Below are 57671 nucleotides of genomic sequence, written 5' to 3'. Positions count from 1 at the left end.
CTGCCGCAAACCCGTGAAATTATCGAAACCCGCGCCAAGCCGCTCGGTATCGAGGTACGTAGCTGCAGCGGTCAGGAAGCTCTGGAAAATGAATGTTTCGGCGTATTGCTGCAATACCCGGGCGTGAATGGCGATGTGCGCGACTACCGCGAATACGCGGCTGCGATGCATGCCAAAGGCGCGATGGTGATCGCTGCCGCTGATTTGCTGGCGCTGACTTTGATTACGCCGCCGGGCGAATGGGGCGCTGACGTTGTGATCGGTAACAGCCAGCGTTTTGGCGTTCCGTTGGGTTTTGGTGGCCCGCACGCTGGTTACATGTCTACCCGTGATGCCTTCAAACGTAATATGCCAGGCCGTCTGGTCGGCATCACTATCGATGCACAAGGCAATCAAGCTTACCGTCTGGCTTTGCAAACGCGTGAACAACATATCCGCCGCGAAAAAGCGACCTCGAATATCTGCACCGCGCAAGTTTTGCTGGCAGTGATGGCATCTATGTATGCTGTCTATCACGGCCCAGTCGGCTTGCGTCAGATCGCTCAGCGCGTGCACCGTTATACGGCCATACTGGCGACTGGTCTGAGCCAACTCGGCTACCAGACTGCCAATACCACCTATTTTGATACTTTGACAGTGAACGTAGTCGATGCGGCTGCGGTGCATGCTGCAGCGCTTGCAGCCGGTATCAATCTGCGTCAAATCAGTACTACGCAAGTTGGCGTTTCTCTTGATGAAACCATTACCCGCGACGATGTTGTGAACCTGTGGACGATTTTTTCTGCTGGTAAAGCTAGTCCGGATTTCAATGCGATCAATGCAGCTGTCGAAGCTGCTGCCAGTACCGCCTTGCCAACATCAGTATTGCGCACCAGTACTTACTTGACGCATCCAACTTTTAATCGCTATCACGCAGAACACGAAATGTTGCGTTACCTGCGTAGCCTGGCAGATAAAGATCTAGCGCTGGATCGCACCATGATACCGCTGGGTTCATGCACAATGAAGCTCAACGCCACTAGTGAAATGATTCCTGTCACATGGCCTGAGTTTTCGAATATTCATCCTTTCGCACCGAACGATCAGACCGTCGGCTATCGCGAAATGATAGATCAACTGGAAGCCATGTTATGTGCCGCGACTGGTTATGCGGCCGTGTCCTTGCAGCCGAATGCCGGTTCTCAAGGCGAGTACGCCGGTCTGCTGGTAATCCAGGCTTATCATGCCTCACGTGGCGAAGCGCATCGCAATATCTGTCTGATTCCATCCTCGGCGCACGGCACTAATCCGGCATCGGCCAGTATGGTCGGTCTGGAAGTGGTCGTGGTCGCTTGCGATGGTAACGGTAACGTCGATCTGGTCGATCTGATCGCCAAAGCAGAAAAACACAGCGCCAATTTAGCCGCTTGTATGGTCACTTATCCATCGACCCACGGTGTGTTTGAAGTGGGCATTCAACAACTGTGTGAAATCGTGCATAAGCATGGCGGTCAAGTGTATGTTGACGGCGCCAATATGAATGCGCTGGTCGGTGTCGCTGCTCCAGGTAGTTTCGGTGGCGATGTCAGCCATCTGAACTTGCACAAAACTTTCTGTATTCCTCACGGTGGTGGCGGTCCTGGCGTTGGTCCGGTAGCAGTCGGCGCGCATCTGGCGCAGTTTTTACCAAATCAAAAGTCGACTGGTTACCAGCGTGGCGAAAATGGCATCAGCGCCGTCAGCGCGGCGCCTTTCGGTTCTGCCAGTATCTTGCCTATCTCATGGATGTATATCGCCATGATGGGTGCTGAAGGTTTGAAGGCCGCCACAGAGACCGCAATTTTGGCGGCTAACTATATCGCCAAGCGTTTGGCACCGCATTACCCGGTACTGTATTCGGGTCATGATGGTCTGGTCGCGCATGAGTGCATTTTGGATCTGCGTCCTTTGACCGATGCCACCGGCATCAGCAATGAAGACGTGGCCAAGCGTCTGATCGACTTCGGTTTCCATGCGCCGACCATGAGCTTCCCGGTTCCTGGTACCTTGATGATAGAACCGACTGAAAGCGAATCACAAGCTGAGCTCGATAGATTCATTGACGCCATGATCGCCATTCGTGAAGAAATCGCCAAAGTCGCTTCCGGTGAATTTGATCACGATGACAATCCGCTTAAACATGCGCCGCATACTGCCGAAGTAATGGTAGCGGATGAGTGGACCCATAAGTACAGCCGTCAGGTAGCTGCGTATCCGGTCGCGTCTTTGCGTAAGCAGAAATATTGGGCACCAGTCGGGCGCGCTGATAATGTCTATGGTGACCGCAATCTGTTTTGCTCTTGCGCCCCAGTGGCTGATTACGAATAAGCTATGCTGTCAATAAAAAAGCGGGTAGTGCGCAAGCACTACCCGCTTTTTTTATCTGTAAAAATTACTCTCTGTGAAACTCTATCTGATGCGGTGCTGGCACCGGCCAACCGGCTTCCGCGCAGGCATTGGCAATCGCCTTATTGGTGTCGAAATACACTTGCCAGTAGTCCTTGTTATTGCAGAAAGGGCGCACTCCCAAGACGGTGCCGGCAGCATTAAATTCTAAGATTTCTATGGAAGGTTCAGCCGCACTAGAGAGATTGGCGACCTTAGCGACATGGGTTTTCAGGAGAGCGATCGCTTCCTGCGGATTGACGCCGTTGGCGATCTGGCATTTCAGGTCGACGCGACGGTAAGGATTGGTGGTGTAGTTGATGATGTTGTCGGAAAACAGCTTACCGTTACCTACATGGACGCAGACATTGTCGCCGGTGGTCAGCGTGGTCGAAAACAAACCTATTTCCGACACCGCACCGGTTTGGCCGGCGGCGCAAATCGCATCACCGACTTTAAACGGACGCAGTATCACCAGAAAAATTCCGGCCGCAAAATTTGAGAGTAAGCCCGACCAGGCCATACCGATGGCAACGCCACCGGCCGCGATCAGAGCCGCGAACGAGGTAGTCTGAATGCCGCAGACTTCCAGAATGATCATGACCAAGGCGATGCGCAGGGCGACTCTTACGGTGGACTCGCCATATTGCGCTAAGGTAGGTTCTATTTTTTGTATGCTCATCGCTTTGCGCGATAATTTGGCAATCATATTGATGAGCATGCCACCTATGATCCAGACCGCGATTGCCATCAGAATTTTTAGTCCAAATGGTACTAAATAAGTATTAATGAGTAACTCAATGTTGATGTCGGACATGGTTATTTCCCTACGAAATATATTGAAATAACAATGTCACTTACTCAAAATAATATGTCAATAAAAACTATGTTAAATGAATCAAAGATGTGGGACCAATTCTTCATCTGGATATCGATCTGAGTTTCTATTTATGAGTAATCATTACCACTCTAAAGAAATGATTTGCAGTGTAAAAAAATAGCTTTATTGATGATAAGTTTCCTCGTGGAATTTAATTGCGATATAAAAAGTAAAAATTTGTGAAAACGGCGCCTTGTTTCACAAACGCAAGCGTTTGAAATCGCAAAATAACACAACGATCAAGTACTATGCGGGAGGAAAAATTGAACGCCGTTTTTTTTGAGCCCCTAACAAGAGATCAAGCACCATATGAAAATTTGTATCAAATTACTAGCCGCCACAGTCGCCCTTACCGCTGTTGTTAACGCAAACGCGAGCAACATCGTTATTGAAACGGGATTCTCCAATGCTGCCGCCCAAACTAGCGCAAATGCCTATAAAGCCGTCGTCGATGCAGCAGTGATGGGTGTGAATCCTGGCTACGGTACAAAAACTGTCGATAGCTATGATGCTCTGTCCAATCATGTCTTGTTTGGTTCTAGCCAAAATATCGCTTTCAAATCGACAGTGACGTTTGGTGTGACTAGTGGTAATGCAGGTAATTGGTCGTTTCGTGCAGGTGTGGATTTCGGCAACGGTGGTGCCGTTTTCCTAGATGGAAAAGAAGTCGCATTCAAGAGTAATGACATGTGGTGGTCTGGCAATTACAGCAATCCTTCACAGTTTTTTCAATTCTCATCCAACATCAGTGCCGGAAACCATACCCTCAATGTGTATGGACTGGAAGGCTGCTGCGATGGAAATCAACAAGTGCAATTCAATGCGGGCTCTGGATTTAAGAGTTTTGACAAGAGCACTTTGACGCCAGTGCCAGAACCAGAAACTTACGCGATGCTGCTGGCAGGTTTGGGTTTGTTAGGTTTTATTAGTCGCCGCAAACATCTTCGTAACAAGGGCGAAGCTTGATATGGCCTGGGTGACAAGCTAGTCGCCCTACCATTTTAGTTACTTGGTAGTTTTAAAGAGCCCGTTTGCCGGGCTTTTTGTTTTTCTGGAAGTAGTTTGTCTTGATATGCAGTGCATACCAACGGCAGGCAATACGATATTAATTTATCGAACCTTCGTCCATGGCGGCGGTCAAAACTGGCTTGATCCATTCCTGCGGACTATCCATGACTTCTTATCATTTCACTCGACGCACTATTTTGCTGACGATGGCCGCGCTGCCTTTTGCTGTGGCGCATGCCGCAAGCGCGCAGCAAGCGTCTGCCGCAGCGTCAAGCTTAGCGCGAAAAAAATTGCGGGCGCTGGAACAAAGTTTTAATGGGCAGCTAGGCCTGTTCGCCATCAATACCGCAAATGGAATGAGCTTAGGGCTGCGTGAAAGCGAACGTTTTCCACTTTGTAGCACCTTCAAAATGATGCTGGCGGCCGCCGTGCTGGATAAAAGCAGACAGTCTGCAGGTCTTCTGGAGCAAGTTATCACTTACACAGAAAAGGATTTGCTCGATTACTCTCCGGTCACAGAGCAACACCTGGCAGACGGCATGACGGTGGCGCAGTTGTGTGCTGCCACCGTTAATCTGAGCGACAATGCCGCGGCAAATTTATTGATGAAGTTACTCGGTGGTCCGGCCGGTGTGACCGCATTTGCACGCTCTATCGGTGATCAAAACTTTCTGCTTGATCGCTGGGAACCCGATCTCAATAGCGCTATCCCCGGTGATCTTCGCGATACCACAACACCTGAGGCGATGGCAGTGAGCTTGCAGCGCCTGACCCTGGGTGATGCCCTGCCAAAAGCCGAGCGTGAGCAATTGCAAACCTGGCTACGTGCCACCACGACCGGCGCCAGCAGGATTAAAGCTGGTTTACCGGCAGACTGGCAAAGCGGTGACAAGACCGGGACTGGATCTTACGGAACGGCGCACGATATTGCGGTCATCTGGCCACCGAATCGCGCCCCTGTGGTGCTGGCTATTTATACTAAACAGCATAAAAAGAATGCCAAGGGCCGCAGCGATATCGTCGCCGCTGCCGCCAAAATAGTCAGTGAATGGTTAGTTCAAGCTGGCTAAATATGCACCCGCGCCAACGCGCAATATCCATGCGGCTTGCCGGCCAGGCAGGCTGGAAACCCGCATGGATATTGCGCAGTGGGCATGGCATCGTAGGATAAATGTGATCGCTTTATGCCAGCTCACGCCATAATATTTACACCACCGTCGACGTAGACGGTGCTACCTGTCAGCCGGCGGGCATAGGGCGTTGCCAGAAAGGCGCAGGTGAAGCCGACGTCCATGATGTCCACCTGTTCGCCTAGCGGCGCGCGTTGTACCGCCTCATTGAGCAATAAGTCGAAGTCTTTCAGTCCCGATGCTGCCCGGGTTTTAAGGGGGCCTGGCGAGATAGGATGAACCCGTATGCCTTGTCGCCCAAGTTCGTAAGCGAGGTAACGACATGATGCTTCTAGTGCCGCTTTTACCGGACCCATCACGTTGTAATTTGGTGCCACCTCGTTGGCTCCGTGGTAACTCATGGCGAACATGCTGCCGCCTTCGGACATCAGAGGCGCGGCCAGTTTTGCCATACGGATGAAAGAATGGCAGGATATATCCATTGCTTGGGCAAAGCCCTCAGCAGAGCAGTTGAGCAATCCGCCTTGCAAGTCTGCTTTAGGGGCGAAGGCGATCGAGTGCACCAGAATATCGAGCCGTCCCCATTTTTTCTCTATCTCTGCAAATAATGCTTCAAGCTGACCGGGCTGGCTGACATCGAGCGGCATGAAGATCGTCGTCTGCAGATCTTGCGCCAGGGGTGCGACAAAGGGCTTAGACTTGTCGTTAATATAGGTGATGGCGAGATCCGCACCGAGCTCGTGAAACGCCTTGGCGCAACCGTAAGCGATAGAATGCTCGTTAGCGATACCGACCACCAGTGCCTTTTTTCCTTGAAGCAGTGGCGGAGCGGGAGGGAGGGTTTTATCAAGGCTCATGGTATTGATCTTTTGGTTAAATGCTATTGAGTATGCTCAGTGTGTGGCGGGCGATCATCAATTCTTCATTGGTGGGAATTACCCAGGCCGCAACCTTACTGTTGTTTGTGCTGATGCATGGGCCATCGGCATTATTGGCGAGCGGATCGAGTTCTACCCCTAGCCAGGCGGCGGCTTTGCAGATCCGTTCGCGAATAAGGGCAGCGCGCTCGCCTATTCCCGCGGTAAATACCAGGGCATCGAGTCCGCCCATGGCAGCGGCGAGTGAACCGAGTTCGCGCGTGATGCGGTAGACGAATAACTCAACCGCGAACTTTGCTTTCGGATCGTCAGATTCAAGCAGGGTGCGCATGTCACTCGATATTCCGGAGACGCCGAGTAATCCAGACTGCTGATACAAGAGTTTTTCAATCGCACGGGCATCCATCTTTAACTCATCCATCAGATACAGCACCACGCCTGGGTCTAAATTGCCACAGCGGGTACCCATAGGCAGGCCGTCAAGGGCAGTAAACCCCATGGTGCTGGCAACGCTGACTCCTCCTTGGATCGCACACATACTGGCACCGTTGCCTAGATGCAGAACCACGCAACGGCCTTGGGCTGCGCGTCTGTCGTAATCTGGTAAAACAGAGGCAATGTACTCGTAAGACAGACCATGAAAACCGTAGCGCTTAATACCTTGCTGAGTAATCTCAGCGGGTAGCGCAAAGCTCTGTGCGACTGCAGGCTGAGCATGATGGAAAGCAGTGTCAAAACAGGCCACTTGCAGCAGTTCTGGACGGTTCTCGAGTAGAACGCGTATCGGCGTCAGGTTGTGCGGTTGGTGCAGTGGCGCCAAGGGTATTAACTGCGCCAAATCCTTAACAATTGGCGCGTTCAGACGCACCGGTTCGACGTAAGCTACACCCCCATGTACCACTCTGTGGCCAACTGCGACCAATTGATGTTCGCTAAGATGCTCATGCAGAAAACCTGCCAGATGAGCGATGCCACCGTCGTGACCCAAGGTCTCGCCTGGGCTCCAAAGTTTTTCAGCAAGTAGAGTGCCGGTCGCATTCTTGGCTTTGAACTTGGGCGCGGTATATAAACCCTCGAGTTGCCCGGTTAGTAGCAGATCGAGTGCGACATCTTGCTCCAGAAACACCGAGAACTTGATACTCGACGATCCTGCATTGAGAACCAGTAGGGCCTTACTCATAAATTTTGCGCTTTACTGAAGTTTGCTGTTTTTACTTTGGCGACTAAGGCCGCCATAAATTGAGCGTCGAAGTTTACTCGTTGCAGTTCGACCTTTGTCTTTTCTTCGCTATTTTGATTGCGAAGGTGGCGTAGTGCGTCCCAGCACAATCGGCCGTCTTGCATGCGCCGGTCCTTTCTATGGCTATACTCAGGCATCATCGCGTTAGTCTGTTTCATCGCCTTATTGCCGAAAGTTGTGAACATTTCGATTTCCTTTAATTATTTCCTGCCAGTTCAGCGTTTCAGTACTGCGCGGCCGTTGTATTCATGTGGCCATATTTGTTCGACTAGCTACTACGCGGGAAAAGTGTAGCATTTTCTTGTTGTGACGATTGATCGCAGACCGAGGGGGCGATAGCGATAGTAGATTGTTTTTTTATTTTGAAGCACATCCACATGCGTGCCTTGATGTGAGTCAAATATCTTAATTTACTTAGTGTGGTAAGCCTATAAAAAATATGTGTCACGCTTGTGACAGCGACGCTTTTGTCCGAAAAAAGCTTAGCGCGTAAAGCGGCTGCGCGTAAGGTCAGAGCGGAGTGGTAATCGCCATGTCGTTACAATTTTCTCTGGCTTTTTTTAATTTCGGCCTGGCCCAGAGCGCATATCCCATGCGGGCTGCAGCCCTGACTGGCTGGAAACCCGCATGGGATATGCGCTCCGGGCTTGCCATTTTTTTGTTTTTTTTGGCCGATATCGTGACCACACTCAATTTTCATGTAGTCCGCGCTTGTTCTTTGTGGGTTTCTGCCTATATCCTGTTTGCTCTGATTTATTTTTGCTGGAGTTCTTATGTGGCCCTATCCGAAAGTTATTGCTCATCGTGGCGGTGGTACGCTGGCGCCCGAAAACACCATTGCGGCCATACAATGCGGCCTCGATTTTGGTTATCGTGCGGTTGAGTTCGACGTGATGCTGTCTATGGATGGAGTGCCGGTGCTGATGCACGACCCGCTATTTGGACGTACCGTGCGTAGTTGCGCTGACGGTGACGGCGTCGCCAGCACCAAGGCGGACGACTTGCTGGAAATGGATGCCGGTAGCTGGTACTCAGAATCCTTCATCGGTGAGCAAGTGCCGAGTTATCAGCAGGTAGTCCGGTTTTGCCAGCAGCATGATATCTGGATGAATGTAGAGATCAAGCCGGTGCCGGGTTACGAGGTGCAAACCGGACGAGTTGTGGCGCAATTCACGCAAGACTTGTTTTTGCCGACTGCACGTGCGCCGTTGATTTCGTCGTTTTCATTTGAGGCTTTGGCCAGCGCGCAACAACAGGCTCCTGAGATCGCACGTGGTCTTTTGTTCGATCAGATTCCGGCTGATTGGCTGAGCCGTTTGCAAGAACTCGATGCCGTGGCTTTGCACTGCAATCACAAGCACTTAACCGAGGCAATGACGCAACAGATCAAGCAGGCTGGTTATGGCCTGCTGTGCTACACGGTGAATACACCGGAACGGGCGCTGGAAATCCGTAGCTGGGGTGTGGATGCGTTTTGCACTGACAAGATTAATCTGATAGCGGCGAATTTTTAAATCGATATCAAAAATTTTGAGCAGACTGGAGTAATCCACACGAAAACGCTTTGATTCATGGTTTGCGGTGGGATTTGCTTTTGTGGCAGCAAAATGCAGGAAGTTATCACGTATAATCAGCAGCTAAATCCACTATTTGCACGGCTTTTGCCCTAAAAAACACTTATGAACTCGTCCGAAATCCGCGATAAATTTCTTAAATTTTTTGAATCCAAGGGACATCACATCGTCCGCTCATCGAGTCTGATTCCAGGCAACGATCCCACTTTGTTATTTACCAACTCAGGTATGGTGCAGTTCAAAGACGTGTTTTTGGGCCAGGATAATCGTGCCTATAGCCGCGCCACTACGTCGCAACGCTGCGTGCGCGCTGGCGGCAAACATAATGATCTGGAAAACGTCGGTTACACCGCACGTCACCACACTTTTTTTGAAATGTTGGGTAACTTTTCGTTTGGCGATTACTTCAAGCGTGACGCCATCCATTTCGCGTGGGAATTGCTGACCGTCGTCTATGGTTTGCCAAAAGACAAGCTAACCGTCACCGTGTATCAGGAAGATGACGAGGCCTACGCGATCTGGCAAAACGAAATCGGTGTGCCGGTAGAGCGCATCATCCGCATCGGCGACAACAAAGGCGCACGTTACGCCTCGGATAATTTCTGGCAAATGGCCGACACTGGCCCTTGCGGTCCGTGTAGCGAAATTTTTTACGATCACGGTGCCGATATCTGGGGCGGTCCGCCGGGATCTCCTGATGAAAACGGTGACCGTTTCATCGAAATCTGGAACCTGGTGTTCATGCAGTTTAATAAGGATGAGCAGGGTGTTTTACATCCTTTGCCTAAGCCTTGCGTCGATACCGGTATGGGGCTGGAGCGGATTGCGGCAGTCTTGCAGCATGTGCATTCCAACTACGAAATCGATATTTTTCAAAGCCTGATCAAGGCCGCCGCGCGCGAAACTGCCTGTGCTGACCTCGGGAATAATTCGCTCAAAGTGATCGCCGATCATATACGCTGCGCTAGTTTCCTGATCGTGGACGGTATTATTCCTGGCAATGAAGGCCGCGCCTATGTGCTGCGCCGGATTACCCGCCGCGCTTTGCGTCATGGCCATAAATTGGGACAGAGCAAACCGTTTTTCTATAAGCTGGTGGCCGATCTGGTGCAGGAAATGGGCACTGCCTATCCTGAATTAGCAGAAGCTGGTGAACGTGTGGCCCAGGTCTTGAAGCAAGAGGAAGAGCGCTTCGGTGAAACCCTGGAAAATGGGATGAAAATACTCGAAGCCGCGCTCGCCAAAGACAGTAAAAATCTGGATGGAAATACAGCCTTTACCTTGTACGATACTTTTGGTTTTCCTCTCGATTTGACTGCCGATATCTGCCGCGAACGCAATGTGGCACTGGATGAAGCAGGTTTTGATGCTGCCATGGCGCATCAGAAGCAGACGGCAAGAGCTGCGGGTAAATTCAAGATGGCGGCGGCGATAGAATATACCGGCGAAAAGACTAAGTTCGTCGGTTACGAACGACTCAATCACGAAAGTAAAGTCATCGCCCTGTATATCGATGGCAGCCCGGTGCAGAAAATCAGCGCCGGTCAGCAGGCGATTGTGGTGTTGGATGTTACGCCTTTTTATGCTGAGTCAGGCGGACAATGCGGCGATTCCGGGGTCTTGCAAACCAGCGACTATGTCTTGTTTGAGGTAGCTGATACGCAAAAAATCCAGGCCGATGTGTTTGGTCATCATGGCGTCTTAAGTCTGGGCGTGATTGAAATCGGTCAAGGCATTACTGCGCAGGTGGCCACGGATGTGCGTGCGCAAACCGTGCGCAATCACTCGGCCACCCATTTGATGCACAAGGCTTTGCGTGAAGTGTTGGGTGCACATGTGGCGCAAAAAGGTTCTTTGGTTGATTTCGATAAAACCCGTTTCGACTTTAGCCATAATGCGGCCATGAGTAATGATGAGATCCGCCAGGTTGAGTTGATCGTGAATCGTGAGATTTTGGCCAACGTGGCAGCCCAGGCGCAAGTCATGTCGTTTGACGATGCCGTCAAACATGGCGCGATGGCCTTGTTCGGCGAAAAATATGGCGATGAAGTACGCGTCCTCGATATTGGCAGCTCACGTGAATTGTGCGGTGGTACTCACGTTACACGCACGGGTGATATCGGACTGTTTAAAATCGTCGCTGAAGGTGGTATCGCTGCCGGCATACGTCGGGTCGAGGCGGTCACTGGTGAAGTTGCTCTGAGTCTGATGCAAAATCTGGATCGCAGCGTCAAAGAGGCTGCCGCAGTACTGAAGGCGCAACCTGAAGACCTGACTACCCGCATCCTGCAATCACTGGACAGCATGAAGTCGCTGGAAAAAGAAGTGACGGCCTTGAAGTCGAAGCTGGCTGCTAATCAGGGTGATGCTCTGGTGGCGCGTGCGCTTGACATCAAAGGCGTTAAAGTGCTGGCGGCGAGCCTCGATGATGTGGACGGCACCGCGTTGCGCGATACTGTACTGCGTCTAAAAGACCAACTGAAGAGTGCCGTGATCGTGCTGGCCTCGGTGCAAGACGGTAAGGTCAGTTTGGTTGCCGGTGTCAGCGCCGACTGTACTTCCAAAGTCAAAGCCGGTGACTTGGTCAATTTTGTCGCCCAGCAGGTCGGCGGCAAAGGCGGCGGTCGCCCGGATATGGCGCAGGCAGGCGGTACCGATCCTAGTAATTTGTCAAAAGCCTTGGGTGATGTTGCAGATTGGCTGACCCAAAGGTTGTAACCTTTTCTAGCGAGTGCCTATGATTTTCATTCGTCGTGCTGAATTGTCCGATGCTGCCCAAATACAGAGAGTGTATGCAAGCAGCAATACCTTAGCCGGGACTTTGCAACTGCCCTATCCTAGTGTGGAGATGTGGCAAGAGCGCTTGCGGCAAATGGACCCCAACGACATTTTGCTCATTGCCATGTATGACGGGGTAGTGGTTGGAACCGGCGGTTTGCAATCGGAGAAAAAAATTCGGCGCCGTCATGTCGCCAGTATAGGCATGGGAGTTGCTGACTCATTCACTGGTCGCGGTGTGGGTTCTGCCTTGCTGACCGAATTACTGAACCTGGCTGATAATTGGCATAATCTTGCGCGTCTGGAGTTGACGGTGTTCTGTGATAATGCCGCTGCGCTCCATCTGTACGGCAAGTTTGGCTTTGAGATCGAAGGTAAACATCGCGCTTACGCCTTACGTAATGGTGCGTTTGTCGATGCTTATGCGATGGCGCGTTTTCATCCGCGTCCCCCGGTTATCCCGGAGAGCGGCCTGTGAGCGATTGCGTGCATGAACTTAAGTTTTGTCCGGTGTGTGCTGTCGCATTAATACAACGCAAAGATGAGCAAGAGGCAGGCAAACTTCGACTCGCTTGCCCGGAAGGCCATTGGACGCATTGGGATAATCCCCTACCTGTGCTCGCTGTTCTAGTCGAAATCGACGGCAAAATTCTGCTGGCCCGCAATGCTGCATGGCCGGAAAAAAACTTCGCTCTCATCACTGGTTTCATGGAGCGCGACGAAACTCCGGAGCAGGGTATAGCGCGGGAATTAAAAGAAGAAACCAATCTGGACGCTGAGAAAATATCTTTGATCGGTGTCTATGAGTTTATGCGCAAAAATGAACTGATCATCGCTTATCACGTAATCGCGACCGGTGAGATTCGCTTGTCCGAAGAGTTGCTGGAATATCGTTTAATCGCGCCAGAGAACCTGCGCCCCTGGAATGCCGGCACCGGTCACGCGATGGCCGACTGGATGCGCGCTCGCGGCCTGCAGCCAATTTATTCGGAATGGCTAAATTCTTAGCCTTAAATTGCTCCTGAGTCACTAAAATAGTGCATATGCGTTGTTAATGCCACATGTGAGCACTATAAATTTGTTGCAATGCACCATCCAAGTGATTTTTTCCGGTAGAATCGGTCTTAAGTTGTTTTCCGAAGTTGTTTTATTCTATTTTTCTTACTACTGGAAAAATCATGCAATTCAATAAAGAGTTGGACGCACGCGGTCTTAATTGTCCTCTTCCTATTTTAAAAACGAAGAAGGCGCTGGCTGATATGATCACAGGCGAAGTATTGCGTGTGGTCGCCACAGATCCTGGTTCGGTTCGTGACTTCAAAGCATTCTCAAAACAAACAGGGAATGAGCTGTTGTCGCATTTGGAAAATAGTAAAGAATACGAATATTTTATTAAGCGTAAATAAAATATTGATGTTAGCTGTGAGTTAAATTAAGTTTAAGACGAATGTGAGTAATCTTAGACTGCGTAAATAAAGCCCTCAAGAATACTTGCAGGGCTTTTTTTATGAAGGGGGGGGATATTTTTCACCTTGAAAGGTGTTTTAATCCGGTATTAGGCAACGCACTCTACTATCAATATAGCACTAAACGAACGAGCGTGCTAAATTATGCGACTAGAGTCTAAATTCGTTTTATAATTGATTGAGTTAACGTTTACGTCAATTAGTAGTTTTAGCAATATCTGTAGCACACTCATCATTTCTGTTTAAATAATAGCTCAATAAAGGCCTAACTATGAAAGTCTTGGTTCCAGTCAAACGTGTGGTCGACTATAACGTCAAAGTCCGCGTGAAATCCGATGGTTCAGGTGTTGATATCGCCAACGTTAAAATGTCGATGAATCCTTTCGATGAAATCGCTATCGAAGAATCCATGCGCCTGAAAGAGGCTGGTGTGGTGACCGAGGTAGTTGCAGTTTCATGCGGCGTTGCACAATGCCAGGAAACTTTGCGTACTGCAATGGCAATTGGTGCTGATCGCGGTATTCTGGTCGAAACCGATGTTGAGTTGCAGCCACTTGCTGTAGCGAAATTACTCAAGGCATTAGCTGATAAAGAACAGCCTCAATTGATCATACTCGGTAAGCAAGCGATTGATGATGATTGCAATCAAACCGGCCAGATGCTGGCAGCCTTGCTAGGTTGGCCGCAAGCGACGTTTGCCTCTAAGGTGAGTATTGTCGATGGTAAGGCTATCGTTACTCGCGAAGTTGACGGCGGTTTAGAAACCTTAAGTTTGACGCTGCCGGCAATTATCACTACCGATCTGCGTTTGAATGAACCACGTTATGTGACTTTACCTAACATCATGAAGGCTAAGAAAAAGCAATTGGATAACGTCAAGCCAGCAGACTTGGGTGTCGACGTGACTTCACGCGTTAAGACTTTAAAAGTGGTTGAACCTGCCAAGCGTTCGGCCGGTATTAAAGTGCCTGACGTCGCAACTCTGGTTGCCAAGTTACGCAATGAAGCCAAAGTTATCGCTTAATCATTGATCATTTGCTCAAGTTAAATTTTAAGAATAATCCCGGTGGAAGTTTCAAGCCTTCCGTCGACTAAGTGGAAAACATCATGACTACACTCGTCATCGCTGAACACGACAACGCTACCCTCAAAGGTAGTACTTTAAATACCATTACTGCTGCAATTCAATGCGGCGGTGATGTGCATGTATTGGTAGCGGGCTTCAATGCGGCCGCTGCGGCACAAGCGGCATCTCAGATCGTTGGTGTCAGCAAGGTTTTACTGGCTGAGGCGGCCTATTTTGCGGATGGTCTGGCCGAGAATGTTGCGGAGCAGGTGTTGGCAATTGCGCCTACTTATAGCCATATCCTGGCTCCGGCAACCGCTTACGGTAAAAACATTTTGCCACGCGTGGCCGCTAAGCTCGATGTATCGCAAATCTCTGAAATCACCAAGGTAGATTCTCCGGATACGTTTGAGCGTCCTATCTACGCAGGTAACGCGATCGCTACGGTTCAGTCTACGGATGCGACCAAAGTAATCACAGTACGTAGCACAGGTTTTGATGCTGCCGCTACTGGCGGTTCTGCTGTAGTTGAAAGCATTGCTGCGGTTGCTGATGTTGGCAAATCTGCTTTTGTTTCGCGTGAAGTGGCGAAATCGGATCGTCCAGAATTGACTGCCGCCAAAGTCATCGTTTCTGGTGGCCGTGGTATGGGCTCTGGGGAGGCGTTTAAATTGCTTGAGCCATTGGCGGATAAGCTGGGTGCGGCCATGGGCGCATCGCGCGCTGCGGTTGATGCTGGCTATGTGCCAAATGACTGGCAAGTCGGTCAGACTGGCAAGATCGTGGCTCCTCAGTTGTATATCGCAGTCGGTATCTCAGGTGCGATTCAACATTTGGCTGGTATGAAAGACTCAAAAACCATCGTCGCTATCAATAAAGATCCTGAAGCGCCGATTTTCTCGGTGGCGGATTATGGCATCGTCGGCGATCTGTTTGAGATCGTTCCACAACTGATCGCTGAACTGGGTTAATCGAATGCAAAATGGATGTATACATCCGTTTTGCGACACTTAAGATGTAAATGGGACAGGATAGGCAGGTTTGTCGTGTAGCTGACAGAGTTATCTCTGTGCTTCTGACATGATCCTGTTTATCCTGTCCTTTATTTTTTGGAGTTAAGAATGAGCTACGTCGCCCCTTTAAAAGATATGTTGTTCGTCATGAACGAATTGGCAGGTCTCGCTGCTGTGAATGCCTTACCGGGTTGTGAAGATGCCACGCCGGAAACCGTGGAAGCGGTGTTGGAAGAGAATGCAAAATTTACTGGTGAAGTTGTCGCGCCTCTGAACTGGGCTGGCGATCAGGCACCTAGTTACTGGAAGGATGGCCAGGTATTCACGACCAAGGGCTTCAAAGAAGCCTTTAAAATGTTTGCCGACGCGGGTTGGCAGGGTGTGCAGCATCCGGCTGAATTCGGCGGCCAAGGTTTGCCTAAACTGGTGGCGACACCTTGTATAGAAATGCTGAATTCCGCAAACATCTCGTTCGCCTTGTGCCCATTATTGAGTGATGGTGCAATTGAAGCCTTATTAACGGCCGGTAGTGACGCGCAAAAAGCGATTTACCTGGAGAAGTTAATTTCGGGTAAGTGGACGGGCAGTATGAATCTGACTGAACCACAGGCTGGTTCGGACCTGGCGATGGTGCGTAGCCGCGCGGTGCCTCAGGATGACGGTACATATAAAGTATTCGGCACAAAGATTTTTATTACCTACGGCGAACACGATATGACGGAGAATATCGTTCATCTGGTGTTGGCGCGCACCCCGGATGCGCCGGAAGGCGTGAAGGGTATTTCTCTATTCATCGTTCCTAAATTTTTGGTGAATGCAGATGGTACGCTGGGCGAGCGTAATGACGTGCATTGCGTCTCGATCGAGCATAAGCTTGGCATCAAGGCCAGTCCTACTGCTGTGCTGCAATTCGGTGATAACGGTGGTGCCATCGGTACCCTGGTCGGCCAGGAAAATCGTGGGCTGGAATACATGTTCATCATGATGAATGCAGCGCGTTTTGGCGTCGGTATGCAAGGGATCGGCGTGGCTGAGCGCGCGTATCAAAAAGCTGTTGGCTATGCCAAAGATCGCGTGCAGTCGCGTGACCTGGCTGGCTCTGCCGGTCCTGTGACAATTATTCATCATCCGGATGTACGTCGCATGTTGATGTCTATGCGCGCACAGGTTGAGGGCGCGCGTGCCTTGGCCTATGTCGCGGCCTCATTGAGTGATACGGCTCACCACCACACCGATGATGTGACCCGTAAGCTCAGTCAGGCATCGTATGAGTATTTGGTACCTATCGTTAAAGGCTGGTCGACAGAAATGTCTCTGGATGTCACTTCAACTGGCGTGCAAGTACATGGTGGTATGGGGTTCATTGAAGAGACGGGTGCTGCGCAGCATTATCGCGATGCGAAAATTCTCACGATTTACGAAGGAACTACCGCGATTCAGGCGAACGACCTGGTTGGGCGCAAGACTGCGCGCGATGCCGGTGCTACCGCGAAAACCTTGATCGATCAAGTACGTGCAACCGAGGCGGAGTTGGCGAATAGCTCATCGGCTGATTTGCAGGCAATCGGGCGTCAGCTGGCGGCCGGCTCGGTGGCCATGGAAGATGTCGTTAATTTTGTTGTGAATAACTTCAAAGTCGATATCAAAGCTGTGTTTGCCGGTAGCGTGCCTTATCTGAAATTGGCCGGTTTGGTCTTGGGTGGTTGGCAGATGGCGCGTGCAGCCTTGATTGCGGAGCAGAAGTTGCAAGCGGATGACGGTGATGCTCGCTTCTATAAAGCTAAGATCGCCACCGCGCGGTTCTTTGCCGATCATTTGTTGTCAGCTGCGCATGGCCTGCGTTCCTCTATTGTTGATGGCAGCGCAGGCGTGATGGCGATGAGTGAAGATCAGTTCTGATTGATATAGTGGTTATAGCTTTATGGAAAAGCGGCACAAGGAAATTATTCCTTGTGCCGCTTTTTTTGTAGGTTTGAGGTTTTGGTCAAAAAATATAATTAACCATTAACCATTAACCATTAACCGTATGCACCGCCAGTGTAGAGTAGGTCGAAACTACGGGCCAGAACTGCGATTAGTGCCATCGCACCTAATCCTACAGTTAAAACCAAGCTTAGTGCCAGCGGCCAGCTAGTATCGCTTTGCTGCCCTGAGTTTAGATTATATTTTGCATCCCATTTTTCATCGGCTATCAGTCCTAATACTAAAGCTTCCAGTATGCTTGCTAAAAAAGAAAGTACGAAGGGGCTCATGGTTGCCAGCAACGGTAAATTGAAAAAGTGACGACTTAGTATGAGTGATAATGGCAAACTGGCAAGATGTAGCCAACCCCATTTATCGTTAGCACCAGCCAGGTAAAATCGGTGCACTCCTATGCTGCCAAGGATGGATGCTAGAAATGAAGTGATAGCCTTGTTTTTATGTTTTTTTTGCATTGAGATATTTAAAGTGAATTACCGGCTTAAAGTCTTAAGGGAGTCAATAGTAAATAAACTATGCTCGAAACGAATTTTATAGGATATATAGAAAAGCTATTGTGGTAATGGATCAAAAATACGGTTTAGCTAGTTTGTTTAGGCATTTTTTCATCGCTTGGCATCGATATTGTTCATGAAGTTGTTTTTTTATAGCTGGTTTTCTGTGATCTAGGCTACTAAGTGTCTGAAATTTGTGACTATACTTGCAATCGTAGGATGCGCATGAGGATAGTTCTTGCAGATATAGATGAGAGCACGTTATAATTTACGGCTTTTTCCGTCTTTAGACATTTTTTGGAAATATTATGGTCGTTATTCGTTTGGCTCGTGGTGGTGCAAAAAAGCGCCCTTTTTACAATATCGTTGCAACTGATTCCCGTAATCGTCGCGATGGTCGTTTTATTGAACGTATCGGTTTTTACAACCCGGTAGCAACTGGCAATGCTGAGACAGTACGTGTCGCAGCTGATCGCCTGGCATACTGGCAAGGCGTAGGCGCACAATTGTCGCCAGCTGTTGCTCGTTTGGTTGCTCAGTCTAACAAAGCAGCGGCTTAATAGCTTGTCTGTGATGTTGGCTGGAGGATTAGCTAGCGGTGTGGTAAGTGCAAGTGCTCCTGAAGATTTAGTCTTAGTCGGCTATGTCTCGGGGGCATTTGGTCTTCAAGGGTGGGTAAAAGTTAGGCCTTATTCATCTACCGCAGATGCTGTGTTATCTGCTAAGACTTGGTGGCTGGAAAGTCCACAACAAGCTCAATTGCGCGATGTTCAACGTCTGGAATGTAAAATTCATGGCGAGGATGTGGTCGCGAGACTGAGTGGTGTTGCAGATAGAAATGCCGCTGAAGCTTTAAAAGGTACAACGGTCAAGATTTCCCGTAGTCATTTTCCGGTCTTGCCGGAAGGTGAGTTTTACTGGTTGGATTTGATTGGTCTATCGGTCGAGAATCTGCAAGGTGAAAGCCTGGGCGTGGTTCGCGATTTGATGGACAATGGTGCACATCCGATTTTACGTGTCGCGCAGGCCGATGTTCCCGAGAGTGAACTGGCTAAGCACGAACGTCTGATTCCTTTTGTCGATAATTTCGTCAAAGATGTTGATCAGGCGGCGCGTAAGGTGACTGTTGACTGGGGTTTGGATTATTAGTGAGTTGCTTCGAGGGGTAAGTTTTATGAGATCAGCATGCTATGCAGTTTGATGTCATAACACTGTTCCCAGAAATGTTCACTGCCCTGACTCAGTCCGGCATAACGCGACGTGCGTTCGAGCAAAAAAAGTGTGAGTTGGCTTTGTGGAATCCACGTGATTACACAACTGACAAGCATCGCACCGTGGACGACAGGCCGTATGGCGGTGGTCCAGGTATGGTGATGTTAGGCAAGCCCTTGCAATCAGCTATTTTTGCAGCAAAAGAAAGACAGGCGCAGTTGGGTAATACTCCGCCACGCGTGATTTATCTTTCGCCGCAAGGTGGAGCTCTGACGCATCGTCGTGTGATGGATCTGTCGCAACAATCGGGTTTGGTTTTGCTGTGCGGACGTTACGAAGCAGTAGATCAACGTTTGCTTGATCACTATGTCGATGAAGAAATTAGCTTAGGCGATTTTGTTCTCTCTGGTGGCGAGTTGCCTGCCATGGCTTTGATGGATTCTGTAATACGCCAGTTACCTGGAGTCTTGCATGATGAGGACTCAGCGATACAGGATAGTTTTGTGAATGGTCTGCTCGACTGTCCGCATTACACCCGACCGGAAATCTTTGAAGACTTAAGTGTACCTGCTGTATTGATGGGGGGGAACCATGCTGAAATTGAAAAATGGCGGCGTCAACGTTCTCTTCAGGTCAGTCAGCTAAAGCGCCCGGACCTGATTCATCAGGCTCGTGCCGCCGGTTTGCTAAGTAAGGCCGATGAGAAATTTTTAAGTAGTTTGTAGTAAACATCAAGGTTTTGGCTTTGGTGTAAGAGAGTGAACTTCGGTTCGCATGTTAAACCCCATCCTCTACTGAGCTAGCTCGTATTGGCGTCAGCAAGATGGTATTCGGAGTAATAAAAATGGATTTAATCCAAATATTAGAGGCAGAAGAAATTGCTCGCCTCAACAAAAGCATCCCTGATTTCGCACCTGGCGACACAGTCATCGTTGGCGTTAACGTAGTTGAAGGTACACGCAAGCGTACCCAGGCTTACGAAGGCGTTGTGATTTCCCGTCGTAACCGTGGTTTGAATTCAAACTTCATCGTTCGTAAAGTTTCATCTGGCGAAGGCGTTGAGCGTACATTCCAATTGTATTCTCCGCTGATCGCTTCGATTGAAGTTAAGCGTCGCGGTGACGTTCGTCGCGCTAAGTTGTACTACTTGCGTGAACGTTCAGGCAAATCTGCTCGTATTAAAGAGAAATTGCCAACCCGCAAAACAGCAGCGCCAAAAGCATAGTAATATTTGCTTGGTATGTTGGAAAAAGGGATGCCAATGGCGTCCCTTTTTTATTTTATGCAAACAAATGAAAGTTTACGCGTGAAGCTGGCATTTAATCCGGAACAACTGCCTATTATTTCAGTCGCTGGTGAAGCTGCAGTGCCATCCACGCGGCTCACTGCGGAAGGGGTGCGACAACGCTTTGCGGATGCGCCAGTGTGGTTGCCAGAAGTTACCGACGAATATTTGCTGTCCGCAGTTACTAGCTTTAAACCTGCCTCGGTTCTGATTCCTCTGGTAATGCGCGAACAGGGCTTGACTTTGTTGTTGACGCATAGAGCCGCGCATTTACAAAACCATGCAGGACAGATCAGTTTTCCTGGTGGCCGCTATGAAGAATTCGACAATTCGGCGATAGAAACCGCATTGCGCGAAACGCAAGAGGAAATCGGTCTCGATAGGCGTCATGTCGATGTGATCGGTGTATTGCCCAAATACCGTACCGCAACTGGATATGAGATTACGCCAGTGGTGTCCTTACTTCAGCCACCGTTTGAATTAGTGGCCGATCCCTTAGAGGTTGCATCTATTTTTGAAGTGCCATTGTCATTTTTGATGGATGGGCAGAACCATCAGCGCCGGGTTCTGGTCTTAAATGAAAGCGATAGGCGGATTTTCTATTCTATGCCGTATCAACAGCACTTCATCTGGGGGGCTACCGCAGGCATGTTACGAAATCTTTTTCATCTGTTGCGGAGTTAATTGCTCAATATGACCGCAGTATCCGGGAAACACTTGACGAACAGGCTTCATAATCTTGGCAAATCAGTTTACACTTGCCGCAGATACAAAACCATTTCAAGCTGGCAACGATTGAACACGACGACATCATGACTTTTATCTCTATACTTTGCGCTCTGCTGATTGAACAATTGAAACCTTTGCGGGTGGACAATCCTGTCTATTTGCTGATTCAGAATTTGGCGGCAAAGATAGAGGGCTGGTGCAATGCCGGTAAAGAATCGGATGGTCGCATGGGATGGTGGATCTTGGTTGCCTTGCTGACGGTGCCAACTGCCTTAATCTATTGGATCTGCGTACGTATCAATCCGATTGCTGCGTTAGTCTGGAACGTACTGATCGTTTACATGACACTGGGATTTCGACGTTACAGTCATTACTTCACCTCGATACAGCAGGCACTTAGTGCTGGCGATGAGGCCGCCGCCAGAGTATTTTTGGCGGAGTGGACCAATATGGATACCACCGGTATGGACGTGTCGGAAATTTCTCGTTTGACCGTGGAGCGCGCTCTGGTTGGTTCGCATCGCAATGTATTTGGCGTGTTTTTTTGGTTCCTGATGCCAGTTGGCCCAGCGTGCGCGGTGATGTACCGTGTTGCCGAATTTTTGTCCAGAGAGTGGAACGAGCCTGAGCACATGCAAAACGAGGCCTTTGGTGCTTATGCCAATAAGATATTTTTCTATATCGATTGGATACCGGCACGTTTAACCGCAGTGGCGTTTGCCGTGGTCGGGAATTTTGAAGATGCGGTCTATTCATGGCGTAATTATGCCGATCGCTGGCCGAATGAATTGATCGGCATTATTTTGTCTGCCGGCGGCGGGGCATTAGGGGTGCGTTTAGGTGAGCCAGAAACTAAGGCGCTACGCTTATCTGTAGATGCCAGCGCGGTCGACGTGGATAGTCTAGATTTAGAAAGCCAACCCGGTGTCGAGGCCTCACCGCGCTCTTTGCAAAGCGTGGTTGGTCTAGTCTGGCGTGCCTTGCTATTGTGGATGTTACTCTTGCTCTTGCTGGTGTTTTTTCGCATGGCCGTGATGTAAGTCTCAATTCGGTCTCGGGGAGGAGTTTTAGTCCTCCTTTTTCGCTACATACGATGACTCAGGCCAATTTACGTAGTGTATGGTTACTTGAATCAATCAATGCTGCTTAGCATTGTCTACGCAATTCTTTGAACCGCTAATACGTCGTTGCCGGATTAAATTCTGCTTTAGTTAGCGTCGTAACCCATCAATTAATGTGAGATCGAAAGTGCTCGTGCTCCTGTTTTTCAGGATATCTGGTAAACAGGCAATGGCGCTGAAGTTTCTTTTGTCGTTTTTTGCGAATAAGTATTGTTAAGAATTCAATGTTAGCTTACATTTAAGATAATAGTGAATATAACAATTATTTCGTATGCTTAAAGAAATCACCGAAAATCTCTGGCATCTCGAACATCACTTCACGTTAAGAGGTGTACCACTTTCTTCCCGCATGACAGTAATACGGCTTAGCGATGGTCGGCTTTGCCTGCATTCTCCAGTGCCTATCAGTAGCGCTGTTCAACAAAACATAAACCAATTGGGTATTGTTCGTTTTATCCTTGCACCAAGTAAAAAGCATCATAAATTTGTGGCTGAGTGTGCTGCGCTTTTTCCGGATGCCGAAATCTTTGGCGCGCCAGGTCTGATGCAGAAGTGCGCGGACATCGTGGGCTTGCAGGAAATTCCCAGCCACAAGAATCCACCTTGGTGGCCAGAGTTAGAGTGTTTTCTGTTTAATGGTATTCCTTCCATGAACGAGATGGTCTGGTTTCATCGCGGCTCCGCTACCTTAGTTTTATCGGATCTGTGTCAATGGTGGCGTGGTGAGCTTCCGTTTCTGGCAAGCTGCTTTGCCAGCTTTAATGGGGTAAGTAAGCAAATGGCAGTGCCAAATACTGTGCAATTGCGTATTCACGATCATTCTGCCGCACGCCTTAGCGCTGAACGTATTCTTCAATGGCCTTTCACTCGTGTGATTACCGCCCACAACGTGATCATTGAAGAGCATGCTTTCCGTAAGGTGGCACAGGCACTGGGCAGTTTTAGACGGAATTAAACGTTGTGTATGGAGTCGTACAGTGCGAATCTGACGTCGCATAAGTTCTGATAATTTAAAAATGGCATACGCCGCTTGCGCAATCCCCATGCGGGTTTCAAGCCAGATGCCGCCAACCGGCGCATAGCTGCTGCGTGTTGGCGTACCGATAATGATGTCTGATAAGATCTCCATGAAATGATCGTCTGCAATAAACAGTTAACGGAGTGCTCAATGCTAGGAAGGGTGATAAGTGCGGGATCCGGTGCATGTGTAAGACCATTCGTGCGGCTAAAAGATGCCCTGGCGTGGCGCTGGCAACATCTGTCTCGCCTAAGTTCCTATCAGCTTACTTACTGGCACCGGCGCAGACTACGTAATACGGTTTTTATCGGTGTTACCGGTAGTGCGGGCAAGACCACCACCAAGGATTTGATCGCGAGTATTTTGCAAGTGCATCTACTACGTGGCACAAAAAATCCCGACTCTTTGAATTTTCCCGAAGATATGGTAAAAGTCTTGCTGGCCACCAGTAAACGCGATGCCTATTGCGTTATGGAGATCTCCGCGCATGCAGGGCCGGGTATGCTTGATTTGCCGTTGGCTCTGCTTAAGCCTCAGCTTGCGGTCGTCACCAATATCGGTTCCGATCACCTGACTGCCTATCATAGTCGCCAGGGCATTGCCGACGAGAAGGCTCGCTTAGTACGTGCCCTGCCAGCTGATGGGGTTGCCATCTTAAACGCCGATGATCCCCTGGTCTGGGCCATGCACAGTCAGTTTTCCGGACGCTGTCTTAGCTTTGGCGAGAGTGAGGATGCCATGCTTAGAGGTGACACGATCAGCTCGGTGTGGCCAGCCCGACTTACCCTGAATGCGACATGGCAAGGTCAGACCGTGCAGGTGAAAACCCAGCTCTGTGGCAGCCATTGGGCGCCTGCCGTGTTAGCCGCTCTCGCCTGCGGTGTCGCCCTCGGAGCGCCCTTGCAACTGGCGGCCGAGGCGCTAGAGCTGACTGAGCCCTTCGAAGGACGGATGGCGCCAGTGCAGATCAACGGAATACATTTTATTCGCGATGATTGGAAGGCACCGCTCTCCACGGTCGCCCCGGCTTTTGACTTCATGCGCACGGCGCATGCGGCGCGCAAGATTATCGTGATTGGAACGATCTCTGATTACACCGGTGATTCGAGCAAGCGTTACGTAGAAATCGCAAAAGCGGCGTTGGCAATCGCTGCCTGTGTAGTTTTTGTCGGTCCGCGTGCCTCGGCCGCCTTACGCGCCAAGAGTGGTGCCGACGATGCCTTGTATGCGTTTCCGTCCTTACGCGACGCAGCGACGTTCTTGCGCGGCTATTTACAAGCGGATGATCTGGTCCTGCTGAAGGGCTCGCATAAAGCGGATCACATGCAAAGGCTGATAATCGCATTACAAACAGAGTTGCTTTGCTGGCGTGCTGATTGCGGTTATATGCGCTCATGTCAAAGCTGCCAATATCTGCAAGTGCCATCCGGGCCTAAGGCTGCGCCTGAGAATGTGCCTATCGTGACTGCCAAACTGCAAGAGTTCGCTTCCGACTCTGTGCCACAGATCCAAAGCGAGCCGGACATGGGTGTAGTGAGCGTTATAGGATTAGGAAATCCACAGCTAAATTTGGCCGATACGCCACACAATGTTGGGTATCGCGCTCTGGAATGGCTGGCGCAGCAGCGCGGTTGGGAATGGCAAGCCGGATCGGCGCAGACGCTCATTGCTAACGGTGAGGTGCAAGGCTTGCCGGTTCGTCTCATCAAGCTTGCCTGTCCTATGAATGAAGTGGGGCCTTTACTGTGCGCATGGAGCGCAGGTCGAGATTTCGCAGTGGCGCGCAGCATCATCGTGCACGATGATCTGGATTTACCCTTTGCCCAAGTAAGGGCAAAATTGCGCGGCGGAGATGGTGGCCACCGTGGGGTGCGCTCTATCTTGCAAAGTTTTCAGGACGATCGTTTTTTGAGAGTGAAAATTGGGGTCGGGCAGCCGGATCAATATATGCCACTGGCCGATTTTGTACTGACACCGTTTTCGCAAGCGCAACAGCAGCAAATACTTGCAGCACATGCGGCAGCGGCGGATCGGGTACTAGAGTTGATACGCAATTTGAGCACCGCTCAAGCAAAAAATGTAAAGGGAACGTAAATGGCGCAGGGTATTTTCAGTTTAGCTAAAACCGTGTTGCTTACGAACCTAAAGCGCGTGCAGCAAGCAGTGCATTGGCGCACGCGCACGGTCTATGAGTATGGCTTGCATAGTCTGACCCGTTGGCACCGCAAGCAACTTAACCATACCATTTTTGTCGGGATCACCGGTAGCGCCGGTAAAACCACCACCAAGGACTTGATTGCAGGCATTCTGACAAGTCATTTTTCCGATGGCAATCAGACCTCCGGCACCCTCAATACTTCCGAATATACGCCTGCGACCATTTTGGGAACCCGGCGCTCTGATGCATTTTGTGTGGTCGAGATTTCCGGTCACCGGCCGCGAGAAATGGATCTTCCTTTGTCGCTGGTGCGGCCCACAGTCGGCGTGGTGACGAATATCGGTTTTGACCACATCTCGGCATTCAAAACGCGCGAGGCGATCGCTTTAGAAAAGAGTAAGCTGATCCGTGGATTGGGAGTTGATGGGATCGCAGTCTTGAACGCCGATGATGCTTTGGTGATGCAGATGGCTGAGCATTGCGTGGGACGGGTGGTGAGCTTCGGTGTCAGCGCTAGCGCGACGCTCAGAGCCGAACAAATACAGTCGGTCTGGCCAGCACGACTCTCGCTCAAGGTCATTTGGGAAGGCGAAACCGTCACAGTGCATACGCAATTGTGCGGTAAGCATTGGGCACCCGCAGTGTTGGCTGCACTCGCCACTGGGCTTGCCTTGGGTGTGCCTTTGGCTGTGGCAGTCGCGGCAATCGCGGCGGTCTCCCCGTTTGAGGGACGCATGCAGCCAGTGCAGGTTAACGACATCACTTTTATCCGGGATGATTGGAAGGCACCATTTTCTAGCATCGCACCGGCCTGTGATTTTATGCGTGAGGCAAAGGCTGCGCGAAAAATTATCGTGATAGGTACTATTTCAGATTATTTTGGAGATCGTGGCCCACGCTATTTGGAAGCTGCCAGGCTAAGTTTGGCCAGTGCTGACTGCATCATTTTTGTCGGTTCAAATTCATCTGCTGCTTTACGCGCTAAAAAATCGTCTGCGGATAAACTGTTTGCCTTTCCGACCATTCAGGATGCAGAAAATTACCTGGCTACCTATTTAATGGCTGGCGATTTGGTTTTATTAAAAGGGTCAGCCAAGGCAGATCATTTGCAGCGCTTACTACTTGCGCGCACGTCGACGGTGCAATGTTGGCGTTCCGACTGTCATCTGAATCAGTTTTGCCTAGACTGCGGTGCCTTGTACCGCTCGGCGCAAGCGCCGACAAAGCAGGTGTCAGATGCTAGTTCAATGCTAGATTCAGAGAGTGAAAAAATATCGCAATTGACAAGCTCAACTTGGGAAAACACGCCAATCAGCAGCGCCACCAGGATAGTGTTAGGTTTAGGTAATCCCGATCTGAGTCTGCTCGATACGCCACATAATGTCGGTTACCGTGCGCTGGATGTCTTGGCACTAGAGTTGGGGCGCGAATGGCAATCCGGGCCAGATGCTGAAGGGCTAGCCAGTTTTATGTTCGGTGAGTTTCATGGCACGCCAGTCTGTCTATTGAAAATAGCCTGTCCTATGAACCTGATTGGTCCGCATCTCCTCAAACTTTCCGGCGAGCTTGGCTTTCATCCCGTTCAATGCATCTTGCTGCACGATGATCTTGATCTGCCCTTTGGTGTTACACGTATGCGCTTGCGCGGCAGCGATGGTGGGCATAAAGGTGTGCGATCGATACTTCAGGCGTTTCAAGATGATCAATTTTGTCGAGTCAAAATCGGTATTGGCAAAGGGCAGCCGGGTCAGACAGTGGCCGACTATGTATTGACAGCATTTCCTTCCGATCAACAGGCGCAGGTAGCGCAACTCAATCGTGACGCGGCCGATAAAGTGATCGAATTACTACAGAAATAAGACTTAAGGGAAATTGTTCCCGTAAGAAAAGCCCAGCAATTCTCGGGTAGTTTTGTGTAAATACCTAAAAAGCCACTTCAAAGTTTAACCGTAAGCACAGCGCCATCCCCGTTGCCTTTACTAAACGTCAATATGCACTATAGTAACTAAGGTGGATTTGTCGTTTTTCGTGTTTAGCATAAAAAATATTTTGGCTTAGAAGGACACAACATTTACAGGGATGAAAACGGGTAAATAAGCGCATCAAACCGTGGAAAATCTAGAATAAAGGAGATTTATGTTCAGTTTTTAAATTTTTCTTCTAAATTTTGTAGGCGAAAGGCTAAGCTATTTTTGTATTTAGTGGCAGTGCTTAAGGCGCAGCAATAGCATATCTGCGATCGGGTTTTGTATCGAGTCTTCTATAAGATATAATACCCATGTTGTTTGAAAGCTTGGCGCAAGGTTTATCGACCATAATGGTTGCCAAGTTAGTCTTTTCCCGAAGTGAGAGCACGCCGATCACATGGCCGATTCCATCAAAAACAATTCTTTACCGAAGCGCGAGTTTTTCATTCACGGTCTGACCAGTGATGGCAAACAATTTCGTCCCAGCGATTGGGCCGAGCGTCTGTGCGGTGCCATGTCTTGTTTTCGTCCAGATGCCGGCCGCAACGCCCACTTGATGTACTCACCGTATGTCAGGCCTATTTTGCTCAACGGGGTACGCTCGGTGGTCGTCAACGAGGCGATCCGCGAAATCGAGCCTTTGGCTTATCATTTTGTCTTAAGTTTTGCTAAAGATAATGATCTGCAAATCATCGATGCCTGCCTATTACCCGATCCAGCCGAAAAGCCGCTCGCAAAATAATTATTTATAGGACTTACGCAAAATTGTTCCCGCTAGGCGTACCGCCGAAGACAGTACGCGAGTACGACAAGGCGGATACAACGACGCTGGGGCGGTTTTGCGTAAGTCCTAATTCATTAGTATTCAGCTGTAAACGCTTGCATGACTTGCTGCCTTAGCCAGCAGTTGGCCGGGTCATTCTCTACATTCTGATGCCAATACAAATACACATCCCAAGATGGCATAGGTAGCGGTAAGGGCAAAATCTGATTGCCAAATTGCTCATTGGCGATACGTGCATAGCCTTCCGGCATGGTCAACAGCATATCGGTTTGGCTTATCACTCTGCAAGCGGCAAAATAATGCTGACAGCGCAAGCGTATGCGACGTTGCAAACCTAAGCGACTTAACTCAAAATCTTCTAATCCCATGCCCTTGCGGCGTGAACTGGCCAGCACGTGTTCGGCGTTCAGGTAGGTATCTAAATCGAGCTTGCCCTGAATCTGTGGATGGTCGCGCCGCACCAACACCACCGTATCGTCCTGCTTCATCTTTTGGCGGCGTATCTCATGTGGCAGCGGCAGCAACATGTCTATCGCCAGATCGAGCGTGCCAGCCGCCAGTTCACTCAGTAATTCACGTCTTTCAACCTGGATCGCGGCTAGATTTACCAGCGGTGCTTGCCCGCAGATGTTGTGCAGTAGCGGCGGCAGCACGGTAGATTCCAGTACATCACGCAGCGCCAGATTAAATTGATTAGTGGCCGACAGGGCATCGAATTTCCCGGCGTCGCTTAGCGTAACCTCGAGTCCGCGCAATGCCTGGCGTACTGGTTCTATGATATTGCGTGCCAGCGGAGTCGACACCATGGCATGACCTTGCCTGACGAACAGGGCATCGTCAAAGACCAAGCGCAGGCGCGCCAGCGCATGGCTGATGGCTGGTTGGGTCAGATGCAGCTTTTGGCTGGCACGCGTGACGCTGCCTTCGCTGTAAATTGCTTCAAACACCGTGAACAGATTCAGATCGACTTTAGATATATGCATGAAATTAATTAAGTTTAATAATAACTATTCATTTGATCAATTATAGCCTGCGCTTTACACTTGCCTCATTGATGATTTTCAGAGATTAAAAAAATGGCGCAAATTTACCTGGTCCGGCACGGTCAAGCTTCTTTCGGCAGCCAAAATTATGATCAGCTGTCCGATCGTGGTGTCGAACAAGCCGAAATTCTCGGGCGCTGGTGGGCGGCACGCGATTTAAGCTCCACCCGTATTGTCAGCGGTAAAATGCAACGCCATCTGCAAACCGCCCGTGCCTGCATTGCGCAGTTGCAGGGCGTACCAGAGACGCAGTTGAACAGCGACGATTGGCATAGCGATTTTGGCTTCAATGAATACAATCACCACGAGGTGTTGGCCAGGCATGTGCCAGAGTTTGACGATCCGGCAAAAGTGAAACACTTTTTAATGAATACGCCAGACGGCAAGTCGGCCTTTCAAGAGATTTTTTCGCAGGCGATCGCACGCTGGATGTCGGCTAGTTTTGATCACGAATACGCCGAAACCTGGCCTAGTTTTCGGCAGCGCTGTGTGGATGCTTTGCAGCGTCAGATTCAGCATGCCGACCCCGCCAGAAATATCCTCATCTTCACTTCAGGCGGCACCATTTCTGCGCTGTGCCAGCATGTCTTGGGTTTTCCGGATGCGCGTTTTGCCGAGCTCAATTGGTCTTTGGTGAATAGTGGGGTAACCCGCCTGCACTTGCAGCCAGCCCTGTCAGCAGAACAGCCTGCCAAATTGGCCTTGGCCTATTTGAATAATTTTTCGCACCTGGAACAACTCAATCGTTCCGAGCTTATTTCTTACGTGTAGATTTTTTCGTTTTTTCACTGTTCGATTCTTTTACCAGATTAGGAGCACCACATGGATTTTCAGTACAGCCCTAAAGTACTCGCCTTGCGCGCACGTTTGATCGCTTTCATGGATGAACATATCTATCCGAATGAACCGGTATTTTTTGCCGAAATCGAAGCCAATCGCAAGGCTGGAAACGCCTGGATACCGACCAAGATCGTCGAAGAACTCAAGGCCAAAGCGCGCGCCGCCGATCTGTGGAATTTGTTCCTACCCGAGTCAAAACTCGGTGCTGGCCTGACTAATCTTGAATACGCACCGCTCTGCGAAATCATGGGGCGCTCGCTGTGGTCGGCCGAAGTATTTAACTGCTCCGCCCCAGATACCGGGAATATGGAAGTGTTTGCCCGCTACGCCACGCCAGCGTTACAAGAACAATGGCTCAAGCCCTTATTAAATGGCGAGATACGCTCTTGCTTTGCCATGACCGAACCCGAGGTTGCCTCTTCAGACGCCACCAATATCGAAGCCTCGATAGTGCGCGATGGCGACGAATATATCGTCAACGGGCGCAAATGGTGGTCTTCCGGTGCCAATGATCCACGCTGTAAAGTGTTTATTTTCATGGGCAAGAGCGACCCGCAAAATGCCAATCGCCATCAGCAACAATCGATGATCGTGGTGCCACGTGATACTAAGGGTGTCACTATCTTGCGCCATTTGCCGGTGTTCGGTTACGACGATGCGCCGCATGGCCATGGTGAAGTGCTGTTTGAGAATGTAAGGGTGCCGGCATCGAATATTTTACTCGGCGAGGGCCGTGGTTTTGAAATCGCGCAGGGACGTCTGGGACCTGGACGCATCCATCACTGCATGCGCCTGATCGGTCTGGCCGAAAAAGCGCTGGAAGATATGTGCAAGCGCTCGCTCAGTCGGGTCGCTTTTGGCAAGCCGGTGGCCGAGCAGGGTGTCACCTTAGAGCGTATCGCTAATGCACGCATCTTGATTGATCAGACCCGCTTTTTGGTGCTGAACGCGGCGCAGATGATGGACACGGTAGGCAATAAAGCCGCCGCCAAAGAGATCGCCATGATCAAGGTGGCTGCACCGACTATGGCATGCACCGTGATCGACTGGGCGATACAGGCGCATGGCGGAGCCGGTGTCTCTAACGATTTTGGCCTGGCGTATGCCTATGCACAGGCGCGCACCTTGCGCCTGGCAGATGGCCCGGACGAAGTGCATCGCAATCAGATCGGCAAGATGGAGCTGAAAAAATATAAATCGCAGACGCATTAAGTCGTGACCACAGGGGCAGCAGGAGCCGCGCCTGTGGTTTCTGATCGCACAAGCGCCAACTGAAATCGCTACCAGGCCAGTGCGCATATCCTGTGCGGCTTGCAGGCCAGGTATGTCTGGTAAGCCGCATGGAATATGCGCGCTGGCCGGGTCTGTTTTTAATAGGACTTACGCAAAACGACCCCAGCGTCGATGTATCCGCCCTATCGTACATTGGGTACTAAAGTAAGTCTTCGGCGGTACGGTGTAGTCGGGATTTCAGACAATATATTGTCTGCCGACGTAACGGGCATCCCCTACCAGGGATGCTTCCCCCAGCACCAAAGGTTTTACGCCTCACTGGAACAATTTTGCGTAAGTCCTATTGAATAATCAAGGTTTGACAAAACGCCTGGCAAGTTTCTACAATGGCGGCGCTATCATCCACGCCCAGAGGCTGCGCCATCGACCATTCCACTCCCATTATTTTGCAGCTGACCGAGCTAGAGTTTGCTTATCCAGAGCGTCCGCTTTTCAAGGATTTTTCCGCCAGCATCCCAGCCGGCGTGAGCCTGATACGCGGCGGCGATGGTGTCGGTAAAAGTAGTCTGCTGCGTCTGCTGGCGGGCGAATTGCCAGCCCAGCGCGGGCAACTTATTCTCAAGGATATAGCGCTGGAGCAGCAGCCCGAACTCTATCGGCAACAGCTGTTTTACGGCTATCCACAAGCGCTAGCCGCGGCGCACGATCAATGCAGTCCAGACGCCTATTTCACCAGCGTGGCGGCGCGCTATCCTCAGTTTGATAGCGCCTATCTGGCCGAGCTGATAGCTGAGCTGGGCTTGAGCCCGCATATGGGCAAGACCCTGTACATGCTATCGACCGGCGTCAAGCGCAAAGTCTGGCTGGCCGCCGCCTTCGCCTCCGGAGCGGCGCTCACTTTGCTCGACGATCCTTTTGCCGCGCTGGATCAAACTGCTATCCGCGCCGTGCTGCAAATCCTAAACAGCTTTTCCAGCCAAACCCTGCGCGCCATCGTCTACAGCCATTACGAGCAAGCGGCCGGATTGTCATTGGCCAGCGTGATCGATCTTGGCGATTAAAAGTGGAGATCGAACAAGGTATAAAACAAGGTATTAAACAAGGTATGCTCTAACGCGCATATTCCATGCGGGTTTACAGAACATCGTGCCTGTAGCCAGCATGGGATATGCGCGTTGGCGCAGGGGGGCTAAAAATTCTGGTGGCAGTAAGGTAGGGAGGGTGCAAGCCGCATTGTTTTACGAAAATTCATAATGAATGAAATTGGGAAAACCAATGCTCTTTTTTGAGACTTTATTGCATCTGTCGGCATGGCGTTCACCCGTCTTACACGTCTAATTGCCGACAAGTTTAAATACTTTTGACGGTCGAAAAAAACAGCACAGTGCAGCGAGTAATATAAACTGAGCCTCCACCTTTAAGGACACTGTAGAGTTTTCTGACACGTTTATAGAGAGAGGTACTGACTTACACCAATCCATAGAAACTTGAATTGTATGGCTGCCAGAGCTAACACTAAATTTCTCGGTTTTTCTAGAGCTAATGCTCCCGATATTCACACCATCGATGCTTACTTTAAGCGCGCGCGCAAAGCCAAAATAGGCCCAGGGACGCACTATTGTTACTTCAGACATTCTCTACTTCCTTTTTATCGATCTGCTGGGCTTAGCTTAGATTGCCATTTTTAAACAGTATTAAATGCCGAGAAACAGCAATATAAACTATTTTCATTCTACCAATAAAATTGACAGCTTCACAAATATTTTGCAGCAATGTTTTTTGTCTGAATCGAAGTATCCCCTGAAGCCCTAACGCCAAAAAAGAATTTCTGATGGAATATTCCATTCATGTTATTTTGCTTATAATTGTTTAATGTCATCTGCCTGAGACTTTGCTGAGCGATACTGGGAATTGGTCAGCGCACAACGGTCATAAGGTCTCACATTTTTTTGGAATTTTCTATGCTACTTGGTCATTTGCAGCACACCACACTTGCGCTGCCCGCGGCGCTGGAACAGGGCTTGGCGTATTTGCGCACTACCGATTTTAGTCAGATGACGGCTGGTAAGTATCCTATAGCTGGTGAGAATATGTTCGCGCTGGTGCAAGACCCTGTGACGCAAGCCTGGGACACCGGCCTGCCTGAGTTTCATGCGCGCTATCTGGATATTCAGTGTCTGTTGGAGGGCGAAGAGGCTATTGGTTATGCGCCTGCCGATAGCAGTTTGGCGAAGATCACCGATCACTTGGCCGAGCGCGATATTGCCTTTGTGGCGCAGCAAGCCGGCGAGACGCGGCTGCTGATGCGGCCAGGTATGTATGCCATTTTCTTCCCTGGTGAATTGCACCGGCCTTGCCGCGCAGCGGGCTTACCGATGCAGATTAAAAAAGTTGTCATCAAGATTTCGGCTGAGCTCTTGCAGTCTTAATCTTCCACTGAATTATTTTTCCGTATTATTTTTCATAATTATTTTTTCGACTTAAGCACTTTCATTTTTTGGAGTCCTCTCATGAAAAAACTACTCAGTATCGCCATCCTCGCCGCTACTTTGTCTGGCTGCGGCTATAACTCTTTGCAATCGCAAGATGAGGCGGTCAACGCGGCCTGGTCCGAGGTCTTGAATCAATACCAGCGCCGCGCCGATCTGGTGCCCAATCTGGTGAACGTGGTCAAGGGCTATGCCAAGCATGAAGAGGAAGTTTTGTTGGGCGTGACCGAAGCGCGCGCCAAGGTCGGCAGCATGCAGATCACGCCCGAGTTAGCGAAAGACGAAGTGGCCTTGAAAAAATTTCAGGAAGCGCAAGCCGGCATGACATCGGCGCTGTCGCGCTTGATGGTAGTGGCGGAGAAATATCCTGATCTGAAAGCGAATGAGAATTTCCGTGATCTGTCGGCGCAGTTAGAAGGCACAGAAAACCGCATCACGGTCTCGCGCAACCGCTACATCAAGGAAGTGCAAAGCTTTAATACCACGGCACGCTCTTTTCCGACTAACTTGACGGCCAAAATGTTCGGTCTCAACGTTAAGCCTAACTTTAGCGTAGAGAATGAAAAGGCGATTTCTGCGGCACCGAAAGTCGATTTTAATACCGAGAAAAAATAATGCGTCTGCGCGTGTTTGCTCGTTTTTTCGCTAGCTTGCTGGCGCTGCTGGTGTTGCTTGTGGGCTGTGCCGTGAGTGCCAGCGCGCAGGCCGACATCATCGCGGTGCCGCCACTGAGTCAGCGCGTCACTGATCTGACGCAGACCTTAAGTAGCGAACAAATCGGCGCATTGACTACGCAATTGGCTAGTCTGGAGCAAGCCAAGGGCAGCCAACTGGCGGTGCTGATCGTACCCACCACAGGCGACGAGAGCATAGAGCAATTCGGCATACGCGTGGTCGACCTCTGGAAGCTGGGGCGCAAAGGCGTGGATGACGGCGTCCTCTTGCTGGTGGCAAAAAACGACAGAACCGTTCGGATAGAAGTAGGGCGCGGGCTGGAAGGTGCTTTACCCGATGTCACGGCGTTTCGCATCATCCGTGAATTCATTGTTCCGGCTTTTAGTCAGAACGATTTTTCCGGTGGTATCAAGCTCGGTGTAGAAAAAATCAGCAGCGTCATCCAGGGCGAAGCTTTGCCTGCACCGAAAGCCAGTGCCCAGTATGGTACGCGTGGCGCGCAAAGCGGCCTGGAAGAATTTAAGGTACTTGGTTTTCATCCGCTCACTTTGGGCTTGATGCTGTTGGGTGGTTTCATCCTGAGCCAAGTCGCGGGCAACTGGGTGGGGCGTGGCGGTGTCACTGCTGCCGCTGCAGCGGCGGCCTTAGCGACCGGCACGCCGATTTGGCTGGCGCTGGCCTTCGGTGGTGGCATGGCGATCTTGCTGACGATAGTCTCTAGCCGCATCTTTCTGGAAATTCTTAGTCTGTTGATACAAATACGAGGCGGCGGTGGTGGAGGCGGAGGCGGCGGATTTGGCGGCGGTGGTGGTGGTTTTGGTGGCGGTGGCGCCTCGGGAAAATGGTAATGACGCACAAGCACATGACAACGAGTACTCAAACCAGCACGGCAGCTAACACCGCATTTGGGAATCGCTGCGCACGCTATTTTCAGCACCTTAAACCGCATGCCTATCGCTCTCATTTCGATGCAGCGCGCAAGGCCGAGCTTGGGGCACTGATCCAGGCAGCCGAATGCGGTCACCGCGGCGAGATCCGCTTAGTGGTCGAAGCCAAGTTGCCGCTGCGTCTGATTATGCAAAAATGCCGCACCCGCCAGCGCGCGCTAAGCTGGTTCTCGGATCTGCGGGTCTGGGATACCGAAGGTAATACCGGCATCCTCTTGTATCTGCTGTTGGCAGAAAATACGCTGGAGATCGTTGCCGACCGCGGCATCGCCGGGAAAGTCCCGCAAGCACAATGGGACGCCATCTGCCAGCAACTACAGCAAGAACTGGCCGCCGGCCAAGTGCAGCAAGGCATCAAGAGCGCCATCACGCAATTGGGGCAATTGCTGATACAGCATTTTCCTATCGCAGCGGGTGCGGCGAATCCGAATGAGCTCTGTGATGAACCGGTGATAATCGTTTAAGCCTGGCACAACCCAGTGGCACGATAAAAAAATCAAAATTTAAAAATCAAGGCGCATATTCCATGCGCCTTACCAGCCCATTTCGTGCTGCAGGGCGCATGGGGATTGCGCATTCATTTTCGGCGAGACTTGATACCAAACGCCAGACAAATCAGTGTGATAAATAAGCTGGCAAAAAAAAGGATTGCAGCGAGATATGGCTGTCGGCATCTTAGTGAAGTAGCTAAAAGTGAAAACTTGCCGTTGCAGGCCAAAAATGCCAGATCGGTCGAGGAAAAAATCCAAAACAACGCATACATTGCTAACAGAGTGAAACAGGCTGCACTGAATAAATAAACTCTGCTGTTGCGTGTTTTATTTTTCATTCGACGGCGATACACTTCTCGCCCAAAGCAAAACTAGCCTTGTGTATCAGACCGTCGAGCACCTCATAAATACACAGCATTTCTATACTGCCTTTGCCTTCGGGGAAATTGCGTGTGATCAGTTCCAGATCGACGATGATATTGCCCATCACGCTACGGTTCAGCAGTCTGGCGTGCAGATCGGGTTCGCTAAAGCGGCTGCTGATGCGCGCGCGCATGTCGGCGTGGCCGCTGGCTAGTAAGTCGCCGTGCAGCGTGTATTGCCGCGCATCGGCGGCGTAGCACGCCAGCCAGCCGTCTAGATCCTTGGCGTTATACATATCGAGCTGATGTTGTATCAGTGCGGCGGGCGTAAAGGTTTTGCTCATAGTGTCAGGCTCTCGCGTCAAACTTGATTTTCTATCTGCAGCGTATAGCTGCCGCCATGTTCACCGGCCTTGGCGATGATATTGCCCTGACCCCGGATGCCGGAAAAATCGCCGGTGCCGCTGTTGGCGACGATAGTCAAGCTTCCGCCCACGCCTGCTGTGGGCGAGTAGACGCCCTCGTGTTTGAGGACAAAGCTGCCTTGTAAATTCCCTAGCTTGGCGACGACGCGCTCATATCCGCTAAACAGCACATCATCAGCTGGCGTAATCGGGTAGACAAATAGATATTCTAAAGTGCCCAGCCCGTCTAATGCGCCGCTGAAAGTATTGGCGATACTGGCGCGACTTAGTTTGCCTGCCTCTGGCATTTCGTGGAAAGCGGTTTCTGACCAACTTGTGACGCTGAATTGCCAGACTATTTTTTGTGGGAGTGACATAGCGGTTTCCTTAAGGTCTAAGCTGGGCCACAGAGCTCAGCTGGGAATTGTTTTTTTGAGTAGAGAGTGTAGCGTATTTTAGCGAGAAAATATCGCAGGAAACGCTTCGCACATCATCCCCAATTGCACAAAAAGACCAAGCTAAAATCTTCGAAAAAAAACTGTGAAGTGGCAAGCCGCGCGCGGTGTCGGTATTGCAGGGGAGGGGTGCGGTGCAGCAATGCCATGCATTCCAGAAATACGTCTTTAGGATTTTCAAATCATCTGCGCAATATCCATGCGCCTTTCCAGAGCATATTGGCCTGTAAGGCGCATGGATACTGCGCACTTGATTTTTATAAGTTCCCTTTTACAAACCCAGCTCACTTAGACCCGGATGATCATCCGGCCTGCGTCCTTGCGGCCAATGGAATTTGCGTTCGGCTTCGTTGATAGGCAGATCGTTGATACTGGCGAATCGTTTTTGCATCAAGCCGTTTTCGTCGAACTCCCAATTCTCGTTGCCGTAAGAGCGCGTCCAATTACCGTCTAGATCTTTCGACTCGTAAGCAAAGCGCACCGCGATCCGATTGCCCTCGTAGGCCCAGAGCTCCTTGATCAGGCGGTACTCAGTTTCCTGGGCCCATTTGCGGGTCAGAAATTCTACAATTTGATCATGCCCGCGTGGGAACTCAGCGCGGTTGCGCCAAATACTGTCTACCGTGTAGGCCAGCGCTACCTTGGCTGGGTCGCGGTTGTTCCAGCCATCTTCGGCCAGACGTACTTTTTGCAGGGCCGTTTCGCGGGTGAATGGCGGGAACGGCGGACGTGGCGGATGTGGCGGATTTTCTTTGCTCATATTGGCTCCATGTGGTGTGGTGGGGAGGTCTATAAATCTAACACTAATTCTTGTGACTTGGCGCGTGAGACGCAGATGCACATAGCATGCTTTTTCTCTTGGTCACTGAGTACTGCATCGCGGTGTTCTGGCTCGCCGCCCAGCACCTTGACCGTGCAAGTGCCGCAATTGCCGACCTCGCATTCGGCAAAGGCTGGCACGCCGGCCGCACGGACTGCGTCGAGTACGCTTTGATCATGTTTGACCATGATCACTTTTTTGCTGCGTCTGAGTTCTACCCGGATTTCCTGGTCTTGTGCCGAGTGCAGCGCGACAAAGCGTTCATAGCGTAGCCGTTGTTGATCTATGCCTGCCGCCTTGGCGCTTGCCAGTACCGCCGCGATTAAGTTCTCAGGGCCGCAGACGTAAAACAGCGCGTCGGCAGGGGCCTCTCGCATCAGCTGATCTAGGTCTAAGCGCACTCCTTGATCGCCAGGGTACACGTGCATGTTTTGCCCCAGTTCACGCTGCAGCCGATCGCGATACGCCATCTGGGCTATGCTGCGCCCGGCGTAATGCAGACTCAGAGTACGCGCTTGCGCTTTTAATTGTTGTGCCATTGCCTTGATCGGCGTGATGCCTATGCCGCCCGCGATCAATATACTAGGCGCGGTGCTGGTATGCAGAGCAAAGTCATTGCGTGGCTGATCGCAATGCAGGCTCATGCCTAGCTCAAACAAATGATGGACGGCGATTGAGCCGCCACGCCCGTCTGCTTCGCGCAAGACGGCGATCTCGTAGATGTCGCGGTGGGCAGGGTTAGAACTGATTGAGTATTGGCGGGTGGCGCTCTGACCGTCCGCCAGCACGACGGGCACCCGCAAATGCGCACCGGCTTCTACCTTGGGCAAAGCGCTGCCATCGGGACGGCGCAATTCAAAGGCGCGTACCCTAGGTGTTAATTGGCGCACTCCGGTGACGATTAACTCTAAAGGTCCATTGCCTAGACTCTGCGGTTTCACGGCAGGGCTGGTCGCGGGTGTCTGTGGATGTTGATGTAGTTCGGCCAGCTCTTGTTTGAGCAGGCGGTTTTGTTCCAGCATTGCTGCCATCTGTTGCTGCACTTCTTGCGCGCTGAAACGCTGGGTAATGTGTTGCGGGCAGTTCCACTCTAACGCTTCTACCGTGATGATGACGGCGCGCTCGATACGGGCGCGGTAATGGCCCATTTCTAATTGGGCGATGAGTTCAGGCTGCTCGTGTTCGTGGACGATTTTGGCGGTGCCCCAGATTTTAAGGCGACGCCGGTTTGGGTAATCCATCAGGATAATCGAGATGCGACTGGTGGCGTTGAGGTTGCCTACGCTGAGGTATTGGGCATTGCCGGAAAAATCGGCATAGCCCAGGGTTTTTTCATCGAGAGCCTTGAGAAAACCAGCCGGGCCACCGCGGTGCTGCACATACGGCCAGCCATTTTCTGAGATGGTGGCTTGATAGAAACTGTCACGTGCCATGATGAAGTCGGCATCACGTTGTTCTAGAAAATCACGTTTTTCTTCGACCAGTTCAAAACCACGATTCGCCTCACGACTGCCGTACCGGCTCTGTGCGGCTTTAACGCTGGGGGTGAAACTGATATCGGCAAAGGCACGTGACATGGAGAACTCCAAAATATAAATGGCAAAACGCTTGCTCGCTTAGCGGGTGCCTGCCGTATCGGCGCGCACCAGCTAGATCTTAAAAATTACAGACTGACTTTAGGGAAGTCGATTTCTAAACGAGAAGCCTTACCCAAAATGGTGGTCAACAGCGTCATGCCTACGTGGGTGATGACTTCGACGATATCGGACTCAGAATAACCGACTGCGCGCATTTCCAATAATTCTGCGGTAGTGACTTCACCTTGATGCTCGACCAGAGACTGGGCAAATTTGACTGCGACCGCTGCCTTGGCATCCTTACTCGAACCAGCGCGATTCGCTTCCATTTCTGCATTATCTAAACCGGTGCCGCGTCCTATTGCTGTATGGGCGGAAACACAGTATTCGCAAGAATTTTTCTGAGCAACAGTGAGCGCAATACGTTCGCGGGTTTGTGCATCGAGGCTACCCTCGCTGGCAATGCTATGCAAACCTAAGAAGGCGCGCAGAGCCGAAGGGGAGTTGGCGAAGACTTTTAAAAAATTAGGCACCATACCCAGTTTTGCTTGTATCGCAGCGAGCAATTCTTGTTGTTCCGGGCTGGCAGTGGCGGTGGTGACGAGGTTGATGCGGCTCATGATATTTCCTATCGAAAGATTTAAGTGATGATGCTGATTTGATCGTGTTTTGTATTTGCTGGTTCTACTACGCTGTTGTGTAGGTAGAACTATGAAGCAAGTCGTTCAACATAAGAATCCACTAAATTAGTAATACATTATTCCGTTAAGTGGAATTATCATTGGGTCAGAACGTCAACTCTATCAATGGAAATAGAGCAAGTCACATGAAAAGACCAAGCTTGGGCCTAGGTGGTCCACACTAGACATACTGTAGCGGGATCGTCGAAAAGCAAAGGGAACGGCAGTGAATTAGCCTGCACCAAGGCGATGGGGAATGCGCGTTCTGGCATAGAGGCCATGCTCGCCTTTACTGAGAAAAATTTCAAAGCTGGCTATATGGATAAAGCCAAGTACGAGGCGGGCACCAAGGGCTTGCTTAGTATCTCTGCAAAACTTTCGGTCGCAGAGTGTCAGTCATCGAGCGGGTCTTTGCGAGAATTTTATCAATGCATGTCGAGCGACGGTAGTCAGGTTGATACTGCGGGCAAAGATACAACTACTAATCCAGCACTGTGCAGTGCGCATAGAAACTCACCGGGCGCTAAAGTGAGACATCTCGTTTTCTATTTTGGCGCCCCTTCTTTACGTGTCAGCAAAAATCTTAAGCCTTTTCTTTACGTGTAAAAAAGTGAGTCTAATCGCTGTTTTTTACACATTGATCTCAGCTTACTCTTGAATAGTCAAACAATTAAGCTGGCACGCTAATTGCGGTTACTCCTGCTAAGACAGTGCGTTTCATGTTTGTAGAATTGGGCATTCGCGCTATACCGTGAGTTAGCAGTGTAATCAATGAGGGAGGGTAACATCATGTTCACTTTTTATTGGGAGGACTATTCCTGGCTGATGGCCTTGTTTTGTTTCATCAGCATCTTTCTCTTGTGGTTACGCAGAGAGCCTATGCCGCGTGAGAAAAAACGACCTGCAGCCGATTGGGAGCGCAGTATCATCATGCCGAAAGCGCCCGACGCTATTTTGAACGGATCAGGACCTCTAAGTCGTGAGCCTTCTTTAAGTTTGCAGCACAGCAGCAGACTGCAAGTAAGGAGCTCCACGCGCAATGCTAGCGCTCCGGCGGGAGCCGAGTTTACGGACGATGAGTTGTTTGATTTTGCACCTGCCAGCATAGGCGGTGGAATCGTCGTGGAGCAGACTTCAACGCTGCAACAAGCACAATTTTGGGCTGATTTGGGGATGCCGGGCGAGACCATTGCCATCCTCTCGCCGATTATTGCAGATGACAGTAACCCGGGTAGTTGGCTATTGCTGATGGATGCCTACGTGCGTTGTGGCAAACAGGCTGAATATGAGGATATCAGCGTTAAATTTAGCGCGCAATTTAATGGACAAGTACCTAGCTGGCAGCAGCGCCTGTTGGGCCATACGCAAAAAGGTCTGAACGACTACCCGGAGTTAAGAAAACGTGTCAGTCTAAGGCTAGCGCAAAGCGGCGGCACCGCATGGCTAGCGCAGTTGTTACGGGATGATAGAGATGGTAAGCGCCTGGGTTTTGAATATGCAGTGTATTGCGATTTAGCCAGATTGTACGAGACACTGAAGGCGAATGTTTAAGCGAATATCGAAAATATGAAGGTGGGGCGCTAACTAGTTAATGCCTATGGAAAATCTCAAAACCGGTGGTGTTGAGATTTTTTTATTTTCATAGGCGCTCAATAGTTCAGTTTTTAGCGCGCTTTACATTCCAGTTTTACACGCCACTGCGTATCAAAGAAGCTTTTAAAACTTCAGCCAGGCTTGCAGCACTCTCGGACAGATGAGCTCGGGTTTCCGGTGTATGCGATTTCAGCATGGCCTTACGTAATGCCGTCAGCAATTGCGTAGCCTGCTCACGTTGCAAACTACGCGCATCGGCGGGCGTGCTTGCTGCTGGTTTGATGAGGGTATTGGCAATCCGTTTTAAATGCTCTCGTTGTAAATTGCGGCGTGCAGCACTGATCTCACTGGCATTTGTTAACTCGCTCCAGATCGCCGTTTGTAGCGTGCTATACAGCTCATTGAGTCCCAGCACTCTCTTCGCGTCACGCACTTTTTCGGCCGAGTTGAGCAAGCGCAGCGCCACCACGTCCGACATCAACTGATCAAGCACCATGTTTTGCAGAGTGATAACGCGGGTAAAAATCGAGACCTCATTGCGACTACTCGCCTGGAAGTGATCGCCTCCTAAGCGACTCAGCAACTCCGGCGCAAATACAAAACTCTTGGCCGTGAATAGATTGTCGGAAATTATTTTTAATGCGAGGCGTTGTTGTTCGACTGCGATCGGGGTAAACGTGGCACGTCCACTACCGGCATGATCACGTAAGAAACTAGTGCCGCCTATGTACTTGCTTGCGAGCGGGACGCTGCGGGCAAATTGCGAAAAGCCGTATTCAAAACTGCGTCTGAGTGTTTCGTAACTATCGCCGGTTTTTAGCTGGTTATTTTGCAATTTACTTTGTAATCTATCCCACAATTCGCGCGACAATACCAGACGTTTTTGGAAGTATGCTAAAGGGTCAGAGCCCAGATCGAAGCTGTTTACCTCGGGGTCGGATAATAGACCTGCACCCGAATCTTCATCGGTACCGTAGGATAATGCTGCTTCGGTCGAGCGTGCCGCGATCTTTGCCAGTTCGCCTGCCTCTTGCCCGGGCGGGAACTCTTGATAGGCGTAGGAAATCGCCCAGTAATCGTAAGGACCTAAGGATGACATCAGGTAGTCAGCCTGCGCTTCACCTTTGGCCGAAAGATTAAACGGAATGTAATCCATCACCGAGCCTGCCAATCCATGCAGCTTGGTAAATGCCGGATCTTGTAGCTGCTTTGCGCTATAGATGGTGGACGAGCGGAAATTGTGGCGTAGGCCTAAGGTGTGACCGATCTCGTGCATGATCACATGCTTGATGTAAGCCTGCGCCAACTCTTCGGCTTTTGGCCCCGCCATATCGAGTTCGCCACGCATCTCTAAAAGATCCATTGCGAAACCCATTTCCGTCGCGGCTAGCTGGGTGAAATTGCAATCGAGATTGCTGGTATCTGCAAGGCTAAGCCCACTCGTTTGTGTATGCATATCTTCAGCAACCGAGCGTCGTATTCCGCGTGAAAAAATATCGGCTACGGCGATATCTGCATCCAAAATTTCACCGCTACGTTTATCTACTTTAGTCGGACCAATGGCAAAGCCAAGGTCGGTGCCGACAAACCAGCGTATCGCAGCGTGCCTTGCATCCATCGTATCAAATTGATCTTTATCGCTTTGCTGTTTGACGACGATGGCGTTTTTAAAACCAATCTGCTCAAATGCCTTATTCCACTCGAGTACTCCGGCGCTGATCGCTGCGCGATATTTTTCCGGAATGTTTTGATCTAGCCAATACACGATGGGCTGTTTTGGTTCGGATAAGACGCGCTCGGTTTCGGTTTCTGGTTTTGCGTCGGGCGCGGCTTTTTCTAGACGCCAGCGATTGATGAAGTAGCGTGCCGTACTTGGTGTCAGATCGTCGCTAAAATCGTAGCTAGTACTTACAAAGTGACCTAGCCTATCGTCCGCGACACGCGCCCGCATCGTCTCTGCAGGGAGGGCGGAAAAGCTGTAATAGAAACCGACAAAGAAGCTGCGTGGATCAGGCGTGGTTTGTGGCGGCGTCGGTATCGCGACAGGGCTAGGGAGTAAAGGCGCAGCGGCGATACGCGGCGTAAAAAAATGCGAATTGACGAGTAAGCCGGATAATTTCTCTTCAGCATATACTTTGCTAAAGCTGCTATTGCTTCTGTCATACACGTAGGTCAGACGGTATGCGCTCTCTAACCTTGTTGTATAGCTGGGGATGTCGGAAAACAGTAAAGTGCTGGCATCGATCAAGATCGCTTTCGATTCTGTATGCGGCAAACTAAGTACAGTCGCATTGCCGAGCAAACTATCAGAGAAGCCCTGAGTTACCGCTTGTGCTTGTGGCGTACCTGGGCTTGCATAATACTCAGTATTTTTAGCAATCAATTGCACATGATTGCCTATGCGCTTAAACACCGCCTGATAACTATTTCCCATCTGGCTGCCATACAGACCGCGCTCACCCAGACTGCTAGGGATATTGTAGGAAAAAAAGAAGGGCTGATCGAATTGATCGGGCCGAATTTCTATCCATACCTTTTCGTCTTTTTGATATAGGGTGAAAAACCCCTTAAGTTCTTTGGCATCTTTGATGATCTCTTTGTAGGGTCTCAAAGCGCTGGTGGCTGCGGGTACCAGCACCGGTGGCATGACTACCGTCGGCGCGGGATTTTGCACTGTCACAGTGCTAGCATTGGCTGGTGTTGGCGCTTGTGCCAGCGTCAGGCTGGCGTAGGTGCTGCATAAGGCGATCAGCAATACTTTCAATTGTAAAGCCAGCGGACGCTGCTTAAAATATTGCTGACATTGCGGGTACTTGTATTGCATGTTCACGATCCAGGCTGATGCGGTAAAGGAGACTTTTTGGATGAGGACTCAGGCTCAAGCTCAGATTCAGATTCAGGGCTCGCCGCACAGACAATGCGTCATCGCCATATAGCCTTTAGTACTTTTTTGCAGGTCGGCCAACCAACTCAAGTCTTTTGCCATCGCTGCCGCGGCTTGCGCTGGTACGCCAGACGGCAGCACGGCAAGTTTGAAGTGTTCGCTTAGTACAGAACTCAAGCTGGCACCTACGCCGGCACCTAGAAAGTTCAATACCCGGTCAAATTTGGATGGCTCGCGTTCTATATAGCTGACGCGATAATTGTTGCCGAGTTTGGCTCGTTTGGCGGCCGATGCCAGCGCGTCGGAATAGCTTCCTACTGTATCGATCAGGCCGCGTTGTTTGGCTTGCTCGCCGGTCCAGACTCTACCCTGAGCGACCTCATCGATCTTGGCTTGGGTGGTGTGACGGGCCGCCGCGGCTTTTGTGGTGAAATCGAGATAGATATGATTGATGCCGGTCTGTATTACTTCGCCAAAACGAGGGTTCATAGGGCGCAGAGGGTTAAAGGCATCGCCTAGCCAGGTAGTGGTGGTGCCGCCGGTATGTACGCCGATTTTTTCTATGACTTTGTCAGCAGTCGGGAAGATCGCGAACACGCCGATAGAACCGGTGACGGTGGCGGCGTCGGCAATCACTTCATCCGAGGCCATAGAGATCCAGTAACCGCCCGAAGCTGCCACATTTCCCATAGAGACTACGACAGGTTTACCGGCCTCGCGCGTGAGTTCAAGTTCGCGCCGTATCAACTCTGATCCAAAGGCGCTGCCGCCCGGGGAATCAACCCTCAACACAATTGCTTTGATCTGATCGTCTTCGCGTGCTTTGCGTATCAGGTTGGCGGTGGATAAGCCGCCGATAGAACCGGCCGGCGCCATGCCATCGCTGATTTCTCCGGCCGCAATCACGACACCAACCGCATCGCCAAAAAAGCTAGGTTTTTGTTTGGACAGGTATTCGTCGAAATTAATTTGGCGGAAGCTCTTGCCGTGATCGTCTTTCACGCCTTTTTTCAGCATTAGTTGGCGCAGCTCATCACGCGTTTTTAAGCCATCAACCAGTTTGTTATTGAGTGCAAGTTTAGCGATGTCGCCGCCCGCTGCATTGAGTAACTGCGGCAAATTATCGATACCTGCCATGATGGCACCAGGTTGTAATTTTCGGGCTTTTTCTACCCCATCGGTATAGGTTTTCCACATCGCGTTATACAGGTAACTTTCTGCTTCTGCAGCGGCAGGCGAGGGGGCATTGGCGATATATGGCTCAGCAAAACTCTTATAAGTGCCGACCTTCATCAGATTGATGGTGACGCCCACTTTATCGAGCGCATCGCGATAATAATTGCGATACCGGCCGAAACCGTTGAGCATCACGGTGCCCATAGGATGCACGTACACCTCATCGGCATGCGCGGCTAAAAAATATTGTCGCTGATCATAGTTGGAACCCCAGGCGATCACTTTTTTGCCGCTGGCTTTAAAACGTACTAGCGCGGCGGCGACTTCGCGCAGCATAGGCAAACCTGCGCCTTGCATTTCGTCCAGCAGCAAGACCACGCTGCCGATTTTAGGATCTTTGGCGGCGGCCTCCAATACGTGTAAAACATCACGCAATTGCGTGGTCTTTTTGGCGTCGCCTTTGGCCTCAGCCATCAGTGAGTCACGCAAGCCAAGCGAATTTTGCTCTACCAGTTGCCCTTTTAAATCTAATACCAGCGCAGTTTTTTCTTCTAATTTTTTTCCTGCTCCGGAAAAGAAGCCTATGGCGAGCGCCACCAGTATGGCTAAAAACAGCATATTAAGAATAAACCTGCGTCCCACATCGAGCGTCTTCCAGACGAACAAAAAGGATTTTTTTAGGAACGTAAATGGGGCGAAAGACATGGTGTTTCCTTTACGGATAAATAGGTCGTACTAGTTGTGCTTTACTTCTAATTAAATGAGCCAGGAATTATTCTGGCCAGATACTTTGCAGCAGTTGTGCTAAATGTGCGCCGGCTTTGATTAAGGCGTCTTCTTTAATTTTAAGCATGGTTTTTTCGTATTCTAAGGGCAAAGCGATCGACCAATTGTTGCCGCGTTGGGTCGCTGTGCTTTTACTAAACTGCATGCCGCCAAACGCAGTCTTGGCATCGCCTATTGTTTGGTCGGCCCATAGTTTTGGCCATTGTTCGCTTGAACCTGGCGTTTTAGCGAGCTTACTTGCCTTGAGCTTGAGCACGGTATTCATGCGGCCATGTTTATAGGCCTGCGGCAGTTCATCCCACATGCTGTGAAGATTGCCGCAAGGGCATTGCAGGGCGTTGCCGCCTACGGTATTACTACCCTTGTCGTAGTGAGTGTGGGCAGCATCGGGATTAATGAGTTTTCCTTGATTGCTAAGAAACACCGAACCCACATGCAAGGGTTGATGCAGATCGCCGATCAAGTGCGTCAATACACTTAATGCTTCGCGCTCATCTTGGAACTGGAATGGCTGAACCGGTGGCTTACCCTGCAGGACCGCCACCGCAGCGCCTATCGCATGGACGATGTCGTGCTCATTGGTGCCGACATAGCCAGACTTGTAGTGAGCGTGTTGGATTGCAACGTCGGCGTAGTGATATTGTTTGTGGCAGCTTTCTTCACCTTCAGCCGGATTACAGTTGTTATTGTTTCGGCGCACATAGCTGCTCATGGCGTCTATCCCTTCCTTGGTCTCAAACGGCGCACATTCTGGATATTTTCCGCTTGAGGTGTAAGCAAAATCTTTTTCAGGATTGATGCCTTTGACGCAATCGGCCCATACTGCTACCTGCTCCAAAGTATTTTGCTGCAGTACCTCGGCTATTTTTTGCGAAGCTTTACTACCTGCTAACAGCGAATCGGCGATGGCACCTACGCTGTGATGACCATCCGGCCCCCAGGCAAAACTAGTGACGGGCATGCAGCAGATGGTAAATGCGAGGCTTAACAGATGGCGTTTCATGATTTTCCTATCGTGGCAGGCAATGCCGGTATAAGTCCTAAAAGACAATTCTAATCTGAAACTATGCGTTATGGTTTGATTAGTTGGTTTGCAGGCAATTCATCTGCGCGATTCTGGATTGGTGGAATACTTAGCAAGCATAGACCCGTGTTTTTTTCTTAAGTTCCGGCTCTAAATTCGACTAAACCTCTAATAGCCGTTAGACTAGACGGCTTTTCTCAAATTTTCCTGGCTCGCCCGAAATGAATGCATCAACCGACCACACAGAACCATCCTCAGAGCAGCCTTTAGCCGAGACGCTAGATCCGTCTGAAGCGCAACTGATCCCTAAGCCAGTGAGTAGCGATCTGATTAAGCGTGAAGTCGCGCGTCGCCGCACTTTCGGGATCATTTCACATCCGGATGCGGGTAAAACTACGCTGACAGAAAAACTCCTGATGTTTTCCGGGGCGATACAATTGGCCGGTACCGTTAAGGCGCGTAAGAGTGGGCGTCATGCCACCTCTGACTGGATGGAAATCGAGAAGCAGCGCGGCATTTCTGTGGCCAGCTCGGTGATGCAGTTTGAATATCGCGATCACGTGGTCAATCTTCTCGATACCCCGGGTCACCAGGATTTTTCTGAAGATACCTATCGGGTACTGACGGCGGTCGATTCCGCCTTGATGGTGATCGATGCCGCCAAGGGGGTGGAAGAGCAAACCATTAAATTGCTGAACGTTTGCCGCATGCGCAATACGCCGATTATTACCTTCGTCAACAAGATGGATCGCGAGACGCGCGATCCGCTGGAATTGCTCGATGAGCTGGAATCGGTGCTGAAGATACAGTGTGCGCCGGTCACCTGGCCTATCGGTATGGGTAAAACTTTCCGCGGTGTCTACCACATCCTGAAAGACGAGATCATGTTGTTTGCGGCCGGTAGCGAGCGCGCCGACCAGCAATTTGAAGTACTCAAGGGTATCAATAATCCTCGCCTGGCTGAACTTTTTCCACTGGAAATTGAACAGTTGAAAATGGAAATCGAACTGGTGCAAGGCGCTTCGCATCCGTTTGATCTGGCCGCTTTCCTGGCCGGTACCCAAACACCGGTGTTCTTTGGTTCTGCCATTAATAACTTTGGTGTGCGCGAAATCCTTAATGCCTTGCTTGATTGGGCACCGGCGCCACGCGAACGTGACGCCACCGTGCGCGCGGTCTTGCCGACGGAAGTGCCGTTCTCAGGGTTCGTGTTCAAGATACAAGCAAATATGGATCCGGCGCATCGCGACCGTATCGCGTTTTTGCGGGTCTGTTCCGGCCATTTTGAACGCGGCATGAAGCTCAAGCATTTACGCCTGAATCGTGAGATCAAAGTGTCGTCGGTAGTGGCCTTTATGGCTTCTAGCCGTGAGCAAGTTGAGGAAGCCTATGCCGGCGATATCATCGGTTTGCCGAACCACGGGAATATGCAGATCGGTGACAGTTTTTCTGAAGGCGAATTCTTGCAATTTACCGGCATCCCTTATTTTGCTCCGGATTTTTTCCGTACAGCCCGTATTCTTAATCCAATGAAAACCAAGCAATTGCAAAAAGGTTTGCAGCAATTGGGCGAAGAGGGTGCGGTGCAAGTATTTAAACCCGTCAATAGCGGCGATCTGGTACTGGGCGCGGTTGGTGTATTGCAGTTTGAAGTGGTTGCCAGCCGCCTTAAAAATGAATACGGTGTCGATGCCGTGTTTGAAGGTACTAGTATCAGCAGTGCTCGTTGGGTTACTTGCGAAGACAAGAAGATCATGGCCGATTTTGAACGCTCTAGCGCAGGTCACAATCTGGCGCACGATGCCGCCGGAAATCTAGCCTACCTTGCCAGTTCAGGCGTGAATCTGCGTTTGACGCAAGAGCGCTGGCCTGATGTGGTGTTTCATGCGACCCGTGAACATGCGGCCAAATTAGAATAAAATCGAAGCAAAAGTGCCTCAAGCAGGAGGTGTAATAAGACTGTACCTCCTGCTCAGCCTGCCTGAATCCGCAATATCCACGGGCCTCTCCAGCCTGCTTGCCTGCAACACCCCTATCTATATGCCTGTCCCGAGTGCCTGCCAGGATACCTAATAAACTAGGGCTACTCCGGTCTGTCCGCCTAATCTGTGCTTGATGGCAATCGGCAACTTCGTCTGCAGCCTGGTCGTAAAATACTGTTGCGCCTATGCCTACATCAACCTGGAAATCAGCTGCGTAACTGTATTCAGCGGTATAGTTCAATAATCAAGTGACAAGCTGGTGTGGTTCCTATACGCCGCCTTGCTTAGTCCGTAAAAAACCAAAAATCCCTAGCACCCCATAGAGGAGACAAGCATGGAAATCCCTAGTGTAAAACATCTGGTCAGCGAGCAAGAGTGGGCGTTGCGCGTCGATTTAGCGGCTTGTTACCGTCTGGTCGCAGCGTATGGCTGGAGCGATCTTGTATTTACCCACATCAGCGCACGAGTACCTGGCCCCGAGCACCATTTTCTGATCAATCCTTACGGTTTAATGTTTGATGAAATCACCGCATCGTCCTTAGTGAAAGTCGATCAGCAGTGTAATAAGATGATCGCTTCGCCTTTTCCTGTGAATCCGGCTGGCTTCGTGATTCATAGTGCAGTGCATGAGGCGCGCGAAGATGTGCATTGTGTCTTGCATACGCATACCCGGGCGGGTGTGGCGGTGAGCGCGCAAAAATGCGGCGTATTGCCAATCTCTCAGCAGTCGACATTTGTGCTGGCGTCTCTGGCTTACCATGATTACGAAGGCGTCGCGTTTCGCGAAGACGAAAAACCGCGTCTGCAAGCCGATATGGGACGCGCCAATTTCTTAATGTTGCGTAATCACGGTTTGCTGGTCGCCGGTAAAAGCATAGCCGATGCATTTCTCTCCATGTACACCTTTGAGGCCGCCTGCCAGATACAAGTAGCAGCGCAAGCCGGTGGCGAGTTGACGCTGATAAATCCGCAGATCGTGCAAGGCGTGGCCGAGGCGATGCGGGTGCAGACCGGCGGCATGGGCGGTGCCTTTGTCTGGCCATCGCTAATACGCAAACTAGAGCGCAGCGACGAGAGCTATAAATTATGACTAACGATGGCGACCGCTCCGAGCAGCCCATTTAGAGGACAACATGCAAGTGATCATTATTACCGGTAGTTCAGACGGTATAGGCGCTGAAATGGCGCGTCAATTAGCGAGACAGTACGGCACACAGATTGCGCTGGTGTTAGCGGCACGCAATGAGACCTTACTGCAGCAGGTGGCGGCCGATTGCCGGAGCAGCGGCGCGCAGACTCTGGTGCTAAAAACGGATGTGTCGCTGCAAGCTGAATGTCTTGCATTGATAGCCGCCAGCATACAAAAATTTGGACGGCTCGATGCCTTGATCAATAACGCAGGGCGCTCGGCGCAAGCGTTGTTCGCCGAGGTGGATGATCTGAGTTGGTATGAAGAATTAATGCGGATTAATTTCTGGGGGAGCCTGTGGTGTACCCATGCCGCCTTACCGTATCTGAAAGCGAGTAAGGGCAAGATAGTCGCAGTTTCTTCTCTGGCCGGTTTAATCGGCGTGCCTGGGCGCACCGCGTACAGCGCCAGTAAATTTGCCATGGGCGGATTTTTTGAAAGTCTTAGGGCTGAGCTCGGCGACAGTGGCGTCACCGTTACCGTGGCTTACCCGGGTGTGGTAGCGACCCAGATTCGCTATCGCGGCTACAATGCGGCGGGTCTAGCCGCTGGCAGCAGTGGCTTGAAAGAAGACCATGCCATGTCAGTAGAGCAGTGCGCCAGCCTGATACTGGCGGGTATGCAGCGAGGCAAGCGCGAAGTCGTGATGTCGGTCAAAGGCAAGTTGGGACGTTGGCTGAAACTGCTACTTCCTGCTCTGGTCGATAAAATGGCAATGGCGGCATTAAAGAAAGAAGTGCGGCCAGAATAGCGGTGCCGGGACACGTGGTTAAACAAACGAAAATGGCATAGGCCCAACGCGCAATATCCATGCGCCTGCTGGCGGCATATGCGCGCTAAGCCGCATGGAATATGCGTGTTGAGCCCGTGCCTTGCAGAAAATAAATTAGTCTTGAAAGCGAGGTGCTAAGGCCAAGATGCTCAAGCCAGCTGCCAGCGGTAAGGTGGAGATAAATCCGAGATATTTAAAGCCCGCAGCGCCTAAGATGCCACCAACAAAGAACGCGCAGATCAGCATGCTGTGCAAACGTAGTTTATGACGGTTGGCAAGCACTTCGCTGGTGTGCACTTGTACCGTATCGCGGTTCCAGTAAATCATCTTCCCCAGTTCTATACCCAGATCGGTGACCAGTCCTGTCACATGGGTGGTGCGTATCTCGGCGTTCGATATTTTAGTAATCAGGGCATTTTGTAGACCCATCACATAGCACAGTAATACTGCAGTAAACGAGACTGTGATCACCGCATGCTGCTGTAGATTGCCGCCGACCAGGCCAAACACCAAGAGCAAAATCGCCTCCAGCAATAATACCGGGGTGTAGATATGCCGCATCTGATTACGCTTGGCGTAGTTCACCATCAATGCGGTGCAGGCCGCGCCCCAGGTAAACGCCAAGAGCATAAACAATGCGGCGAACGCCGGTAAAAATCTCCCTAAAATTAAATCGTCGGCCGCACTCGATAGCATGCCCGTCATATGGGAAGTGTATTGACCCACCGCTAAAAAACCTCCGGCATTGAGAGCGCCGGCAATGCCAGCTAAAGCAACGCCCAGATGCAAGTTGGATTGCGGGGTTCTTTTTGGAGAGGAGAGTTTCGCTAAATAGTGAGCGGGCATGGAGCTGAAATTTATCGCGATAGAGGGTACTCAGTGTAAGTGAAGTGGCGGGCATGGCACAAGGGCGCAAATAGACTAAGTTTGAATTTATCTGCGCAACGCTAGAATTAAGTCAGACTTGGTGACAAACGAGGTGCGATGCCATGAGCACGATGTCAAAAATATGGATTCTCATTGAGTTAGGACTTATTCAAAATCGCCCCAGCGAACCGTCGTCGGCGGCGCACCTGGTCGTAGCAATTTTACGTAGGGGATTATTGGCCTGAACTTATTGCAAGCTGGTGTTATTGGATGTCCCCTTAATTGACTTCAAGATAATTCCTTATCCAACGAGATTGCTAGCTGAGTTTTAGGATTGGACGCACAATTTTATGCCAGATAGAAGCTCAAAGCACCTAAGGAAAATTAATACCAGTAAAAATCCACTTTGTTATTTGGTATCAATGTTATTTGTTTGAATTTTCAGTAAAAAACAGCGAATTACTTGAAATTTGAACTAAGTCCAGTTGTATAAAAACACGTTTAATTGATTGTAAATATCGTTTAAATTCAATTGCTTAGATTAATATTGGACTTATTAATGTCAATACCAATGCGAAATACAACAATACCACATGAATACCGCTTGACAGCCACTTTTGAGGCCTCTAAAGTTAGCCCAGTTCGAAGATTTTGATGTGATTCTTTAGTGTGAATTGTGTTGATTTCGAAGAGTAATAAAAGTGGCGGTAAAAAGCCATGCGGCCTTACGGAAGTGGAAATTCGTGACGGTTAAAAGTTAATGCTATTTGAAAGTGGTCGTGTAGATGCAGTTAGATCTGTTTTAGATTTTACAGAATCTAATAATTAAGTAGCATCAAAATGTGTGACTTAATTGCGCGACATCTGATATTGGATTGACTCAAAAGTGGCAGTGCAACGCTTTGTAGGATGCGGTTTGATGAACAGCATTTTTCTCGGCAATAAATAGTTTTATTTAAAAATCTTGGGGGAGTACATGAAAAGTAATTTTAGACTCAATTTAACGCCTATCGCTTCAGCAGTTGCGATCATGGTATTTACTGCATCAGCACAAGCGCAGCAGGCTGCAAACGTCGCACCCGTCACCGTAGTTGAAGTGACCGGTATCCGTGCCGCTTTGCAAACTGCAGTTAACATCAAGCGCAACGCCAATTCGGTGGTTGATGCAGTTTCCGCTGAGGATATCGGTAAATTGCCTGATACCGACGTCGGTGAGGCACTAGGCCGTATCCCCGGCGTTTCTGTTGGTCGTGCATTTGGCCAAGGCGCTTCGGTCTCAGTGCGTGGTTCCGACCCGCAAATGACTTACACCACCCTCAATGGACAAACTGTTGCCTCTACCGGTTGGTATGATCAGCAAGCGCTCGATCGTTCCTTTAATTATTCCTTGCTGCCATCTGAACTGATCGGTGGTATCGACGTGTACAAGTCTTCACAAGCAGATTTGACTGAAGGCGGTATCGGCGGTACTGTCATCGTCAAGACACGCAAGCCGCTGGACATGCCATCAGGTTCTGCCTACGTTGGCGCCAAGTTCGGTAAGGGTAGTGTCAGCGATAAGTTGGACACGGACTTGTCCGGTCTCTTTAGCTGGAAAAATGAAGCGAATACATTTGGTGTATTGGTGGCAGCAGCCGGCGAGAAGGGTGACTACGTCCGTCGTGGCGTTGAGTCTGATAGCCGTTGGTCGGCCGACGTTGCACCAACTACCTTTGTGCAAGAACGTAAGCGCACCGCTTTCAATCTAAATTTGCAAGCACGCCCTATGAAGGGTTTGGACCTTGGATTGAACTACATGAGTTTGCAACTCGATGCTGACAATTCCAACACTAGTCATTACATTTTCCATGATCCAAATTGCACAAGCCGCAATACGGAAGTGACATCTTCCTTTAATCCAAAGGGTGTATGTTTGAGCAGTAGCACCTCGGCAGCAAACGCCACGGATGCCTTCCTTCAGACTTGGGCGCGCCAAGGAAAAATGACGTCTGATACGCTGATGCTCAACGGTACTTACAAAACCGATGGCATGAAGTTGGATGTTGTCGCTGGTACCACCAAGGCGGACGGCGGCACTTCAATGACGACGAACTATTCCTATTCTGGCGGTGCATTGCCGAAGTGGACAGGTGCCATCGATGCAACCGGTAAGCAAATCGTGATCAACCCTACTTCGAATCAGGGCGTGACCTTGGCAAACTTGCCTGCGTCAACTGGTCCAGCCGGCTCTTGGGCAACTTCACGTGGTCCTAACTCGGATAAAGAAGACTACGTGCAGGCTGATTTGACCTTGAATTTAAACTGGGGTGCGGTCTCATCGTTCAAGACAGGATTCCGTGCATCTCAGCATACCTTCCAGAAGGCTACTGATCGTGCGCAGTTTGCGGCAACGACAAAAGGAGCGCCAACTGCAAGTCTGTACAACGGTACTATGGACATGGGTAGTAATGGCTGGGCATCTCCGCGCCCTGATATCGCCGCTATGATGGCCAACACGAATCAAAATGTGACGGGCTGGACTGAAGAGCGCGGTGGCTATGGTCAATTGAAAGAGGACAACAAAGCCATCTACGGTATGTTCAACTTTGAGCAAGATGCACTGCACGGAAATTTCGGTTTGCGTTATATCGGCTCTGATGTAACTGCAGAGGGCTATAAGCTCGATGGCACACCTGTAGGTGCTGGCGATATTGCACAAAATGCTGGTTGGGGTAAAACCAAAACGACAGAAAAGGCGAGCTATCACGATGTATTGCCTAGCTTAAATCTTGCTTACGATCTCGATAAGAATACGATAGTACGTTTTACGGCAGCGCAGGCGATTACTCGTCCGAACTATGAAAACATGTTCATTGCAACACAAAATGGCTTCCAGGACACCGTAGCTGGAAATGAATCTGTCAGCTTCGGTAGCGTCGCTTTGAAACCGATGAAGTCGACTCAGATGGATCTTGGTCTTGAGTACTATTACGGCAAGGGTAGCCTGATTTCGGTAATGTACTTCCACAAGGACATTAGTAATTTCATTACGACTGAAACCAAAATCGATCAAAAAATTGGCGTGGTCAGTCCTGATAGTGGGAAAGACAGCTGGACAGTCAATCGCTATGTGAATGCTGGTGGTGGCAAGATTGATGGTATCGAAGCGCAGGTTAATCACTCGTTTGATAATGGTTTCGGTGTCGTTGCCAACTACACTTTATCTAATGCCACTGCGCCAGCGACCAGCTATCAGGATCAGCTAAATGTTTTCACGCTGTCGTCCAAACACAATGCTAATCTGGTTACTTACTGGGAAAGCCCAACTTACTTCGCACGTGCTGCTTACAATTGGCGCTCGAAGTATATGATTCGCGAAACTGGCTGGTATGGCAATCGCATGCATGATGCTTTCGGTACTTTGGATGTGAGCTTTGGATGGAATATTACTGACAAGATCAAATTGGGCTTTGAAGTGGCCAACTTGCTCAAGCAAGATGATGTTCAGTATGGTGCCGCAGCAGCGAGCACTACAGTCAAGGATCCTTTGAAAGCCGGTTACCCAGCCTGGTCCTTTATTGGTGAATCGACTTACAAACTAACAGTCAGTGCTAAGTTCTAAGTTAGTCTGATGGTACAAAAAAGCCCGGTTTATTCCGGGCTTTTTTTTGATTATTGCACTGAGTCAGATGATGTAAAATCCATGCGCAATTAGAGCGCACGGTTTAGCAAATCATTTTTTTTGCACTCAAAAATCGTAGAAAGTGTTGACGGTTAAGCGCCCGCTGCGTGGATTGCTATCGATACTCAATGCGGGATTGATGCAGGCAGTGTGCAGCAGGCTGCCATGGTAGATCACCAGCCGGTTATATTTGGCCGGTATCACACCGAGCAAACTAAAGTGATGGTTGGAGTCGTCGAAATATTTTTGATCCGGGCGTATCGCATTGATTTCTTCGTAGTAGGTATCGAGATAAAGTTCTCGTGTGACTTCGGTGATCTGTTGTAGTCCGCTGGCATTGTGGCGATAAAAACCAGTGCCGCCATGACGATCGTCGCATAGATACAGTAACACCGCCATATGATGCGGTGTACTTGCATCAAAGTGTGGTGTGCGCTGTAAGGGACCAAGTTCCTCGGTAGGCATGGTAGTTAATGAAAACGCACAGATACTTTTGCGGATATCGAGCTGTTCTGGTACCGCAAAATACGCCTTGATCAAAGGCTCAAGAAAAGTCGTGATGTTGTAAGAGTAGGCGCTGGGTGCCACAGCGCGCACGCCGGGATAGCCCTTTTTTTCAGCGTAGCCTGGATAGGGGCTAAATTCGCTGCGAGCCGCGATCGCCAGCATAGCATCCGGATCTTCCAGGAAATTATCGATGATCAGTGCCTGATGATCGCCTATCGTCACAGTTTGAATTTGCGCTGGCACGCGTATAGAAAATGCAGTCTTCATGTTGTAGTTTTTTTAGCTAAGTATGTGCGCTGTAGTTAGTTCAGTTGCTATCGTTTTGCTTCATTAATGCGTGGATCTAGCTCGGACGATTGAGTGCTAAATAAGATAGAAAATTGGCACAGTATTTTCTATATTATTTTTATTCTTCATTTCAATTTTCCAGGGATAGGGTGTAAGCCTTGGTAAATTTTTACTGTTGCCCATTGGGCCCTGCTTTCTGCCTAAAAGTCTATGCGCTTAGCTAGATTGTATCGCTACGGAAATTTAATGGTAGCATATTTTTAAATGCCACTTAAATACCTGTTGACAGCCACTATGGAAAATTTTACAGTGAGAATACGCACGAAAATATAAAAAATTTCGACGTTTAATCGATCAGTAAGTTGCTTGCGTTTATGCCGCTAATGGCGTTCAGACTCAATTGAAACCGGCTTTGGTCTCGCGGAATAAATTGCAATTTTTTTTGGTATATACGAATACTTGTCTGACTGAGAGTAAATGTATAAGTGGTATTAGGTGAGAGTGTTGCAATGGATTTGAGTGCTCTCGTGTTGTAGATGAATACGCATTAGTAAGTGCAGGAGTTGTTATATGGATTTTTCAGGACGCGAGGCCGAGCCGGGTAAGAAATTTACTGGTATAGGACTTGTTATATTATTTCACGTGGTCTTGGTCTGGGGTTTGATCAATGGCGGCGCAGCAAAAATCAAAGCTGTGATGCAAAAGCCGCTCGAGACCAAAATAGTAGAAGAGGTCAAGCCAC

51 protein-coding genes (1 of these 51 running past the window's edge) are annotated in these 57671 nt (G+C 50.1%); 34 read left to right on the top strand and 17 right to left on the bottom strand.

Annotation, left to right across the window (positions count from 1 at the left end):
- A protein-coding gene (gcvP, locus tag ACO0K8_RS21190) for an aminomethyl-transferring glycine dehydrogenase (protein ID WP_422948644.1) crosses the window boundary here: on the top strand, positions 1-2346 show its 3' portion. Its footprint begins 546 nt before the window's first position; the window shows 2346 of its 2892 coding nt (coding positions 547-2892); its start codon lies off the left edge, out of view; the stop codon is at positions 2344-2346.
- A 64-nt stretch (positions 2347-2410) separates the two neighbouring features.
- On the opposite strand, the gene ACO0K8_RS21185 is transcribed toward gcvP, so the two are convergent.
- On the bottom strand, positions 2411-3220 hold the full coding sequence (locus ACO0K8_RS21185; RefSeq protein ID WP_422948643.1) for a mechanosensitive ion channel family protein: 810 nt from the start codon (positions 3218-3220) through the stop codon (positions 2411-2413).
- Between the two features lie 372 nt (positions 3221-3592).
- Between ACO0K8_RS21185 and ACO0K8_RS21180 the strand changes: the two genes are divergently transcribed.
- Positions 3593-4249: a CCXG family PEP-CTERM protein gene (locus ACO0K8_RS21180; protein ID WP_422948642.1), complete on the top strand. Its 657-nt coding sequence runs from the start codon at positions 3593-3595 to the stop codon at positions 4247-4249.
- Between the two features lie 206 nt (positions 4250-4455).
- Positions 4456-5361 (top strand): class A beta-lactamase, encoded by a 906-nt coding sequence (gene bla / locus ACO0K8_RS21175; RefSeq protein ID WP_422948641.1) that lies wholly within the window; start codon positions 4456-4458, stop codon positions 5359-5361.
- 122 nt (positions 5362-5483) lie between these two features.
- Here bla and fabI read toward each other — a convergent pair whose 3' ends face one another.
- From fabI to ACO0K8_RS21160, 3 genes are read right to left on the bottom strand one after another with little or no spacing between them, the layout of a single operon-like run.
- Positions 5484-6278, bottom strand: coding sequence for an enoyl-ACP reductase FabI (gene fabI, locus ACO0K8_RS21170; protein ID WP_422948640.1), 795 nt, complete (start codon positions 6276-6278; stop codon positions 5484-5486).
- Positions 6279-6294: 16 nt separating this feature from the next.
- Complete coding sequence (locus ACO0K8_RS21165) at positions 6295-7479, bottom strand: acetate/propionate family kinase (protein ID WP_422948638.1); 1185 nt, start codon at positions 7477-7479, stop codon at positions 6295-6297.
- Positions 7476-7724 (bottom strand): hypothetical protein, encoded by a 249-nt coding sequence (locus ACO0K8_RS21160; RefSeq protein ID WP_422948637.1) that lies wholly within the window; start codon positions 7722-7724, stop codon positions 7476-7478. Before ACO0K8_RS21160 ends, ACO0K8_RS21165 begins: the two co-directional genes overlap by 4 nt.
- A gap of 588 nt (positions 7725-8312) precedes the next feature.
- Between ACO0K8_RS21160 and ugpQ the strand changes: the two genes are divergently transcribed.
- The 8 genes from ugpQ to ACO0K8_RS21120 all read left to right on the top strand — a co-directional run bounded on the left by ugpQ (position 8313) and on the right by ACO0K8_RS21120 (position 17335).
- Positions 8313-9053 (top strand): glycerophosphodiester phosphodiesterase, encoded by a 741-nt coding sequence (ugpQ, locus tag ACO0K8_RS21155; protein ID WP_422948636.1) that lies wholly within the window; start codon positions 8313-8315, stop codon positions 9051-9053.
- A gap of 165 nt (positions 9054-9218) precedes the next feature.
- Positions 9219-11831, top strand: a complete 2613-nt coding sequence (gene alaS, locus ACO0K8_RS21150) for an alanine--tRNA ligase (RefSeq protein WP_422948635.1) — start codon at positions 9219-9221, stop codon at positions 11829-11831.
- A 19-nt stretch (positions 11832-11850) separates the two neighbouring features.
- Complete coding sequence (locus ACO0K8_RS21145) at positions 11851-12369, top strand: GNAT family N-acetyltransferase (protein ID WP_422948634.1); 519 nt, start codon at positions 11851-11853, stop codon at positions 12367-12369.
- 8 nt (positions 12370-12377) lie between these two features.
- Positions 12378-12899 (top strand): NUDIX domain-containing protein, encoded by a 522-nt coding sequence (locus ACO0K8_RS21140; RefSeq protein WP_422948674.1) that lies wholly within the window; start codon positions 12378-12380, stop codon positions 12897-12899.
- Positions 12900-13069: 170 nt separating this feature from the next.
- Entirely contained in the window at positions 13070-13297 is a 228-nt protein-coding gene (locus ACO0K8_RS21135) for a sulfurtransferase TusA family protein (protein WP_126128619.1), read from the top strand.
- 331 nt (positions 13298-13628) lie between these two features.
- Entirely contained in the window at positions 13629-14381 is a 753-nt protein-coding gene (locus ACO0K8_RS21130; RefSeq protein ID WP_422948633.1) for an electron transfer flavoprotein subunit beta/FixA family protein, read from the top strand.
- A gap of 83 nt (positions 14382-14464) precedes the next feature.
- Complete coding sequence (locus ACO0K8_RS21125) at positions 14465-15394, top strand: electron transfer flavoprotein subunit alpha/FixB family protein (protein WP_422948632.1); 930 nt, start codon at positions 14465-14467, stop codon at positions 15392-15394.
- 150 nt (positions 15395-15544) lie between these two features.
- Positions 15545-17335 carry an acyl-CoA dehydrogenase gene (locus tag ACO0K8_RS21120; protein WP_422948631.1) on the top strand — a complete coding sequence of 597 codons (1791 nt, stop codon included), beginning with the start codon at positions 15545-15547 and terminating at the stop codon, positions 17333-17335.
- 119 nt (positions 17336-17454) lie between these two features.
- Here ACO0K8_RS21120 and ACO0K8_RS21115 read toward each other — a convergent pair whose 3' ends face one another.
- Positions 17455-17871 (bottom strand): NINE protein, encoded by a 417-nt coding sequence (locus tag ACO0K8_RS21115; RefSeq protein WP_422948630.1) that lies wholly within the window; start codon positions 17869-17871, stop codon positions 17455-17457.
- A 347-nt stretch (positions 17872-18218) separates the two neighbouring features.
- On the opposite strand from ACO0K8_RS21115, the gene rpsP reads away from it, so the two are divergent.
- The 10 genes from rpsP to ACO0K8_RS21065 all read left to right on the top strand — a co-directional run bounded on the left by rpsP (position 18219) and on the right by ACO0K8_RS21065 (position 28142).
- Positions 18219-18470: a 30S ribosomal protein S16 gene (rpsP, locus tag ACO0K8_RS21110; RefSeq protein ID WP_126128624.1), complete on the top strand. Its 252-nt coding sequence runs from the start codon at positions 18219-18221 to the stop codon at positions 18468-18470.
- 13 nt (positions 18471-18483) lie between these two features.
- The gene (gene rimM / locus ACO0K8_RS21105; RefSeq protein ID WP_422948629.1) at positions 18484-19059 is read left to right on the top strand and encodes a ribosome maturation factor RimM; all 576 of its coding nucleotides are present in this window, start codon (positions 18484-18486) and stop codon (positions 19057-19059) included.
- Positions 19060-19100: 41 nt separating this feature from the next.
- Positions 19101-19847, top strand: a complete 747-nt coding sequence (gene trmD / locus ACO0K8_RS21100; RefSeq protein ID WP_422948628.1) for a tRNA (guanosine(37)-N1)-methyltransferase TrmD — start codon at positions 19101-19103, stop codon at positions 19845-19847.
- A gap of 119 nt (positions 19848-19966) precedes the next feature.
- Positions 19967-20347, top strand: a complete 381-nt coding sequence (gene rplS, locus ACO0K8_RS21095; protein WP_126128626.1) for a 50S ribosomal protein L19 — start codon at positions 19967-19969, stop codon at positions 20345-20347.
- A gap of 57 nt (positions 20348-20404) precedes the next feature.
- Positions 20405-21091 carry a CoA pyrophosphatase gene (locus ACO0K8_RS21090; protein WP_422948627.1) on the top strand — a complete coding sequence of 229 codons (687 nt, stop codon included), beginning with the start codon at positions 20405-20407 and terminating at the stop codon, positions 21089-21091.
- Positions 21092-21219: 128 nt separating this feature from the next.
- Positions 21220-22176 carry a CobD/CbiB family protein gene (locus ACO0K8_RS21085; protein ID WP_422948626.1) on the top strand — a complete coding sequence of 319 codons (957 nt, stop codon included), beginning with the start codon at positions 21220-21222 and terminating at the stop codon, positions 22174-22176.
- Between the two features lie 352 nt (positions 22177-22528).
- Complete coding sequence (locus ACO0K8_RS21080; protein ID WP_422948625.1) at positions 22529-23212, top strand: DUF4336 domain-containing protein; 684 nt, start codon at positions 22529-22531, stop codon at positions 23210-23212.
- 264 nt (positions 23213-23476) lie between these two features.
- The gene (gene pth, locus ACO0K8_RS21075; protein WP_422948624.1) at positions 23477-25369 is read left to right on the top strand and encodes an aminoacyl-tRNA hydrolase; all 1893 of its coding nucleotides are present in this window, start codon (positions 23477-23479) and stop codon (positions 25367-25369) included.
- On the top strand, positions 25370-27292 hold the full coding sequence (gene pth, locus ACO0K8_RS21070) for an aminoacyl-tRNA hydrolase (protein ID WP_422948623.1): 1923 nt from the start codon (positions 25370-25372) through the stop codon (positions 27290-27292).
- 505 nt (positions 27293-27797) lie between these two features.
- Entirely contained in the window at positions 27798-28142 is a 345-nt protein-coding gene (locus ACO0K8_RS21065) for a DUF3579 domain-containing protein (RefSeq protein ID WP_422948622.1), read from the top strand.
- A 116-nt stretch (positions 28143-28258) separates the two neighbouring features.
- Here the strand turns inward: ACO0K8_RS21065 and ACO0K8_RS21060 are convergent, their stop codons facing one another.
- On the bottom strand, positions 28259-29167 hold the full coding sequence (locus ACO0K8_RS21060) for a LysR family transcriptional regulator (RefSeq protein ID WP_422948621.1): 909 nt from the start codon (positions 29165-29167) through the stop codon (positions 28259-28261).
- A gap of 93 nt (positions 29168-29260) precedes the next feature.
- Between ACO0K8_RS21060 and ACO0K8_RS21055 the strand changes: the two genes are divergently transcribed.
- From ACO0K8_RS21055 to ACO0K8_RS21045, 3 genes are all read left to right on the top strand, one after another.
- Entirely contained in the window at positions 29261-29998 is a 738-nt protein-coding gene (locus tag ACO0K8_RS21055; RefSeq protein ID WP_422948620.1) for a histidine phosphatase family protein, read from the top strand.
- Between the two features lie 51 nt (positions 29999-30049).
- Positions 30050-31279, top strand: coding sequence for an acyl-CoA dehydrogenase family protein (locus ACO0K8_RS21050; RefSeq protein ID WP_422948619.1), 1230 nt, complete (start codon positions 30050-30052; stop codon positions 31277-31279).
- 407 nt (positions 31280-31686) lie between these two features.
- A complete protein-coding gene (locus ACO0K8_RS21045) occupies positions 31687-32361 on the top strand; it encodes an ABC transporter ATP-binding protein (RefSeq protein WP_422948618.1) in 675 nt (224 codons plus the stop codon).
- A gap of 273 nt (positions 32362-32634) precedes the next feature.
- On the opposite strand, the gene ACO0K8_RS21040 is transcribed toward ACO0K8_RS21045, so the two are convergent.
- Positions 32635-32934, bottom strand: coding sequence for a hypothetical protein (locus ACO0K8_RS21040; RefSeq protein ID WP_422948617.1), 300 nt, complete (start codon positions 32932-32934; stop codon positions 32635-32637).
- A 327-nt stretch (positions 32935-33261) separates the two neighbouring features.
- On the opposite strand from ACO0K8_RS21040, the gene ACO0K8_RS21035 reads away from it, so the two are divergent.
- The 4 genes from ACO0K8_RS21035 (at position 33262) to ACO0K8_RS21020 (ending at position 35875) form a co-directional block, all read left to right on the top strand.
- Complete coding sequence (locus ACO0K8_RS21035) at positions 33262-33729, top strand: YhcH/YjgK/YiaL family protein (protein ID WP_422948616.1); 468 nt, start codon at positions 33262-33264, stop codon at positions 33727-33729.
- Between the two features lie 81 nt (positions 33730-33810).
- Positions 33811-34404 carry a LemA family protein gene (locus tag ACO0K8_RS21030; protein WP_126128644.1) on the top strand — a complete coding sequence of 198 codons (594 nt, stop codon included), beginning with the start codon at positions 33811-33813 and terminating at the stop codon, positions 34402-34404.
- Complete coding sequence (locus ACO0K8_RS21025; protein WP_422948615.1) at positions 34404-35312, top strand: TPM domain-containing protein; 909 nt, start codon at positions 34404-34406, stop codon at positions 35310-35312. The genes ACO0K8_RS21030 and ACO0K8_RS21025 overlap by 1 nt, the downstream gene beginning before the upstream one ends.
- A gap of 14 nt (positions 35313-35326) precedes the next feature.
- The gene (locus ACO0K8_RS21020) at positions 35327-35875 is read left to right on the top strand and encodes a TPM domain-containing protein (RefSeq protein WP_422948614.1); all 549 of its coding nucleotides are present in this window, start codon (positions 35327-35329) and stop codon (positions 35873-35875) included.
- 361 nt (positions 35876-36236) lie between these two features.
- On the opposite strand, the gene ACO0K8_RS21015 is transcribed toward ACO0K8_RS21020, so the two are convergent.
- From ACO0K8_RS21015 to ACO0K8_RS20995, 5 genes are all read right to left on the bottom strand, one after another.
- A complete protein-coding gene (locus ACO0K8_RS21015; protein ID WP_422948613.1) occupies positions 36237-36608 on the bottom strand; it encodes a nuclear transport factor 2 family protein in 372 nt (123 codons plus the stop codon).
- A 17-nt stretch (positions 36609-36625) separates the two neighbouring features.
- Positions 36626-37045, bottom strand: a complete 420-nt coding sequence (locus tag ACO0K8_RS21010) for a DUF3224 domain-containing protein (RefSeq protein WP_422948612.1) — start codon at positions 37043-37045, stop codon at positions 36626-36628.
- A gap of 349 nt (positions 37046-37394) precedes the next feature.
- Positions 37395-37883 carry a DUF1348 family protein gene (locus ACO0K8_RS21005; protein WP_422948611.1) on the bottom strand — a complete coding sequence of 163 codons (489 nt, stop codon included), beginning with the start codon at positions 37881-37883 and terminating at the stop codon, positions 37395-37397.
- A 29-nt stretch (positions 37884-37912) separates the two neighbouring features.
- The gene (locus ACO0K8_RS21000; protein WP_422948610.1) at positions 37913-39520 is read right to left on the bottom strand and encodes a pyridoxamine 5'-phosphate oxidase family protein; all 1608 of its coding nucleotides are present in this window, start codon (positions 39518-39520) and stop codon (positions 37913-37915) included.
- Positions 39521-39606: 86 nt separating this feature from the next.
- A complete protein-coding gene (locus ACO0K8_RS20995; protein WP_422948609.1) occupies positions 39607-40140 on the bottom strand; it encodes a carboxymuconolactone decarboxylase family protein in 534 nt (177 codons plus the stop codon).
- 231 nt (positions 40141-40371) lie between these two features.
- Between ACO0K8_RS20995 and ACO0K8_RS20990 the strand changes: the two genes are divergently transcribed.
- The gene (locus tag ACO0K8_RS20990) at positions 40372-40806 is read left to right on the top strand and encodes a hypothetical protein (RefSeq protein WP_422948608.1); all 435 of its coding nucleotides are present in this window, start codon (positions 40372-40374) and stop codon (positions 40804-40806) included.
- A gap of 183 nt (positions 40807-40989) precedes the next feature.
- Complete coding sequence (locus ACO0K8_RS20985; RefSeq protein WP_422948607.1) at positions 40990-41751, top strand: hypothetical protein; 762 nt, start codon at positions 40990-40992, stop codon at positions 41749-41751.
- Positions 41752-41887: 136 nt separating this feature from the next.
- Here ACO0K8_RS20985 and ACO0K8_RS20980 read toward each other — a convergent pair whose 3' ends face one another.
- From ACO0K8_RS20980 to ACO0K8_RS20970, 3 genes are all read right to left on the bottom strand, one after another.
- On the bottom strand, positions 41888-44617 hold the full coding sequence (locus ACO0K8_RS20980; RefSeq protein WP_422948606.1) for a zinc-dependent metalloprotease: 2730 nt from the start codon (positions 44615-44617) through the stop codon (positions 41888-41890).
- Between the two features lie 72 nt (positions 44618-44689).
- Entirely contained in the window at positions 44690-46558 is a 1869-nt protein-coding gene (gene sppA / locus ACO0K8_RS20975; RefSeq protein ID WP_422948605.1) for a signal peptide peptidase SppA, read from the bottom strand.
- Between the two features lie 67 nt (positions 46559-46625).
- Positions 46626-47642, bottom strand: coding sequence for a S1/P1 nuclease (locus tag ACO0K8_RS20970; RefSeq protein WP_422948604.1), 1017 nt, complete (start codon positions 47640-47642; stop codon positions 46626-46628).
- A gap of 242 nt (positions 47643-47884) precedes the next feature.
- Here ACO0K8_RS20970 and ACO0K8_RS20965 point away from each other — a divergent pair, with 242 nt between their 5' ends.
- The 3 genes from ACO0K8_RS20965 to ACO0K8_RS20955 all read left to right on the top strand — a co-directional run bounded on the left by ACO0K8_RS20965 (position 47885) and on the right by ACO0K8_RS20955 (position 51585).
- Entirely contained in the window at positions 47885-49582 is a 1698-nt protein-coding gene (locus ACO0K8_RS20965; protein ID WP_422948603.1) for a peptide chain release factor 3, read from the top strand.
- A gap of 397 nt (positions 49583-49979) precedes the next feature.
- Positions 49980-50735: a class II aldolase/adducin family protein gene (locus ACO0K8_RS20960; RefSeq protein ID WP_422948602.1), complete on the top strand. Its 756-nt coding sequence runs from the start codon at positions 49980-49982 to the stop codon at positions 50733-50735.
- A 43-nt stretch (positions 50736-50778) separates the two neighbouring features.
- On the top strand, positions 50779-51585 hold the full coding sequence (locus tag ACO0K8_RS20955; protein ID WP_422948601.1) for an SDR family oxidoreductase: 807 nt from the start codon (positions 50779-50781) through the stop codon (positions 51583-51585).
- 135 nt (positions 51586-51720) lie between these two features.
- Here ACO0K8_RS20955 and ACO0K8_RS20950 read toward each other — a convergent pair whose 3' ends face one another.
- On the bottom strand, positions 51721-52452 hold the full coding sequence (locus tag ACO0K8_RS20950; protein WP_422948600.1) for a YoaK family protein: 732 nt from the start codon (positions 52450-52452) through the stop codon (positions 51721-51723).
- Positions 52453-53449: 997 nt separating this feature from the next.
- Here ACO0K8_RS20950 and ACO0K8_RS20945 point away from each other — a divergent pair.
- Positions 53450-56074, top strand: coding sequence for a TonB-dependent receptor (locus tag ACO0K8_RS20945; protein WP_422948599.1), 2625 nt, complete (start codon positions 53450-53452; stop codon positions 56072-56074).
- Positions 56075-56200: 126 nt separating this feature from the next.
- Here ACO0K8_RS20945 and ACO0K8_RS20940 read toward each other — a convergent pair whose 3' ends face one another.
- Positions 56201-56908 carry a DUF6445 family protein gene (locus tag ACO0K8_RS20940; RefSeq protein ID WP_422948598.1) on the bottom strand — a complete coding sequence of 236 codons (708 nt, stop codon included), beginning with the start codon at positions 56906-56908 and terminating at the stop codon, positions 56201-56203.
- Positions 56909-57671: the final 763 nt, after the last annotated feature.

The organism is Undibacterium sp. Ren11W (genome assembly GCF_049340485.1).
Classification (GTDB): Bacteria; Pseudomonadota; Gammaproteobacteria; order Burkholderiales; family Burkholderiaceae_D; genus Undibacterium.
This window is presented reverse-complemented; position numbering and strand designations above follow the sequence as displayed.

What these genes read in the sequence shown, in the direction of transcription:
- ACO0K8_RS21185 (WP_422948643.1), bottom strand. Translation starts at nt 3,220, where the DNA reads ATGTCCGACATCAACATTGAGTTACTCATTAATACTTATTTAGTACCA.
- ACO0K8_RS21180 (WP_422948642.1), top strand. Translation starts at nt 3,593, where the DNA reads ATGAAAATTTGTATCAAATTACTAGCCGCCACAGTCGCCCTTACCGCT.
- bla (WP_422948641.1), top strand. Translation starts at nt 4,456, where the DNA reads ATGACTTCTTATCATTTCACTCGACGCACTATTTTGCTGACGATGGCC.
- fabI (WP_422948640.1), bottom strand. Translation starts at nt 6,278, where the DNA reads ATGAGCCTTGATAAAACCCTCCCTCCCGCTCCGCCACTGCTTCAAGGA.
- ACO0K8_RS21165 (WP_422948638.1), bottom strand. Translation starts at nt 7,479, where the DNA reads ATGAGTAAGGCCCTACTGGTTCTCAATGCAGGATCGTCGAGTATCAAG.
- ACO0K8_RS21160 (WP_422948637.1), bottom strand. Translation starts at nt 7,724, where the DNA reads ATGTTCACAACTTTCGGCAATAAGGCGATGAAACAGACTAACGCGATG.
- ugpQ (WP_422948636.1), top strand. Translation starts at nt 8,313, where the DNA reads ATGTGGCCCTATCCGAAAGTTATTGCTCATCGTGGCGGTGGTACGCTG.
- alaS (WP_422948635.1), top strand. Translation starts at nt 9,219, where the DNA reads ATGAACTCGTCCGAAATCCGCGATAAATTTCTTAAATTTTTTGAATCC.
- ACO0K8_RS21145 (WP_422948634.1), top strand. Translation starts at nt 11,851, where the DNA reads ATGATTTTCATTCGTCGTGCTGAATTGTCCGATGCTGCCCAAATACAG.
- ACO0K8_RS21135 (WP_126128619.1), top strand. Translation starts at nt 13,070, where the DNA reads ATGCAATTCAATAAAGAGTTGGACGCACGCGGTCTTAATTGTCCTCTT.
- ACO0K8_RS21130 (WP_422948633.1), top strand. Translation starts at nt 13,629, where the DNA reads ATGAAAGTCTTGGTTCCAGTCAAACGTGTGGTCGACTATAACGTCAAA.
- ACO0K8_RS21125 (WP_422948632.1), top strand. Translation starts at nt 14,465, where the DNA reads ATGACTACACTCGTCATCGCTGAACACGACAACGCTACCCTCAAAGGT.
- ACO0K8_RS21120 (WP_422948631.1), top strand. Translation starts at nt 15,545, where the DNA reads ATGAGCTACGTCGCCCCTTTAAAAGATATGTTGTTCGTCATGAACGAA.
- ACO0K8_RS21115 (WP_422948630.1), bottom strand. Translation starts at nt 17,871, where the DNA reads ATGCAAAAAAAACATAAAAACAAGGCTATCACTTCATTTCTAGCATCC.
- rpsP (WP_126128624.1), top strand. Translation starts at nt 18,219, where the DNA reads ATGGTCGTTATTCGTTTGGCTCGTGGTGGTGCAAAAAAGCGCCCTTTT.
- rimM (WP_422948629.1), top strand. Translation starts at nt 18,484, where the DNA reads ATGTTGGCTGGAGGATTAGCTAGCGGTGTGGTAAGTGCAAGTGCTCCT.
- trmD (WP_422948628.1), top strand. Translation starts at nt 19,101, where the DNA reads ATGCAGTTTGATGTCATAACACTGTTCCCAGAAATGTTCACTGCCCTG.
- rplS (WP_126128626.1), top strand. Translation starts at nt 19,967, where the DNA reads ATGGATTTAATCCAAATATTAGAGGCAGAAGAAATTGCTCGCCTCAAC.
- ACO0K8_RS21090 (WP_422948627.1), top strand. Translation starts at nt 20,405, where the DNA reads ATGCAAACAAATGAAAGTTTACGCGTGAAGCTGGCATTTAATCCGGAA.
- ACO0K8_RS21085 (WP_422948626.1), top strand. Translation starts at nt 21,220, where the DNA reads ATGACTTTTATCTCTATACTTTGCGCTCTGCTGATTGAACAATTGAAA.
- ACO0K8_RS21080 (WP_422948625.1), top strand. Translation starts at nt 22,529, where the DNA reads ATGCTTAAAGAAATCACCGAAAATCTCTGGCATCTCGAACATCACTTC.
- pth (WP_422948623.1), top strand. Translation starts at nt 25,370, where the DNA reads ATGGCGCAGGGTATTTTCAGTTTAGCTAAAACCGTGTTGCTTACGAAC.
- ACO0K8_RS21065 (WP_422948622.1), top strand. Translation starts at nt 27,798, where the DNA reads ATGGCCGATTCCATCAAAAACAATTCTTTACCGAAGCGCGAGTTTTTC.
- ACO0K8_RS21060 (WP_422948621.1), bottom strand. Translation starts at nt 29,167, where the DNA reads ATGCATATATCTAAAGTCGATCTGAATCTGTTCACGGTGTTTGAAGCA.
- ACO0K8_RS21055 (WP_422948620.1), top strand. Translation starts at nt 29,261, where the DNA reads ATGGCGCAAATTTACCTGGTCCGGCACGGTCAAGCTTCTTTCGGCAGC.
- ACO0K8_RS21050 (WP_422948619.1), top strand. Translation starts at nt 30,050, where the DNA reads ATGGATTTTCAGTACAGCCCTAAAGTACTCGCCTTGCGCGCACGTTTG.
- ACO0K8_RS21045 (WP_422948618.1), top strand. Translation starts at nt 31,687, where the DNA reads ATGGCGGCGCTATCATCCACGCCCAGAGGCTGCGCCATCGACCATTCC.
- ACO0K8_RS21040 (WP_422948617.1), bottom strand. Translation starts at nt 32,934, where the DNA reads ATGTCTGAAGTAACAATAGTGCGTCCCTGGGCCTATTTTGGCTTTGCG.
- ACO0K8_RS21035 (WP_422948616.1), top strand. Translation starts at nt 33,262, where the DNA reads ATGCTACTTGGTCATTTGCAGCACACCACACTTGCGCTGCCCGCGGCG.
- ACO0K8_RS21030 (WP_126128644.1), top strand. Translation starts at nt 33,811, where the DNA reads ATGAAAAAACTACTCAGTATCGCCATCCTCGCCGCTACTTTGTCTGGC.
- ACO0K8_RS21025 (WP_422948615.1), top strand. Translation starts at nt 34,404, where the DNA reads ATGCGTCTGCGCGTGTTTGCTCGTTTTTTCGCTAGCTTGCTGGCGCTG.
- ACO0K8_RS21020 (WP_422948614.1), top strand. Translation starts at nt 35,327, where the DNA reads ATGACAACGAGTACTCAAACCAGCACGGCAGCTAACACCGCATTTGGG.
- ACO0K8_RS21015 (WP_422948613.1), bottom strand. Translation starts at nt 36,608, where the DNA reads ATGAGCAAAACCTTTACGCCCGCCGCACTGATACAACATCAGCTCGAT.
- ACO0K8_RS21010 (WP_422948612.1), bottom strand. Translation starts at nt 37,045, where the DNA reads ATGTCACTCCCACAAAAAATAGTCTGGCAATTCAGCGTCACAAGTTGG.
- ACO0K8_RS21005 (WP_422948611.1), bottom strand. Translation starts at nt 37,883, where the DNA reads ATGAGCAAAGAAAATCCGCCACATCCGCCACGTCCGCCGTTCCCGCCA.
- ACO0K8_RS21000 (WP_422948610.1), bottom strand. Translation starts at nt 39,520, where the DNA reads ATGTCACGTGCCTTTGCCGATATCAGTTTCACCCCCAGCGTTAAAGCC.
- ACO0K8_RS20995 (WP_422948609.1), bottom strand. Translation starts at nt 40,140, where the DNA reads ATGAGCCGCATCAACCTCGTCACCACCGCCACTGCCAGCCCGGAACAA.
- ACO0K8_RS20985 (WP_422948607.1), top strand. Translation starts at nt 40,990, where the DNA reads ATGTTCACTTTTTATTGGGAGGACTATTCCTGGCTGATGGCCTTGTTT.
- ACO0K8_RS20980 (WP_422948606.1), bottom strand. Translation starts at nt 44,617, where the DNA reads ATGCAATACAAGTACCCGCAATGTCAGCAATATTTTAAGCAGCGTCCG.
- sppA (WP_422948605.1), bottom strand. Translation starts at nt 46,558, where the DNA reads ATGTCTTTCGCCCCATTTACGTTCCTAAAAAAATCCTTTTTGTTCGTC.
- ACO0K8_RS20970 (WP_422948604.1), bottom strand. Translation starts at nt 47,642, where the DNA reads ATGAAACGCCATCTGTTAAGCCTCGCATTTACCATCTGCTGCATGCCC.
- ACO0K8_RS20965 (WP_422948603.1), top strand. Translation starts at nt 47,885, where the DNA reads ATGAATGCATCAACCGACCACACAGAACCATCCTCAGAGCAGCCTTTA.
- ACO0K8_RS20960 (WP_422948602.1), top strand. Translation starts at nt 49,980, where the DNA reads ATGGAAATCCCTAGTGTAAAACATCTGGTCAGCGAGCAAGAGTGGGCG.
- ACO0K8_RS20955 (WP_422948601.1), top strand. Translation starts at nt 50,779, where the DNA reads ATGCAAGTGATCATTATTACCGGTAGTTCAGACGGTATAGGCGCTGAA.
- ACO0K8_RS20950 (WP_422948600.1), bottom strand. Translation starts at nt 52,452, where the DNA reads ATGCCCGCTCACTATTTAGCGAAACTCTCCTCTCCAAAAAGAACCCCG.
- ACO0K8_RS20945 (WP_422948599.1), top strand. Translation starts at nt 53,450, where the DNA reads ATGAAAAGTAATTTTAGACTCAATTTAACGCCTATCGCTTCAGCAGTT.
- ACO0K8_RS20940 (WP_422948598.1), bottom strand. Translation starts at nt 56,908, where the DNA reads ATGAAGACTGCATTTTCTATACGCGTGCCAGCGCAAATTCAAACTGTG.